The sequence below is a fragment of the Bdellovibrio bacteriovorus str. Tiberius genome (assembly GCF_000317895.1).
In the GTDB taxonomy this organism is placed as follows: Bacteria; Bdellovibrionota; Bdellovibrionia; order Bdellovibrionales; family Bdellovibrionaceae; genus Bdellovibrio; species Bdellovibrio bacteriovorus_F.
On the sequence record NC_019567.1, the window covers coordinates 2,237,437 to 2,294,769 of the forward strand.

The 57,333-nt window shown below is 50.4% G+C and carries 54 protein-coding genes (1 of these 54 only partly in view); 25 read left to right on the plus strand and 29 right to left on the minus strand.

The genetic code is table 11. The features are described 5' to 3' along the window. The first annotated feature begins 7 nt into the window (after window positions 1-7). Window positions 8-202 (plus strand): hypothetical protein, encoded by a 195-nt coding sequence (locus BDT_RS10730; RefSeq protein WP_015091261.1) that lies wholly within the window; start codon window positions 8-10, stop codon window positions 200-202. A 96-nt stretch (window positions 203-298) separates the two neighbouring features. Here BDT_RS10730 and BDT_RS10735 read toward each other — a convergent pair whose 3' ends face one another. From BDT_RS10735 to mutM, 4 genes are all read right to left on the minus strand, one after another. Next, window positions 299-1,516: a chloride channel protein gene (locus BDT_RS10735; RefSeq protein ID WP_051026299.1), complete on the minus strand. Its 1,218-nt coding sequence runs from the start codon at window positions 1,514-1,516 to the stop codon at window positions 299-301. A 103-nt stretch (window positions 1,517-1,619) separates the two neighbouring features. Beyond that, window positions 1,620-4,070, minus strand: coding sequence for an acyl-CoA dehydrogenase (locus BDT_RS10740; protein ID WP_015091263.1), 2,451 nt, complete (start codon window positions 4,068-4,070; stop codon window positions 1,620-1,622). A gap of 257 nt (window positions 4,071-4,327) precedes the next feature. Continuing rightward, window positions 4,328-4,540: an acylneuraminate cytidylyltransferase gene (locus BDT_RS10745; RefSeq protein ID WP_080602385.1), complete on the minus strand. Its 213-nt coding sequence runs from the start codon at window positions 4,538-4,540 to the stop codon at window positions 4,328-4,330. A gap of 137 nt (window positions 4,541-4,677) precedes the next feature. Then, entirely contained in the window at window positions 4,678-5,490 is an 813-nt protein-coding gene (gene mutM, locus BDT_RS10750; RefSeq protein ID WP_015091264.1) for a bifunctional DNA-formamidopyrimidine glycosylase/DNA-(apurinic or apyrimidinic site) lyase, read from the minus strand. 174 nt (window positions 5,491-5,664) lie between these two features. Between mutM and BDT_RS10755 the strand changes: the two genes are divergently transcribed. Further along, on the plus strand, window positions 5,665-6,495 hold the full coding sequence (locus BDT_RS10755) for a hypothetical protein (protein ID WP_041577665.1): 831 nt from the start codon (window positions 5,665-5,667) through the stop codon (window positions 6,493-6,495). Here the strand turns inward: BDT_RS10755 and BDT_RS10760 are convergent. Then, window positions 6,476-8,179, minus strand: a complete 1,704-nt coding sequence (locus BDT_RS10760; RefSeq protein WP_015091266.1) for a sensor histidine kinase — start codon at window positions 8,177-8,179, stop codon at window positions 6,476-6,478. The two genes, BDT_RS10755 and BDT_RS10760, sit on opposite strands and share 20 nt — an antisense overlap. Before the next feature lie 94 nt (window positions 8,180-8,273). Here BDT_RS10760 and BDT_RS10765 point away from each other — a divergent pair, with 94 nt between their 5' ends. Further along, window positions 8,274-8,987, plus strand: coding sequence for a VC0807 family protein (locus BDT_RS10765; RefSeq protein ID WP_015091267.1), 714 nt, complete (start codon window positions 8,274-8,276; stop codon window positions 8,985-8,987). Window positions 8,988-9,217: 230 nt separating this feature from the next. Here BDT_RS10765 and BDT_RS10770 read toward each other — a convergent pair whose 3' ends face one another. After that, window positions 9,218-9,967, minus strand: coding sequence for a hypothetical protein (locus BDT_RS10770; protein ID WP_015091268.1), 750 nt, complete (start codon window positions 9,965-9,967; stop codon window positions 9,218-9,220). Window positions 9,968-10,077: 110 nt separating this feature from the next. Between BDT_RS10770 and sohB the strand changes: the two genes are divergently transcribed. Genes sohB through BDT_RS10800 form a run of 6 tightly spaced genes read left to right on the plus strand, consistent with a single transcriptional unit; the run spans window position 10,078 to window position 17,032 of the window. Next, window positions 10,078-11,097 carry a protease SohB gene (sohB, locus tag BDT_RS10775; RefSeq protein WP_015091269.1) on the plus strand — a complete coding sequence of 340 codons (1,020 nt, stop codon included), beginning with the start codon at window positions 10,078-10,080 and terminating at the stop codon, window positions 11,095-11,097. Between the two features lie 13 nt (window positions 11,098-11,110). Further along, window positions 11,111-12,079, plus strand: a complete 969-nt coding sequence (locus tag BDT_RS10780; RefSeq protein ID WP_041577669.1) for an ABC transporter ATP-binding protein — start codon at window positions 11,111-11,113, stop codon at window positions 12,077-12,079. An 18-nt stretch (window positions 12,080-12,097) separates the two neighbouring features. Next, complete coding sequence (locus BDT_RS10785) at window positions 12,098-13,081, plus strand: ABC transporter ATP-binding protein (RefSeq protein ID WP_015091271.1); 984 nt, start codon at window positions 12,098-12,100, stop codon at window positions 13,079-13,081. Between the two features lie 34 nt (window positions 13,082-13,115). Then, window positions 13,116-14,807 (plus strand): peptide ABC transporter substrate-binding protein, encoded by a 1,692-nt coding sequence (locus tag BDT_RS10790; RefSeq protein WP_015091272.1) that lies wholly within the window; start codon window positions 13,116-13,118, stop codon window positions 14,805-14,807. Window positions 14,808-14,834: 27 nt separating this feature from the next. Further along, window positions 14,835-15,806: an ABC transporter permease gene (locus BDT_RS10795; protein WP_041577671.1), complete on the plus strand. Its 972-nt coding sequence runs from the start codon at window positions 14,835-14,837 to the stop codon at window positions 15,804-15,806. A gap of 11 nt (window positions 15,807-15,817) precedes the next feature. Next, window positions 15,818-17,032 carry an ABC transporter permease gene (locus tag BDT_RS10800; protein ID WP_015091274.1) on the plus strand — a complete coding sequence of 405 codons (1,215 nt, stop codon included), beginning with the start codon at window positions 15,818-15,820 and terminating at the stop codon, window positions 17,030-17,032. 3 nt (window positions 17,033-17,035) lie between these two features. On the opposite strand, the gene BDT_RS10805 is transcribed toward BDT_RS10800, so the two are convergent. Continuing rightward, complete coding sequence (locus tag BDT_RS10805) at window positions 17,036-17,935, minus strand: TIGR02285 family protein (RefSeq protein WP_235046091.1); 900 nt, start codon at window positions 17,933-17,935, stop codon at window positions 17,036-17,038. A 202-nt stretch (window positions 17,936-18,137) separates the two neighbouring features. Between BDT_RS10805 and BDT_RS10810 the strand changes: the two genes are divergently transcribed. From BDT_RS10810 to BDT_RS10820, 3 genes are all read left to right on the plus strand, one after another. Then, the gene (locus BDT_RS10810; RefSeq protein WP_015091276.1) at window positions 18,138-18,611 is read left to right on the plus strand and encodes a hypothetical protein; all 474 of its coding nucleotides are present in this window, start codon (window positions 18,138-18,140) and stop codon (window positions 18,609-18,611) included. Window positions 18,612-18,685: 74 nt separating this feature from the next. Further along, the gene (locus BDT_RS10815) at window positions 18,686-18,925 is read left to right on the plus strand and encodes a Sec-independent protein translocase subunit TatA/TatB (RefSeq protein ID WP_041577675.1); all 240 of its coding nucleotides are present in this window, start codon (window positions 18,686-18,688) and stop codon (window positions 18,923-18,925) included. A gap of 58 nt (window positions 18,926-18,983) precedes the next feature. Further along, window positions 18,984-20,006, plus strand: coding sequence for an alkane 1-monooxygenase (locus BDT_RS10820; protein WP_015091278.1), 1,023 nt, complete (start codon window positions 18,984-18,986; stop codon window positions 20,004-20,006). Here the strand turns inward: BDT_RS10820 and BDT_RS10825 are convergent. From BDT_RS10825 to greA, 3 genes are all read right to left on the minus strand, one after another. After that, window positions 19,966-20,763 carry a glycerophosphodiester phosphodiesterase gene (locus BDT_RS10825; protein ID WP_015091279.1) on the minus strand — a complete coding sequence of 266 codons (798 nt, stop codon included), beginning with the start codon at window positions 20,761-20,763 and terminating at the stop codon, window positions 19,966-19,968. The two genes, BDT_RS10820 and BDT_RS10825, sit on opposite strands and share 41 nt — an antisense overlap. Continuing rightward, window positions 20,763-22,664: a hypothetical protein gene (locus tag BDT_RS10830; protein ID WP_015091280.1), complete on the minus strand. Its 1,902-nt coding sequence runs from the start codon at window positions 22,662-22,664 to the stop codon at window positions 20,763-20,765. The genes BDT_RS10825 and BDT_RS10830 overlap by 1 nt, the downstream gene beginning before the upstream one ends. Window positions 22,665-22,758: 94 nt before the next feature. Next, on the minus strand, window positions 22,759-23,247 hold the full coding sequence (gene greA / locus BDT_RS10835; RefSeq protein WP_041577680.1) for a transcription elongation factor GreA: 489 nt from the start codon (window positions 23,245-23,247) through the stop codon (window positions 22,759-22,761). Between the two features lie 129 nt (window positions 23,248-23,376). Here greA and BDT_RS10840 point away from each other — a divergent pair, with 129 nt between their 5' ends. Further along, the gene (locus BDT_RS10840; RefSeq protein ID WP_015091282.1) at window positions 23,377-23,640 is read left to right on the plus strand and encodes a (2Fe-2S)-binding protein; all 264 of its coding nucleotides are present in this window, start codon (window positions 23,377-23,379) and stop codon (window positions 23,638-23,640) included. Here BDT_RS10840 and BDT_RS10845 read toward each other — a convergent pair. Continuing rightward, entirely contained in the window at window positions 23,637-24,074 is a 438-nt protein-coding gene (locus BDT_RS10845; RefSeq protein WP_015091283.1) for a (2Fe-2S)-binding protein, read from the minus strand. The genes BDT_RS10840 and BDT_RS10845 overlap by 4 nt on opposite strands. A gap of 109 nt (window positions 24,075-24,183) precedes the next feature. On the opposite strand from BDT_RS10845, the gene gloB reads away from it, so the two are divergent. Next, window positions 24,184-24,939 carry a hydroxyacylglutathione hydrolase gene (gene gloB / locus BDT_RS10850; protein WP_015091284.1) on the plus strand — a complete coding sequence of 252 codons (756 nt, stop codon included), beginning with the start codon at window positions 24,184-24,186 and terminating at the stop codon, window positions 24,937-24,939. On the opposite strand, the gene BDT_RS10855 is transcribed toward gloB, so the two are convergent. Continuing rightward, window positions 24,940-26,310 carry a TIGR01777 family oxidoreductase gene (locus tag BDT_RS10855; RefSeq protein WP_015091285.1) on the minus strand — a complete coding sequence of 457 codons (1,371 nt, stop codon included), beginning with the start codon at window positions 26,308-26,310 and terminating at the stop codon, window positions 24,940-24,942. Between the two features lie 9 nt (window positions 26,311-26,319). Further along, window positions 26,320-27,627 carry a cryptochrome/photolyase family protein gene (locus BDT_RS10860; RefSeq protein ID WP_015091286.1) on the minus strand — a complete coding sequence of 436 codons (1,308 nt, stop codon included), beginning with the start codon at window positions 27,625-27,627 and terminating at the stop codon, window positions 26,320-26,322. Between the two features lie 48 nt (window positions 27,628-27,675). Between BDT_RS10860 and BDT_RS10865 the strand changes: the two genes are divergently transcribed. Next, entirely contained in the window at window positions 27,676-29,076 is a 1,401-nt protein-coding gene (locus BDT_RS10865; RefSeq protein WP_015091287.1) for an ABC1 kinase family protein, read from the plus strand. Continuing rightward, the gene (locus BDT_RS10870) at window positions 29,077-29,565 is read left to right on the plus strand and encodes a TlpA family protein disulfide reductase (RefSeq protein ID WP_015091288.1); all 489 of its coding nucleotides are present in this window, start codon (window positions 29,077-29,079) and stop codon (window positions 29,563-29,565) included. A 1-nt stretch (window position 29,566) separates the two neighbouring features. Here the strand turns inward: BDT_RS10870 and BDT_RS10875 are convergent, their stop codons facing one another. From BDT_RS10875 to BDT_RS10895, 5 genes are all read right to left on the minus strand, one after another. Continuing rightward, entirely contained in the window at window positions 29,567-30,811 is a 1,245-nt protein-coding gene (locus tag BDT_RS10875; protein WP_015091289.1) for an EF-hand domain-containing protein, read from the minus strand. A gap of 22 nt (window positions 30,812-30,833) precedes the next feature. Beyond that, a complete protein-coding gene (locus tag BDT_RS10880; RefSeq protein ID WP_051026301.1) occupies window positions 30,834-31,820 on the minus strand; it encodes a hypothetical protein in 987 nt (328 codons plus the stop codon). Continuing rightward, window positions 31,817-32,278, minus strand: a complete 462-nt coding sequence (locus BDT_RS10885; protein ID WP_015091291.1) for a hypothetical protein — start codon at window positions 32,276-32,278, stop codon at window positions 31,817-31,819. The genes BDT_RS10880 and BDT_RS10885 overlap by 4 nt, the downstream gene beginning before the upstream one ends. After that, on the minus strand, window positions 32,278-35,304 hold the full coding sequence (locus tag BDT_RS10890; RefSeq protein ID WP_041577683.1) for a hypothetical protein: 3,027 nt from the start codon (window positions 35,302-35,304) through the stop codon (window positions 32,278-32,280). Before BDT_RS10890 ends, BDT_RS10885 begins: the two co-directional genes overlap by 1 nt. A gap of 216 nt (window positions 35,305-35,520) precedes the next feature. After that, entirely contained in the window at window positions 35,521-36,423 is a 903-nt protein-coding gene (locus BDT_RS10895; RefSeq protein WP_015091294.1) for a cation diffusion facilitator family transporter, read from the minus strand. An 89-nt stretch (window positions 36,424-36,512) separates the two neighbouring features. Here BDT_RS10895 and BDT_RS10900 point away from each other — a divergent pair, with 89 nt between their 5' ends. After that, window positions 36,513-37,421 carry a COX15/CtaA family protein gene (locus tag BDT_RS10900; protein ID WP_041577685.1) on the plus strand — a complete coding sequence of 303 codons (909 nt, stop codon included), beginning with the start codon at window positions 36,513-36,515 and terminating at the stop codon, window positions 37,419-37,421. On the opposite strand, the gene BDT_RS10905 is transcribed toward BDT_RS10900, so the two are convergent. Next, window positions 37,414-38,031 (minus strand): LON peptidase substrate-binding domain-containing protein, encoded by a 618-nt coding sequence (locus tag BDT_RS10905; RefSeq protein WP_015091296.1) that lies wholly within the window; start codon window positions 38,029-38,031, stop codon window positions 37,414-37,416. The genes BDT_RS10900 and BDT_RS10905 overlap by 8 nt on opposite strands. Before the next feature lie 79 nt (window positions 38,032-38,110). Between BDT_RS10905 and BDT_RS10910 the strand changes: the two genes are divergently transcribed. After that, window positions 38,111-38,500: a thiol-disulfide oxidoreductase DCC family protein gene (locus BDT_RS10910; RefSeq protein WP_235046092.1), complete on the plus strand. Its 390-nt coding sequence runs from the start codon at window positions 38,111-38,113 to the stop codon at window positions 38,498-38,500. On the opposite strand, the gene BDT_RS10915 is transcribed toward BDT_RS10910, so the two are convergent. After that, on the minus strand, window positions 38,485-38,904 hold the full coding sequence (locus tag BDT_RS10915; protein ID WP_015091298.1) for a (deoxy)nucleoside triphosphate pyrophosphohydrolase: 420 nt from the start codon (window positions 38,902-38,904) through the stop codon (window positions 38,485-38,487). The genes BDT_RS10910 and BDT_RS10915 overlap by 16 nt on opposite strands. Window positions 38,905-39,053: 149 nt before the next feature. On the opposite strand from BDT_RS10915, the gene BDT_RS10920 reads away from it, so the two are divergent. From BDT_RS10920 to BDT_RS10930, 3 genes are read left to right on the plus strand one after another with little or no spacing between them, the layout of a single operon-like run. Next, window positions 39,054-40,661: a Na/Pi cotransporter family protein gene (locus BDT_RS10920; protein ID WP_041577687.1), complete on the plus strand. Its 1,608-nt coding sequence runs from the start codon at window positions 39,054-39,056 to the stop codon at window positions 40,659-40,661. Continuing rightward, entirely contained in the window at window positions 40,658-41,005 is a 348-nt protein-coding gene (locus BDT_RS10925; RefSeq protein ID WP_015091300.1) for a DMT family protein, read from the plus strand. The genes BDT_RS10920 and BDT_RS10925 overlap by 4 nt, the downstream gene beginning before the upstream one ends. A gap of 43 nt (window positions 41,006-41,048) precedes the next feature. Continuing rightward, on the plus strand, window positions 41,049-42,638 hold the full coding sequence (locus BDT_RS10930) for a hypothetical protein (protein WP_015091301.1): 1,590 nt from the start codon (window positions 41,049-41,051) through the stop codon (window positions 42,636-42,638). Window positions 42,639-42,708: 70 nt separating this feature from the next. On the opposite strand, the gene BDT_RS10935 is transcribed toward BDT_RS10930, so the two are convergent. Both BDT_RS10935 and BDT_RS10940 read right to left on the minus strand, forming a co-directional pair. Then, window positions 42,709-44,883 carry a heavy metal translocating P-type ATPase gene (locus tag BDT_RS10935; protein WP_015091302.1) on the minus strand — a complete coding sequence of 725 codons (2,175 nt, stop codon included), beginning with the start codon at window positions 44,881-44,883 and terminating at the stop codon, window positions 42,709-42,711. A gap of 5 nt (window positions 44,884-44,888) precedes the next feature. Then, window positions 44,889-45,170, minus strand: coding sequence for a metal-sensitive transcriptional regulator (locus BDT_RS10940; RefSeq protein ID WP_015091303.1), 282 nt, complete (start codon window positions 45,168-45,170; stop codon window positions 44,889-44,891). A 143-nt stretch (window positions 45,171-45,313) separates the two neighbouring features. On the opposite strand from BDT_RS10940, the gene BDT_RS10945 reads away from it, so the two are divergent. From BDT_RS10945 to BDT_RS10960, 4 genes are read left to right on the plus strand one after another with little or no spacing between them, the layout of a single operon-like run. Continuing rightward, window positions 45,314-48,439, plus strand: coding sequence for an efflux RND transporter permease subunit (locus BDT_RS10945; protein ID WP_041577689.1), 3,126 nt, complete (start codon window positions 45,314-45,316; stop codon window positions 48,437-48,439). Further along, a complete protein-coding gene (locus BDT_RS10950; RefSeq protein ID WP_015091305.1) occupies window positions 48,436-48,834 on the plus strand; it encodes a hypothetical protein in 399 nt (132 codons plus the stop codon). Before BDT_RS10945 ends, BDT_RS10950 begins: the two co-directional genes overlap by 4 nt. Window positions 48,835-48,847: 13 nt before the next feature. Continuing rightward, complete coding sequence (locus tag BDT_RS10955; protein ID WP_015091306.1) at window positions 48,848-50,065, plus strand: TolC family protein; 1,218 nt, start codon at window positions 48,848-48,850, stop codon at window positions 50,063-50,065. Between the two features lie 11 nt (window positions 50,066-50,076). Continuing rightward, a complete protein-coding gene (locus BDT_RS10960; protein ID WP_015091307.1) occupies window positions 50,077-50,496 on the plus strand; it encodes a hypothetical protein in 420 nt (139 codons plus the stop codon). Window positions 50,497-50,514: 18 nt separating this feature from the next. Here BDT_RS10960 and BDT_RS10965 read toward each other — a convergent pair whose 3' ends face one another. The 7 genes from BDT_RS10965 to tgt form a co-directional block, all read right to left on the minus strand. Further along, window positions 50,515-51,084: a DUF366 family protein gene (locus BDT_RS10965; protein WP_015091308.1), complete on the minus strand. Its 570-nt coding sequence runs from the start codon at window positions 51,082-51,084 to the stop codon at window positions 50,515-50,517. 5 nt (window positions 51,085-51,089) lie between these two features. Beyond that, on the minus strand, window positions 51,090-51,785 hold the full coding sequence (gene queC, locus BDT_RS10970; RefSeq protein ID WP_015091309.1) for a 7-cyano-7-deazaguanine synthase QueC: 696 nt from the start codon (window positions 51,783-51,785) through the stop codon (window positions 51,090-51,092). Further along, complete coding sequence (gene recJ / locus BDT_RS10975; RefSeq protein ID WP_015091310.1) at window positions 51,782-53,509, minus strand: single-stranded-DNA-specific exonuclease RecJ; 1,728 nt, start codon at window positions 53,507-53,509, stop codon at window positions 51,782-51,784. The genes queC and recJ overlap by 4 nt, the downstream gene beginning before the upstream one ends. Before the next feature lie 9 nt (window positions 53,510-53,518). Continuing rightward, window positions 53,519-54,457, minus strand: a complete 939-nt coding sequence (gene secF / locus BDT_RS10980) for a protein translocase subunit SecF (RefSeq protein ID WP_015091311.1) — start codon at window positions 54,455-54,457, stop codon at window positions 53,519-53,521. Window positions 54,458-54,466: 9 nt separating this feature from the next. Then, on the minus strand, window positions 54,467-56,161 hold the full coding sequence (gene secD / locus BDT_RS10985) for a protein translocase subunit SecD (RefSeq protein WP_041577692.1): 1,695 nt from the start codon (window positions 56,159-56,161) through the stop codon (window positions 54,467-54,469). After that, window positions 56,161-56,502 carry a preprotein translocase subunit YajC gene (gene yajC / locus BDT_RS10990; RefSeq protein WP_235046093.1) on the minus strand — a complete coding sequence of 114 codons (342 nt, stop codon included), beginning with the start codon at window positions 56,500-56,502 and terminating at the stop codon, window positions 56,161-56,163. Before yajC ends, secD begins: the two co-directional genes overlap by 1 nt. Window positions 56,503-56,700: 198 nt before the next feature. Then, window positions 56,701-57,333, minus strand: partial view of a tRNA guanosine(34) transglycosylase Tgt gene (gene tgt / locus BDT_RS10995; RefSeq protein ID WP_015091314.1) — the 3' portion only. The gene runs 543 nt beyond the window's last position; 633 of the gene's 1,176 nt are visible here — the last part of the coding sequence; its start codon lies beyond the right edge, outside the window; the stop codon is at window positions 56,701-56,703.

The window sequence follows — 57,333 nt, forward strand, 5'->3', positions numbered from 1 at the left end:
TCCTCCGATGAAAACCCAATGGATTGCATTTTTCGCTCTAGCTCTGACATTTGCTGTCACTCAACCAGGTTATGCTGCAAAAGCCTCTAAAAAAGAATTGAAAGCTTACAGCCAGGCTTGCAAATCCGAGAACCCAAAAGCCAGCAAAAAAGAAATCCGCAAATGCGTGAAAGAAAAAGCGAAAGCATCCGCTACGACATAACTTGAATTAAGCTCGACTAGAAGCGTGTTGAATTTCCCTTCATACATTCTTCTGAGCCTGAAGACCCAAAGTCTTCAGGCTTTTTTTATTTGCGGCTTATTTGCGGCGAAACACCCACAAAAGCTGATCGCGCTTGCTGCGCACAATCTTTTGATTTTTGTAGATCCCCAGATGCCCCGACACAAAATACGCCACCACACAGGCTAAAAACGCATAAGGCGCGATGTTCCAGCCGAATATTTCACATGCCATCACAGCACACGCCAAAGGTGTGTTCGCCGCCGCCCCAAAGACCGCCGCAAATCCCAGCGCCGACAACATGGCCACCGACAAAGGCAAAACAACCGACAGAGCACTGCCCAAGCCTGAGCCGATAAACACCAGCGGAATAAATTCACCGCCTTTAAATCCGGAACCCACCGTCAGACCCGTGAAAATCGTTTTATACACGGGATCTGCAAGCGAGGCCGCGCTGGCAAAATAACTTTGAATTTCTGAAATGCCCAGCCCCACAAAACGGAAACTGCCTTCAAGATGATAAAGCCCCACCAGCAGCACCCCACCCACCACGGGTTTTAAGACAGGATGCTTTACAAACTTTTTTTGCAGTAATTCGATAAAGTGCGTGAAGCACATAAAGACATTTGCCGCAAGACCGAACACCAGCCCCGCCCCAAAAACCGCCACAAATCCCAAAGCACTGTAAGATACATCTCCGACCGGACCAAACACCGAATGCGGAGCGCCCAATATACGACACACATAAAACGCCACAAAAGACGCCACCAGGCATTCTGCCAGAGCAAACAGGCGAAGTCTGCCCACTTGAATCACTTCAAGTCCGAACAAAGCGCCGGCCAGGGGTGCGCCAATGGCCGCACTGAATCCCGCCCCGGCTCCGGCGATCAAAAGCGCCTTGCGGTCATCCGCAGTGGTTTTGACCAGACGATTTAGCTGATCCGCCAACGTGGCCCCCATCTGCACAGCAGTTCCTTCGCGGCCAGCCGAGCCACCAAAAAGATGAGTCAATAAAGTCCCCAATAGAACCATCGGAGCCATTCGCAGAGGAAGGATATTGGAAGGGTCATGGATTTGCTCCAGAATCAGGCCGGTGCCTTTTTCAGACTCGCGACCATATCTGTAGTAGCCAAATCCGATCACGGCTCCACCCAGCGGCAAAAGCCAAATAAGCCACGGATGGGATTCACGCCACAACGTCGCGGCGTTCAGGGTTATTAAAAAAACCGCTGCAGCCGCCCCGGCCATCACCCCGACACATGCACTTAAAATAAGTCTTTTGAATTGAAGCCCCATCACAAACTGACGCTAGTCCTGAGACTGCAAGTCGGTCAAGGCTTTGAAAAAGAAAAACCCCCGTGGTTCGCACGGGGGTTTTAAGTTTTGCATCAGGTCCGTCTTAAGAATGACGGGACATGTATTCTTCCTGAGAGAAATCATCCACCAGGATCGCGTCGTAGCGAACCGCATCGGATTCCTGGATCAGCTTCAGTTCATCCTGAGTGATCACATTCTTCTGACGGGCTTCATCCAGTAACAAGTGAACTTTCTTTTTAGGAAGAACACCTTCGCGGATGGCTTTTTTCACTTTTTTCTCTGCCGCTTCAGCTTTGTTCGTCACCGAGAACGCGTGTTCCAGACGACCGATAGCTTCATTTTTATCTGTTGGCAGATAGATACCATCAGACAAACGATCACGAATACCGCCCTCTTTCAACATCGCAGCAGCGATGCCATGAGACCAGCCGTCAGAAGCTTGAGAACCTACAGAGTTGATACGGGACCAGGCGCCGATCCAGCCTTTGAAGAACCAACGCAGACCCGGGATTTTCAGGTTGTCGAAGATACCATCAAAACCAGTCTGGATGTTCGCCATGCAACGTTTCAGGTTGTAGTGAGCAAACGCCAGGTCTTCTTCACGACGGCCTTCGTACTCGAAACGACGAAGAATAGCTGTCGCCATGTACATATTCGCCAGGATATCAGCGAAACGACCGGTGATTTTTTGTTTTGCTTTCAACTGACCGCCCAAAACACCCATCGCCACGTCAGACAACAACGCAAATGTTGCAGATGTCCAAGTCAAACGACGAACGTATACTTTCATTTGCGGGTGAACATCCGGAGTGGATGCCAGGAAACCACGGGAGCAGGACAACAGAACCGCGCGGCATGTGTTACGAATAACGTGACCGATGTGACCCCAGAACGCTCTGTCGAAGCCTTTCAAATCACCCGCTTCCGCAGTTTTAACTTCCGCGTAAGCAAACGGATGGGCACGAAGAGCACCCTGACCAAAGATCATCAAAGTACGAGTCAGGATGTTTGCACCCTCGACCGTGATACCAATTGGAGTCGCAATGTAGATTTCTGCCAATACGTTGCGAGGACCCATAGAGATACCCGCGCCACCCATGATGTCCATGGAGTCGTTAATCACCTGGCGGCCCATTTCAGTCGCATAGTATTTTTGCATCGCTGTGATAACACCCGGCTTGATACCTTTGTCGATCGCGCCCAGGCAATAACGTCTCATGGCTTCCAGCTGGTAAGCTGCAGCCCCGATACGCGCCAAAGGCTCTTCAACACCCTCGAAGCGACCGATGGACATACCGAACTGACGACGAACCAAAGAGTGCGCAGACACAACACGAGCAGCCAGTTTCGAACCACCGGTTGCCTGAGCTGGCAAAGAGATACCACGACCTGCTGCCAGACATTCCATCAGCATCAACCAACCCTTACCGGCATTGGCAACACCACCGATGATCGCGTCTTCGGCGTTAACGACAACGTCTTTACCTTGAGTCGGACAGTTGTAGAACGGGATACCCAATGGATCATGACGACGACCCAAAACAACACCCGGAGTGCTGGACGGGATCAAAGCACACGTGATGCCCACGTCTTCGCCTTTACCCAGCAGATTTTCAGGGTCACGCAAGCGGAACGCAAGACCGATCGTTGTAGAGATCGCAGCCAGCGTGATCCAGCGTTTGTTCCAGTTCAATTTGATTTGCAGTTTTCCATCCGGACCTTTGAAAAGAACACCGGTGGAAGTGATGGACCCCGCATCAGAACCCGCCGTTGGCTCAGTCAAACCAAAGCAAGGGATTTCGTCACCCGTTGCCAGGCGCGGAAGATAACGGTTTTTCTGTGCATCAGTTCCGTAGTGAGCCAGAAGCTCTGCCGGCCCCAAAGAGTTCGGAACCATCACCGTGATTGCTGTAGACAATGAACGGGACGAGATTTTCATGATCACTTCAGAGTGCGCCAGTGCAGAGAACCCAAGACCGCCGTACTCTTTCGGGATGATCATGCCTAAGAATTTTTCTTTCTTGATAATATCCCAGGCTTCTTTAGGGATGTCTTTTTCTTTGTGGATTTTCCAGTGATCCAGAACCGCACACAGGTTGTTCACCGGACCGTCCATGAATGCCTGCTCTTCTGCAGTCAATTGTGGATAGTCTTCTTTCAGCAAGTTGCCGAAATTCGGGTTGCCGGAGAAAAGATCTTTTTCCACCCACACGGCACCGGCGTCCAATGCCGCTTTTTCCGTGTCAGAAATTTTCGGAAGGAACTGCATCTTCTTCATGAATGCCAGCAAACCGGATGTCACCAGTGCTGCACGCAGTGGCGTGATCAGGAAGATGATGGCGATGACAGCGTAAACTGCCAGCAACCAGGTTGGCGCACCAAAGCCGACAAGAACTGCGGCCAGGGCAATCGCCCACACGATCAGAGGGCTTGAGAAGAAGCCCACAAACAACAGAAGTACCACAGAGCCCAATACCCACAGGCCCGTGTAGTTCTCCAAAAACATTCCATAGAATGAGCTGATAGAATCCACGATGAATCTCCTTTATTGAAATACACCAATAATTAGACTCAATAATATGAGCATGTGCAAGCGCATCTGGCCCCATATCTATATATACAGGGAATGTGAGGAGAAATAGATTTAATCTTTGGAAGCAGAACTAATCGGTTTGGGTGAGTCTGAAGTGCGACCCGGGGATGGAGAAAAACAAATCTTCAGAGGGAAAAAAGCAAAAGCCCTCTTGCGAGGGCTTTCGTCGTAACTTAAGTACTAAGCCTAAAGGCTAATTACTTAGTTTCGCCAGCTGGAGCTGCTTCAGTTGGAGCTGCAGGAGCTGCTTCAGTAGCAGCTGGAGTGCCTTCTGCAGGAGCTGCTTCAGTAGCAGTTGCTTCAGCAGCAGGTGCAGTTTCAGCAGGAGCTGTCTCTGGTTGGTTTTTAGAGCAAGTGAAGCCAGTTGTGAAAGATAGTGCAAGCAAAGCTGCTACTACGATTGCTTTCATTGATGATCCCTTCGTTATTTATTTAAGCTGACCTTGTTGACTTAATTGCCAACAGTGGGCCCGCGTTTGTTTTAAAACTCGACTAAGGCCTAAGTTACACAAAAATTGGCCCGCTTAGCAAACGAAATTTTGCAAAATTATTTTTGGCAACGCGAACACCAGAAGGTGTTTCGACCGCCCAGAACCTTCGACTTCACCTGTTGCCCGCAAGTCACACAAGGCTCTTTGTCCCGACCGTAAACCTGAAAGCTCGTCTGAAAATAGCCGCTTTCCCCAGAGGCCTGAGCGAAGTCACTGATCGAAGATCCACCGGCTTTAATTGATTGAGATAAAATTTTTTTAATCTCTGTCACCAGCTGTGAAGCGCGATCCAAAGACAGCTTTCGCGCTGGCAGCGTGGGTTTGATTCCGGCGGCGAACAACGCTTCGCTGGCATAGATGTTCCCAACGCCCACGACCACCTTCTGATCCATCAAGGCGACCTTCAAAGCCACGTCCTTGCCGCGCAGCTTTTCCCACAGCAGCGGTCCATCGAATTCCGCCTCTAACGGTTCCGGCCCCAAATCCGCTAACTTGGGGTGTTTTAACGGGTCTTGAACAAAGTCAAAACAGCCAAAACGGCGCGGATCGCGGTAAGCCAGACGCAGGTTCCCCGAAAAATGCAGATATATATGGTCATGCAGGCGCTCATCCCCCGGCACCGCCACCCGCCAGGTTCCGGTCATTCCCAGATGTGACAGCATGGCGCCTTTGGGTGTCCACAAAAGCAAATACTTGGCGCGACGCTCGATGGACGTCAGCGGCTGGCCGACAAGGGTGCTTATTTTTTTAGCAGGAATTGGCTCGCGCAGATCTTTGCGCATCAGTTCGACTTTTTCCAAAATCGGCTGGTCTTTTAATATTGTCTCCAGGCCCCGGCGGACGACTTCGACCTCTGGAAGTTCAGGCATCACTCACCTCGTGTGAGCCCAATTTATCACACTTTTTCACCCCCTGCGGACGAATCCGGCAAATACCTAATTTTACTTGCCTTATTTAAAATTTCCAGAGCCGGCGGAGCACTATTCCCATGACCCCGCCCTAAATCCCATCTTGCTTCCTGTCCATCTGCCGAAGAGTCCAACATGAGACATGCGATCCTATTTCTAACTTTGATTATTACGCTTGCAGGCTGCCAGCACACGGCCCACAGATGGCCGTCTTCAGAGTCCGCCCTAAAACCGCGGTTCAGCCGGGATCAACTGTCGCAAGTGAAAAATCAGCATGTCTTGATTGTGACCCATGCGACGGAATTCTTCGACACCACCCGGTCTGCCGCTGCCGGAATTGATCAGATCGTAAAAGAGTTTAAAGCCCTGGGCCGCCCGGTGATTTACCTGATCAGCGACCAAAGCACCGAAGGCTATCGTCAGTGGTACACTCAAGATCGCTCGCCTGATTTTGAAATATTCTCTGATGGCGGCGAACACAACATTCCTCTGGCGGCCAGCGAAGTGACCATTGCCGGAGGATTCTTTGGCAGCACCGACACACTGCCGGGATGTCATGCTCTTTCCATGCGTGACGCTATTCGCATGCACTTTGAATTGTCCCAGGCACCATTGACCATCCATGTTCCCATACAAGCCACCTACTTTTACGATGAATGGAAGGATCAGAGGGACTATCTGCTGAAAAACCATCGCCCACAGATTCATTCCGACGCAAAGTATCCCTTTGCCACGATGTATTTCCTGCGTGAAGGAAATGACGGTGCAGGTGATGACGGCAATGAGCAGTACTTTGCCCACTTCTTTCACCCTTCCCGCACTGAAAATCCCAACTACAGATTCGGCACCTTTGATGACGTCTCCCGCAAGACGCATCAGTTCCACTTTTATGTGAATGACCGGCTGTTTGAATCCATCACTGAATCATCAAAACAGCCCGTGCATATTAAACTGGAAACCCGATAGGAAAACGAACCGACACCCGGGTGCCCTGCGTGACATTCGGGTCAAAGATCAACACCCCGCCCATCTGATTCACAAAGTCCTTGGTGAATTTAAGCCCCACTCCGAAGCCGTCATCCTGCGACGACATCACCGCACCAGAATCCGACAACGACGCCATGATTTCCGCCGACACACCCGGCCCCTGATCCTGAATAGTCAGCTCAACCTGATTTCCCATAATCAAGCCGGTCACTTGAATAGTTCCGCCCTCGGGACTGAACTTCACCGCATTCGACAGCAGATTTCTTAAAATCGTTTCGACAACACGGACGGAGCCCCACAACTGAATCTCCTCTTTCGGCAGATCCACTTTCACCGCGACATTTTTTTGCAGAATCTGAGGAGCCAGATGCCCCACGGCCGCATTAACACGCGTCTTCAGATCAACGCCGCCCCGGCTTTCCCCCTCATGGCTCCAGGCCAGAATATTTCTCAACAACTCCAACGAGGCCTTGTGCGCTTCCCGCACGCGAACCAGCGAATCCGGAGTCAGCACACTGTCTTGACGGGATACCCCCAGCAGCAACTGCGTGCCCGCCAATGCTCCGGTCAAATCATGCGCCAGCACCGTTTGCACCCGCTTGTTGAAACTGTGCATTTTTAAGATTTCCCCATTCAGATCTTTCAGAGCTTTGTTGCTTTCCTCAAGCTCGGTCACGTCATTCAATAAATACACCTGAGCCTGACTTTCCTGACTGTCGCCGTCCAGATTGTGACGACGGATCTGGTAACTAAGCCCATGAATCTGAAAGCGCTCGGCCCCGGAAATGATGTCCCGAAGAACCGGGATTTCTGCCGCAAGATGCCCCTGCCAGCTTTCCTTAAGACCCAGCATTTCCAACGCCGCCGCATTGCCACCCCAGTATTCAGAGCGCGCATTTAAAATCACGACGGGCCCGGGAAGCTGCTCGAAAACTTTTTGCTGCGCCAGCGAGGTGATCTCCAGCACGTCGCCCTTGTTCGCCGCATAATGAAGCCCCCAGATAAACGGCCACAGAGCTGCTATTTTCAACTGTCGCAAAGGCAAATCCCCGGAACCAAGCAGCACCAAGCCTTCCAGCGCAAAGGGCCACAGTGCCGCCGCCAAAAACACCATGGCATACTGCCAACGACGTCCTTTGAGAGTGAAGACGGCATACATCAGAAATGCAAACCCCACAGCGATTGTCAGAGCAGCGAAGGCAATAATCGCCAGCACCACCGGTCCCCGGGTGAAATCCACCAGACCACTCATCCCCGGAATCAAATAAAAGTCGTAGTACATCCATTTAGAGGCCGCAGGAAACCCCGCCATCGCCAGCAGATTGGCTGCAATCACCAGCGCCGGAAACAAAAAGACCAGATACCAATACTGCCGAAGTTTCGCCGACACCCCTGGCAAAAAAAGTCCCGCGCATAGCAGGGCCCAGGATGGAAACAGCAACGGCAGTCCCAACATGCGGACATGGGTCATAAAAATCTTAAATGCCATGTTATCAATGGCAAAAACGCTGATGACAGAAAAGGCCCACAGCGCGTAACCGAACTCGATAATAAACACCAGACGATGAATGTAGGATCTGCGGTACGCCCAGGAACGGGCGGCAAAAACAGAACTGATAAGAAAGCTGAGCGCCGTGGATAAGAAGACCAATATCATTGCCATCGACAAATTGTACCCCGTCGGCCTTTGAGTGCAATGAAACTTTATGCACAGCGCCGACTTGCCTTTTTCAGCGAAGCCGACAAGGATGCTATCCATGTCAAAACAGGAAGCACCACCAAAAGAAAACGGCCTCTTAAATATCGTCTTTAATATCGTACTTCCGGTGCTGATCCTGAATAAACTGTCCAAGTTTATCGGACCTTTCTGGGCACTGGTTTTGGCATTGGCCTTCCCTTTGGGATACGGCGCCTATGACCTTATCAAACGCAAAAAATTCAACGCCTTTTCAGCCTTAGGTCTTTTGAACGTGCTGCTGACCGGCGGCCTGGCACTGCTGGGTCTGCACGGATTCTGGTTCGCCGTCAAAGAGGCGGCCTTTCCAGCCTTGGTAGGATTGTTCGTCCTGGGATCCGCGTTCACCAAAAAACCATTCATCGAAACCCTGTTCCTGAATCCCGCACTGATGAAGGTGGATCTGCTAGAGGAACGCCTGAAAGAAAAGGGCAAACAAAAAGAATTCCACGACCACATGAAGAGTGCCACCGTATGGCTGTCGCTCTCATTCGCCTTCAGCGCGGTCTGCAACTTCGTATTGGCTCGAAAGATTTTCATTAATATTGATTCAACACTGTCCGCAGACGCTCAGTCCACAGTGCTCAACGAACAAATCGCCCAAATGACCACTTGGTCAATGGCCATCATCATGGTCCCATCCATGATCTTCCTGCTGGGCATTTTCTGGTATCTCATGAGAGGCATTAAACAACACAGCGGCCTCTCCACCGAAGAACTCCTAAAAGAAAGCTAAAGCACACAGTGCCCAAGGGCACTGTGGCCTCCCAAGCTCAAAACGGCAAAGCCGTTTTGGCCCCGCCCCCCATTTGGCTCAAATGCCTTCGGCATTTGGCCCGCTCCCCAAAAAAAACCGGGAACCAAGAAAGCTGCAACTTGCCCAAAATCAAGGCGCAAGGAGAAAGGCGTGCTAACAGCACGCCGCCGACGCAGCAACGCAGAGTTTGGGCAAGTTCCAGCTTTCGCTTAGAAGTCGCCGCCGCCTTCGAACGGTGGTGGAGGCGGTGGTGGTGGGAAGTCTGAATCGCCTCCGAATCCTCCTCCAAAGTCATCGCCAAACGGCGGTGGAGGTGGTGGCGGCGGAGGTGGTGGAATATCACCATAGTCTTCTGGCATATTCGGCGCAGGCACATAGCCGCCGTCGCCGCCAAAATCATCAAATGTTGGTGGTGGTGGGAATGACGGACTGCTGGATCCCCCACCAAAACTGGAGCCGCCGGATGAACCCGAACCGCTGACGCTGGTTCCGAACTTGGGTTTACCGCCAAACATGGCGCGCTTGCGATAGTCGTAACGTGGACGATCTTCAAGCAAACCCAATTCCTGAGATTCAGACGGCAGATTCTTTGCCCCACGATCCAAAGATTCGCGGCGCGCACTTTCGGCCGCATACACTCGACGCTCCTTTTCATAGGACTCGTCCCAGCGTTTCTTAGCAGCCGCATCAGCCTGAGCTTCAGGGCCGTCTTCGCTCATAACAATCGATTTTTTGTTTTTCTTGTACTCTTCAAGCTGGCGGTCTTTCTGACGTTCCCACTGCTCTTCTTCTTCAAGGTAGGCGCGCTCGCCCTGCTGACGAGCCTGTTCAAAGCGATCCTGCGCCTTATGATGCTGAGCAAAACCCTTTAGACGAGCCTCTTCCGGGCCATCCCCCCATGCGGAGGAAGCAATAAAACTAAGCAGAAGAAGTGAGGTCAGACGCCCTGAAGGTTTCATTCGTACTTCCGAGTCTATCAGGGCTCCCGCTTTTTTTTGAGCAAACAAAAAAGATGCTCGACCTTTGTCTGTTTTCTCAATAACGTACCAACTTGCCCCTAAGGAGTACTATGGACGCATTGCAGAGCATCGGAGTTTTCGCAGCACAGACCTTCTTGATCCTTTTCGCCGTTATCGCGGTGATTTTGGTCATCGCCCTGCTGGCTGCCAAGGCAAGTCATAAATCCGAAATCCAAATCGAGCTTCTGCACAAGCGATACAAGAACTTCCGCCATCTTCTGAAGGCTCACACGGTCACCAAGTCCGAACGCAAAGAGCTCAAGAAAAAGTTGAAGGAAGAGCGCAAAGCCCTTGAATCCAAATCCAGCGACGGCGACAAAAAGATCTTCGTGATCGACTTTGAGGGCGATGTGAAAGCCTCTGCTGTTGAAAATCTGCGCGAAGAAGTCACCGCAGTTTTGACTCTGGCCACCCCGTCTGACGAAGTTGTCGTTCGCGTGGAAAGTCCGGGCGGTGTGGTTCATGGTTACGGCCTGGCCGCAAGCCAGCTTTTGCGCATCCGTGAAAAAGGCATTCCTTTGACTGTTTGCGTGGACAAAGTGGCTGCCAGCGGCGGTTACCTGATGTCTGTGACCGCGAACAAAATCCTGTGCGCCCCGTTTGCCATTGTTGGTTCTATCGGTGTTGTGGCCCAGCTTCCAAACCTGCACCGTCTGTTGAAAAAGCACGACGTAGACTACAAAGAATACACCGCTGGAGAGTTCAAGCGAACTGTAAGCCTTTTGGGTGAAATCACTGACAAGGGCGAAGAAAAGTTCAAACAACAGCTTGAAGACACGCATGTATTGTTCAAGAGCTTTGTCAGCCGCTTCCGTCCGCAGATGAATCTGGCTGAAGTGGCCACCGGCGAATACTGGTACGGCGAACAAGCCCTGACAAAACTGCTGGTGGATGAAATCCGCACCAGCGATGATTACCTTCTGACCCTTTCTGAAAAGCATCAGGTAGTTAAAGTAAAATTTGAACACCACGAAAGCTTCAGCGACAAGCTGACCGGCGTTTTGGGTAAGGCTTTGAAAAAAGGCGCCCTTTCTGCTGTGGAAGAACTTGAAACAAGACGCTTTCTTTAAGAGGACTTAAATAGTGGCTATTCAACCAATACTTGAAGTTAAGAATCTTGAAACCACCTTTCACACAAAGATGGGTCCGGTCCGCGCCGTTAACAACGTCAGCTATGACATCTATAAAGGTCAGACCCTGGGGATCGTGGGCGAATCCGGTTGCGGCAAATCAGTGACTTCCTATTCATTGATGCGTCTGATTGAAAAACCCGGCAAGGTCACCGGTGGCCAGGTCCTGCTGAACGGCCGTGATATTTTGAAACTTTCTGAACCGGACATGGCCGAAGTTCGCGGTGGCGAAATGGCGATGATCTTTCAAGAGCCGATGACGGCCCTGAACCCGGTTCTGACCATTGGCTTCCAAATGGATGAGCAAATCATGAAGCACAAAAAGTGCGGACCGAAAGAGTCCCGCGAACGTGCCATTGAAATGCTTCGCCTGGTAGGCATCCCTTCCCCGGAAGAACGGTATGAGGCTTATCCTCACCAGCTGTCCGGTGGTATGAGACAAAGAGCCATGATCGCCATGGCCCTATCCTGCGACCCGACTTTCCTGATTGCCGACGAACCAACGACCGCGCTGGACGTGACCATTCAAGCCCAGATCCTGGAACTGATTCAAGGTCTGCAGGAAAAACTGAACATGACTGTTCAGTTCATCACCCACGATTTGGGTGTAATTTCTGAAATTTCGGACCGCGTGATGGTGATGTACGGTGGCCAGACTTGCGAACAAGCCGACACTTCCGAGCTGTTCCTGAATCCCAGCCATCCCTATACAGCAGCCCTGATCTCTTCCCGCCCGAAATTTGGTGAACGAGTGAGTCGTTTGACCACCATTGAAGGCTCTGTTCCGGCTCCGTACGAACTGCCGAAGGGCTGTCCGTTTGTGAACCGTTGTTCTCGTGTGAAGAGCGAATGCGCCGGCACCAAGCCGCCTTTGGTAGAAATCAGACCGGGTCATAAAGTGGCCTGCTTCAACCCTCTTTAAGGTTCGGGAATACTAAAGATGAACGAAATCATTCTTGAAGCCAAAAATATCAAAAAGCACTTCCCTATCAAAAAGGGTCTGTTGTTGCGTGAAGTGGCCAGCGTTAAGGCCGTCGACGATGTTTCCCTGTTTGTGCGTAAAGGTGAAACCCTGGGTCTGGTGGGTGAATCCGGATGCGGCAAATCCACTTTGGGCCGCACCCTGATCCGTCTTTATGAACCGACTGCCGGCGACATCAACTTTGATGGTCAGGATTTCCTGAAGCTCAAAGGTGAAGCTTTGCGCAAAAAACGCAAGAACATGCAGATGATCTTCCAGGATCCGTATGCGTCTTTGGATCCACGTATGACCGTGGGTCAAATCATCCGCCAGCCCATGGACATCCACAATGTCGGCACCGCGGAAGAGCGCACTCAGCGCGTTCTGGAGCTCATTGAAGTTGTAGGTCTGCGCAAGGGGCACGTGAATCGTTACCCGCACGAATTTTCCGGGGGTCAGCGCCAGCGTATTTCCATCGCCCGTGCGATTGCTTTGAATCCGGAACTGATCATCTGTGACGAACCCGTCAGCGCCCTGGACGTTTCCATTCAGGCGCAGATTCTGAATCTGCTAAAAGACCTGCAGGAAAAACTGAAGCTGACTTATGTGTTTATCTCCCACGATCTTTCCGTGATCGAGCACACCTGCGACCGTATTGCCGTGATGTACCTGGGTAAGATTGTTGAAATCGCCCCGCGTGATGAGCTGTTCAAAAATCCTCAGCACCCATACACGCAAGCGCTTATTGGTGCGATCCCGCGCGTGGGTCATGGAAAAAAGAAAATGAAAAAATCCCTGGGGGGCGAAGTGCCCAGCCCGATCAACCCGCCTTCCGGCTGTTCTTTCCATACAAGATGTCCTTATAAAATGGATATCTGTTCGCAAAAAACTCCGGTTCTGGAAGGTCAGGGAAATCATCAGAAGGCCTGCTGGCTTGAAGCCGCGCCAAAGATGTCGGTTTAGTATTAAAACAAAGTTAATCAAAAAGGAGAAAGTGATGTTGAAAAAGTTTGCGAAAGGTCTCTGCGTGGTTGCAGGTTTGGGCATGAGTGTCCAGGCTGTGGCAGCTCCGTCCAACACCGAACTTAAAATCGGTATCTCTCAGGAATTCGAAACAATGAATCCGCTGATCATGTCCATGTCTGCTTCTGCGTACATGTACCGCATGGTGGGCCGTTCTTTGGTGGTTCTGACTCCGGAAGGCAAATGGGTCACTCAGCTTGCCAAAGAAATCCCTTCTTTGGACAAAGGCACTGCGAAGATCATCGAAGAAGGCGGCAAAAAGAAGATTGTAGCCAACTGGGAAATCATCGAAAGCGCAAAATGGGGCGACGGCAAACCGGTTATCTGCCAGGACTTCATCACTTCCCACACTATCGCGACCAGCCCGACTGTGAGCGTGGGTGAAAAAGAACAGTGGACTCAGGTGGAAAAGATCGACATCGATCCTAAAAATCCAAAAAAGTGCACATTCAAATACGAAAAAGCCAAATGGGACTTCTTCACCCTGGCTCAGTTCTTCCCGGTGCCAACTCACCTGGAAAAACCTGTGTTTGACAAATACTCCAAGCAAAAAGAAGGCTACGAAAAGAACTCCAACTACGTTCGCAACCCGACCAATCCGGGCCTTTACAACGGTCCTTACGTGATCAGCGAAGTGAAACTGGGTTCTCACGTTTCTTTTGCTGCGAACCCGAACTTCTATGGCAAACAGCCGAACATCAAAAAAGTGATCGTGAAGCTGATCCCGAACACCGGGACTATGGAAGCCAACCTTCGCTCCGGCACAATCGACATGATCTCCACTTTGGGTCTGGACCTGGATCAGGCACTTGCTTTCGACAAGAAAAACAAGTCTGAAAGCCTGCCTTACGTGGTTCACTTCGTACCGTCTGTGACTTACGAGCACATTGATCTTCGTTTGGACAATCCCATCCTGAAAGATGTGAACGTTCGTAAAGCGTTGTTGTATTCCATCAACCGCGACGACCTGGTGAAAGCATTGTTCGAGAACAAACAACAAGTGGCTTTGCACAACGTATCCCCTAAAGATCCTTGGTTCACTGCCGATCCAAAAGAGATCACTGTGTACCGTTACTCCAAGCGTGAAGCCGGAAAACTTCTGGATGCTGCTGGCTGGACTATGGGTAAAGATGGCTACCGTTACAAAGACGGCAAGAAACTTTCCGTTGTCTTCCAGACAACTGCGGGCAATAAAACCCGCGAGCTGGTTCAGGTTTACCTGCAAAACCAATGGAAACAGGCTGGCATCGAAGTTCTGATCAAGAACGAACCGGCACGTGTGTTCTTCGGTGAAACCATGTCCAAACGCAAGTTCGAAGGCATGGCTTTGTTTGCGTGGGTTTCTTCTCCGGAAAACAGCCCGCGTTCTACAGTTTATTCCAAAGCTATTCCGAACAACAGTAACGGCTGGTCCGGTCAGAACTATCACGGTTGGACAAATGCAACTGTTGATAAAAACCTGGAAGCTCTGGATCTTGAATTCAACGCGAAAAAACGTGCGGACCTGGTTCACGAAATCCTGAAGCTTTACACTTCGGAAGTTCCGGTTTTGCCTCTTTACTACCGCTCTGACATTTCTGTAACTCCGAAAAACTTGAAGGGTTACAAAATGGCTGGTCACCAGTTCTACGAGACAAACAACATCGAAGACTGGAACCTGAACTAGATCCCTGATTTTTTGGAGGACCCTGTTATGACTACATTCATCACCCGCCGCATTTTGCAGACACTCGCTGTGATAGTGATCCTGTCCTACGTGTGTTTCTATTTGATGAGCTTGATGCCCGGTGATCCGGTGGACATGATGGTGGCCTCCAATCCCAAAATCACCGCTGAAGACGTGGCCCGTCTGAAATCGTTGTACGGTTTGGACCAGCCGGTCTATAAACGTTACGCCAGCTGGATGGGTTCCATCCTTCAGGGTGATCTTGGTTACAGCCGTACCTATCGTGTTCCGGTTCAGGAACTGATGGGCCCGCGTCTGTGGAACACGTTCCTGCTTTCTGCAATCTCTTTGACCCTTTCCATTGCCATTGCCATTCCTCTGGGCGTGATCTCGGCGCTGAAGCCGGGAAGCCGAACAGACTATATAGTGAATCTGTTCTCGTTCGGGGGTATTTCCATCCCCTCATTCTGGCTGGCCATCGTATTGATCATTCTTTTTGCCGTGAAATTCCCCATCTTACCGGCCGGGGGCACACAAACCATCGGAGCATCGGATATGGGCCTGTGGGCTGATATCAAGGATCGCTCCATTTATCTGATTCTTCCCGTCCTGAGTCTGTCCATTCAGCAGATCGGACGCTTCTCAAGATTCACCCGTTCCACCATGCTCGAAGCCATGCGCAATGATTTCATCCGCACAGCAAGAGCCAAAGGTCTTTCCCGCAAAACAGTGATCTGGCAGCACGGTTTCCGTAATGCTTTGATTCCACTGATCACGATCCTGGCACTGAGTTTCTCGGGCTTGTTCTCTGGAGCCATCCTGACTGAAACTGTCTTTGCTTATCAGGGTGTGGGTAAACTTGTTTACGATTCCATTATTGGTAATGACTACAACGTGGCCATGATTTCTTTCGTGATTTCAGTCAGCATGGTTTTGCTGATGAATCTGGTAGCGGACATCATGTACGGCTTTGCGGATCCTCGCATCTCTTACCAATAGGATCATAGAGTATGAGCGAAATGACCATGAACGAAATCGAAATTGATAATAACCAACTGTCCGCCAAGGACCGTGCGGAGCTTGAAAAAGCCCAGCCGATGTGGAAGATGATCCTGACCCAGTTTATGGATCACAAGCTGGCTGTAGCTGGCGCTGCTATCATCAGCATCTTCATGCTGGTGGCGATCTTTGCCGGCACCATCCAGGCTGTCACGGGAATTGATCCGGACGCCCAAAATGTTGGAAACCGCTATCTGGCACCAATGACAACAGCCTCTGTGGGTCTGGATGTGCGTGAAACTGAAATTGAACGCTTCATCACGGACAACCCCGAAGCGGCCGACGTCGTGCAAAAAGCTTTGGTTGAAAAAGGCATCGTTGCGGTGGCCGAAGCTGACGCGATCTATGAACTGGGTGCCCAGGAAATTTCCAAAGCGCTTTCGGATTTGAAAAGCCTGAACATCGCTGAAACAGCCGGCTTGGTTTCCATCTTCAACAACTTTGAAACCTTCCACCTGTTCGGCACCGACGAACTGGGCCGTGATGTCTTTATCCGTCTGGTTTACGGGACCCGTGTTTCCATGGGCGTGGGCGTTCTGGTGGCTATTGCGTCAGCCCTAATCGGTTTATTGATCGGCAGTATCGCGGGCTTCTATGGCGGAATGATTGACACCTTCCTGATGCGTGTGACGGATGCTTTGCTGTCCCTGCCGCACATCCCGGTTTTGATTGTTATTGCTGCCATCGATCTTTCCAAAATTCCATGGCTGAAGGCAATCATCAGCACATCCAACGAAAGCATCTTCAAGATGATCATCATCCTGTGCCTGTTCTCGTGGATGTCGGTGGCCCGTCTGGTGCGTGGAAGTATTTTGTCGATCCGTGAACGTGAATTCGTTCTGGCGGCAAAAACCCTGGGTGCCAAAGACAGCACGATCATCATCCGCCACATGTTCCCGAACGTCATTGCACCAATGCTGGTGGCGATCACTTTGGGTGTGGGCGAATCGATCTTGTTTGAAGCAGCATTGAGCTTCCTGGGTCTGGGGATTATGCCTCCGACACCAAGCTGGGGGAACATGCTGAACAATGCGCAGGAACTGATTTACCAGGCTCCGTTCCTGGCGGTTCTGCCGGGTCTGTTGATTTTCCTGACGACAGTCAGCTTTAACTATCTGGGTGACGGTCTGCAGGATGCTATTGATCCCAAAGCGATCCGTCGCTAATTTTCACCACGGGGCCGTCATCCACGGTCCCTGTGCTCTTTTCTGATAAAATTCATCCAAAGTTTTTCGACTTTTCTTTTGCAGGTCCGGCGCCAGCCACGATTCCACGGCGCGCTGGTATTCGTTGGTTAAAGCCATTTTCTGCAATACCTGATCGACCTTGCGAACAACATCCCGACCCCAGGGGTTTTTAGTGCAAGCCAGATAAAAAACGGCTGAGGGATGGGACTCTTTCACAATCCGGGTTGCCAGAGGTTTTGCCGGAAATATCTTTTCATTATAGGCCCGCACCACGGCTTCATACTCAATCATATAGTCAAAACGCTTTTTCTCCAGCATCTTCAGCAGTGAGGTGTAACCTTCACTGACATTCTTTTTCAGCATCAAATGCTTGTCCCGCGGTGAAACATTTTTCACCAGTGCATCGATGTCGGAACCATAAGACCGATCTTTGACGAAAAGACCGACCCATTTTTTGTTTTTCATAATGTCTTTTAAAGAAACTTCCGCAGGCAGCTTTTCCAGCATCTGGGCATTTGCGGTTACGAGCACATATTCATGGGGAACCTGAAACGACAGCGCTGAAAAGTACGCCAGCTTTTCCCGTTCAGGCGTTATCAAGGCAGAACCTGAACAGATGTTTCTGCCCAGCTTCCATAGTTCCATGGTTTTGGGCATATCTGCATACATGTCGGTGAACTGATACCCCTTCAGATTATCCTCCAAAATCCGGCGCAGACGATCCACCCGGCCCATGTTGGCGTTGGCCCCTTCAAGTATGTAGTAGGGCTCCCAATCAGTGACCGCCCAAGGGACAGTGATTTTCTCGGTGACGACCCGAGATGTCTGGGCCCAGCTCAGTGTCAGTAACATTGGAAGAAATATGGAGGTAAGAGATACCACGGCGCCCTCCTCTGGTTTTAATTTACTCCCCTGAGCTGCGGGCACCATATGTAATTTGACCCTTCTTCGTGTTCGTCAGGTGCCGACAAAAGACTGATCAAGGATGTAAAAAGGTAAGATCCCCCGACCTCAACGCCGCCTTGGTTTGGAGTAAACCCGGCACGGATCTTGTTATAGGGGGCTATAGATAAATGGGGTTGATATGAAAACCGTATTCTCTTTCTTTGCCACAATTATGTTCTCGCTTTCAGCCATGCCACAAACTGCTGCAGAGCTAACTTGCCGCGCCCAGGCCAAAGAGATGGCTCTCCAGACCTACTCTTCCTGCATTACAGAAGCGCGCAATACGCAGGTTGAGGAAATCCGAAAAAATTATCAAAAAGAGCTGTCTGATCTGAAGTCCAAGTACGACAAAGAGCTTAAGAAGATGGGCAATGGCAACGCCAAAAAGGCCGCCAAAGCCGCTCCTGTCGCTCGTGAAGTCCAGGCCCCTGTACCAACCAAGGGCATCGCAAAGCAGCTTCCAGGCAAAGCTCAGAGCTCTGAAGCCATCCCTGTGCAAACTGTGAGTGAAGGGACCAAGGTCGTTGCCGTGGGCTCTGAAGAAGCGGACGGACTGGAAAAAGAAGCCGCTGATGCGGATCAGGTCGAAATTATCGACATGCCCGTGGAATAAGCCCAGACAGACATTGATTTTCCTCCCAGACAGGTCTAAAAAGTGTACACTTTAAGAAATTTGGGAGGAACCCCATGGGTGAGTTTAGCCTTACGCACATTCTGCTTCTAGCTGTTATCTTTTTGATCTTCTTCGGACCAAGCCGTCTTCCACAACTGGGTCAGTCCATGGGTAAAGCCATCCGTGGCTTCAAACAAGGCCTGAACGAAATCGACGTTGATGCCAAAGACATTCACGACAACCAACAGGTTTCTCACCAGAACAAACAAAACATGGGTCAAACCACGAAACAAAGCGAAAACCAAAACTCCTAAGTTTTAGTTTTTTTGTTTCTCTTAAAAGCCTTCCTGGAGCTAAGCTTTACTTAGAACCATGAAGGCTTTTTTATTTTATTCCCGCTACAGTCTTGCTTACCTCTTTGCCCTGCTGGCATTGCTCGGGGCCGCTTTGGGTGGTGCATGGACTTTTCTGGGAGTGATCGGACTTTTTGTGATCCATCCGGTCTTGGATCATATCTTACGCACAAAGCACATTCCCGAAGTTCGCCCGAAAAGCCGTCTGCCTGAGGCCCTGTTGATTTTTGCACTTCCCTTCATGTCTGTGTTTCTATTTACCGGAGTGATTCATTCTCTGGATGCCACAGCTTTGGAACTGACAGGTCTTGTTCTTTCTTTCGGCGCCATCACCGGAGTGCTCGCCATCAACACCGCGCACGAACTGGTGCATCGACGCGAAAAGCCCCTGCGTGGACTGGGTGTGGGACTTTTGCTGCTGGCGAACTTTTCTCACTACGCCATTGAACATGTTTACGGCCATCACAAAAACGTGGCCACACCCGAAGATCCCGCCACCGCCCGCAGGAATGAATGGATCTACACCTATCACTTCCGATCTTTCTTTGGTGGCCTTTGGGACGCCTTCAAGTTTGAAAGCAAACGTCTGAAAAACAAGCCCGTGTGGCACCGGGTTCGTCATCGCATTGTCTGGTATGTGCTTTGGCAGATGTTATTAGGTCTTGCGGTGCATGGCCTATACGGCACCCCGGCGCTGATATTCTGGCTGGGTCAGGGTGTTGTTGGTGTGCTGCTGCTTCAGACTGCGGACTACATTGAACACTATGGTTTGTTACGGATAAAAAAGGGCGACGGATTTTACGAAGGGGCCAAGTCCCTTCATTCCTGGGACAGCTATCAGATCATCACAAACTACACCCTGATCAACCTGGGCTACCATTCACATCATCACTTGAAAGCCACATTGCCATTCACGGAACTGCAGGAACAGCCCGGGGCGATGAAGCTTCCTTATGGCTATTCAACCATGGCCCTGCTGGCGTTTGTTCCGCCTTTGTATTTTAAGAAAATAAATCCGCTGCTTTCTCAACATCAGAAATAATGCTGATCGCCCCGGCCTGAAGGTAGGCTTTTCCGCGATCCAGATCATTCACTGTCCATAACGCCACTGGAATACCGCGCTCTTTATAGGCGCGCACTTCGTTCGGAGTTACAAAGCGATAATCCAGATTCAAAGCGTTCACCCCCACATAAGGGGCCAGCCAAAGTTTTTTAAGATAGATTTTATTTTCAGGGTCGTCTTCACCGGTCGCCAGCAAGGCTCGTGGCACTTGCGGCAAAAGATGACTTAAGCGCCAGATCGACATGGGATTGAAACTTGAAAACATCACGTCTTTTTCGCGATGATATTTTTTCACCAGCTCAGCCACACCCTTTTCAAGTCGCGAATCAAACAGTGCGTTGCTCTTGATCTCAATATTTATTGCAGCAGGAATATCCTTGGATGCCAGAACCTCTTCCAAGGTGCACGCACCCGCCCATGTTTTCAGATCTGCCGCAGACACTTCAGTCACACGCAGATCTTTCTGTGCGATCCGCTTCAAGTCCCCGTCATGAAACACCACCGGAACTTCATCCTGGGACAGACGCACATCCAGTTCAAACATCTGAAAACCCATTTCGCGGGCCTTCACAAAAGACACATAGGAATTTTCCTGGGCACCGGCTTTCCAGAATCCGCGATGGGCCTGCCAGGCAGGTGGTTGTATCCCTTCAACCGGCCAGCGTTGCGCCTGCCAGGTTTTGTGGCGATAAAACAAAAAACCTGCAATTGCCAGCAGCGCCACCAAAGCAATCATTAGCGCCGTGCCTTATCTTCCACAAACTGCGGAAGCTCACGCGTGCCTTGAATCTGCCAGCGACGCTGGATCTTGCCATCCTTGACCTGCACGTGGCCTTTTAAGCGGGCGTCCTCATTCCAGGAGCCCTCCGTGCTAAGCTTCCCCGTGCGCGAAGCCTGCGCCTGGAACCCTTTCCAGGAAAAATCTTTGGAACTTTTCGCACCCAGCTGACCCGTTAAACCTGTCAGATTCAAAACACCCTCATGCCACCACGAGTTCAACGTCACCGGACGCAACACTTCGGCGGTTGGAGAATTTGGTGAAACTTTCATCGATTGCACCTGGGCGTTCAGCAGAACCTCCCCTTTGCTCCAGTCAAAGGAGGCACGGGTTTTCCCCAAGGCGACACCTTCGATATCCATGGAATTCAATCGCAAAAGACCTTTTAAGGACTGCACCTTGCCTTCAGCAAAACGCAGATCCCCATCCAGACTCATCAGGCCGATTTCACCACCATTGGTCATCAACTTTTGTACTGGTAATGCCAGCTGCAATTCATCGATATGAGTTTTCACCGCCACGGCCTTGAAATCACGGTCCGCGCGCAAGTTCAGATCACCGACAAAGACACCACCACGGGGTTCAACGCGCTTGATCTGGAAACTCCAATGGTCCTGATCCAGGGCAATGTCACCGACCATGCTTTCAATCACCTGAAGCTCGCGCTGACCCTTATTGGAAAAGACAAATTCAAGTCCGGCATGTTCGCCGCTCATGCGCATCTTCTGATCCGACACGATTTCTGCGCGCCCCGTGAAGCTGCCCAGATGCCCCAGAATACTGGTTTGTTTGGTGCGATTCAAAAGCACCAGAAGTTTTTCGATATCCAGCTTTTTCACATCGACCTGGATCGGCTCGTATTTCAATGGTTCAATGGAAGCGATATTGATTTTATCGACATGCATTTCACCCAGATCACCTTCCATGCGCAGGTCACGAATCTCCAGCGGCAAAGAACGAATTTCATCCACTGGGCCCGCCAAACGCGCCTTGGAAGACATCCACACCTGACGACCATTCAGGTCGCGCGATGCCAGTTGATATTTTTGCAGGATCGCCAGAATCTGACTAAGAGGAATGTGTTTCAGATCGGTTTCCACCGCCAGCAATTGATCGCCCAGAGTGTAGTTGGCAATCACACTATAGTGTCCTTCGCGCCAGTTTCCAAAGAAATGCGCCTGCACAGCGGCTTCCGGGGATTCCTTGTACTGCAAATACAGATTTGCATGCGACAGATAGTCGCCGACCTGACTGTCTTTCATCAGGTGGGTTTTTGCAGTGACCTCAATAATTTTTGGTTCAAAGGATTTTACTTTTACTGCAAAATTCATCAGCTCGGTGGAATACTGCGGATGCTTGGCGGAAGTGATTTTCAGCGTGCGAACAGAGACACCGCGAACATCGTTGCGGTATTTCTGGCTTTGCTCTGAGGGGGAAAGCGTGACTGCGGGTTTTGGCGTGCTGGCCGGAATCTGTTCTGGATCCGTCGGGTCACAGTCTTTGAAGTCCTCACGCAAGGTCAGATTCACGCTGTTGGCTTCCACCACACGCACGGGGGCTTTACCCTGAATCAGATTTAAAAACGACAACGGCAGACGAAGCTCATCAATCTCCATCACGGGCGCAGCCCAGCACGTCTGCGCAGATTCCATGCGCACATTGGTGATGATCACTGCAAAGCGCGGCAGAATGCCATTGCTCAGACTGACATAAGCCGAACCAAAGCTGACTTTGACGTCCTTGTGAATGTGACTTGCGGCTTTTTCAATTCGTGCAGCCAGCCGTGAAGGCGACAGCAGGGATTTAGTGGTGTAACCAAGAAGGAACGCCAGAATCAGACCGGTCAGTAGAATGGTCATTCCAGGCTGTTCTGCTATTAGATGTCGGTCTGAGAGGCGTCTGCGCGAGTCCATGACCCATTCTCACAGAGAAGGTCATGGACCGACAAGGAAATTACTTATACTCGAAGGAGATGATTTCGAACTCTTTGTCGCCTTTAGGGCTTTGTACTGTCACGGTGTCGGATTCTTTTTTACCGATCAACGCGCGCGCCAAAGGAGACAGAATGGAGATCATGCCATTTTTAACGTCTGATTCATCAACACCCACGATCTGGTATTGGAATTCTTCTTCGGACTCAGTGTCTACGATTTTAACAACCGCACCGAAAACGATACGATCTGCTTTGATTTGTGCTGTGTCGATAACATCTGCACCCGCCAATTTGCCCTGAATTTCAGCAATACGACCTTCAATCATACCTTGGCGTTCTTTTGCAGCCTCGTATTCAGCATTTTCAGAGATATCGCCTTGAGCACGAGCCTCTTCGATAGCCAGAATCACGGACGGTCTTTCTTCCAACAGAAGCTTTTTCAACTCTGCATCCAGCAGCGCTTTTCCGCGGATGGTCATAGGAAGTTTATCAGGTGTAGCAATAGCCATTTCAGCTCCATTGTTAGAAGGACATTTGTTTTACAGGATTCCGGCGGGCTTTTCAATGCAGTTATGACGCTTAGCAGTACTAATGGTTCAGAAGTATCCTTTTCAGATGCAGGGCATTACAATTGATCCATGGGCGCCAAGAAAAAGACCGAAATCATCTGCCGTTGCAATAATGTGAGTCGTGAGACCATTGAGCGGGCCATTAAAGACGGCGCCACCACCCTGAACGACATCTTCGATACCACATCGGCCGGGGTGGGACCCTGCGGGGGTTCTTGCCGCCGCAAGCTGGGACCTCTTTTGGATTATTATCTGAAAAACGGAACTTTCCCCGAAAAGATCACTGAAGACCTTACCGGAAAAGCGCCTGTGCCCGAAAAAAAGGACACTTAGGCGGTCTTTTTACCCAATCTGAAATCGATGATTTTTTGAACCTCGGGACGACAAGTCCCGCAGTTGGTGCTGGCATTGGTCTGACGACTGACGACTTCCGTGGAATGTGCCCCCGCAATAATCGCCTGATCCACGGTGTGTGCCGAAACGGAACGGCAATGGCAAAGCTCTTCTTCGCAATATGGGAAAGCCCATTCCCCGCGCAAACGCAGAATCATTTCACGCAGCAACAGGCTTGAGTGATCCTGTGCTTCCGGCACCGGCCACTTTTTAAGGTCCGCCCCAAAGTTTTTGCGCATGGTCTGCATCATATCCATAAACTGAGAGCAGCCCATGATCGAAACCTTTTCAACCGCTCCGGGAGCCTGGGTGTTGTCACCCTGGCATTGCACTTCAATAAAATCACGGCCTTCAAGCTCTACTTTGATCTTCATAATAAGTTCTAAGTTTAGTGTAAAAACCCAGGCTGCCCAAGGCCAGTTGTGCTGTTAATCAAACCCACCTTGGTCTTGTCGAAGCCGATCTCAACTGCAAGAATAGGACATGGTGAAAAACGAACATGTAGAGCTGATTCCCATCTTTGATGACAACTACGTCTTTGTCCTGATCGACAGCGACGCTAATAAGGCCGTGGTTGTGGATCCGGGCGAGGCCGGCCCGGTGGCTGATTTCCTGTGCGAAAGACAGCTCGACCTTGGCGGGATTTTACTGACTCATCATCACTCGGATCACATCGGCGGCGTGGGCGAGCTTAAAGCCATCTTCAACTGCCCCGTGTATGCCCCCGAAAAGAATCAAAAGCAGATATCTGGGGCGGATCACTGGCTGAAAGAGGGCGACCAGCTAAAAATTGCCCCTTGGGAATTCACCATTCTGGAACTGCCCGGGCACACGCTGGGACACATCGCTTACTGGGATCAACAGCACAAATGGCTTTTTTCCGGGGATGTGATTTTTGGACTGGGCTGCGGAAGATTGTTCGAAGGGACTCACGAACAGGGCTATACAAGTCTTCAGCGCATCAAGAAACTGCCGCCGCAGACCTTGATTTACTGCACCCATGAATACACCGAACGCAATCTGGAATTCTGCCGTATTCTGACCAGTCAGGACAACACCCCGATCACCGGTGATTCCGAGGCGCTGGAGCTTTACGCCAATGTTCTCTCCAATCGCCGGGAGCTGGGACTTCCCAGCGTTCCGCTAAAACTTTCCATTGAAGAAAGCACCAATCCATTTTTGCTGGCCCGGAACGTTGAACAGTTCCGTTACTTGCGTGAACTGCGCAACCGTCAGTGATCAGTCTGTCTTGGTCGGCAGCGTTCCCATATTGGCGATATAACGGCGGCGGAAAGCAAAGATGCTTTCCACGTCTTTTCTGACGAAACGGTTGGATACAAGCCATCCCAAAAAGCCCATCGGCATGCGGTAACGAACCCGGTCCACCAGCAAGGTCCCGCCACAGAACGGACGGAATTCGTGCGTGTGATGCCAAAGCCGGTAGGGGCCTTTCAACTGATTGTCGACGAACTTAAACGGCGGCTGCCATTCGTCGATCTCGGTTTTCCATTTAGCCGGAACACCGTGAATTTTCAGTTTATAATCGATCAACGTCCCCTGCCCCATTTCCGGCGTCGACATTTTCTCAATCAGGAAATTCAGCGTTGGCGGAGTAATCCGCTCCAGATTGTGGGCGTCTTTGAAAAAATGAAAAAGTTTTTCAGGAGGTGCCGGGACAAACTGCTCGGCCACGAAAATTTCTTCGCCCATTTTAAATGGCAGACAGATTTCATTCAGTGCTTCCAGCAGATTTTCATAGTGAAATTTGTATCCCAGCGCCTGCGCCTTTTCCGGCAACATGCGCACAGAGGCCACCAGGGACTTCGCCAGTTCGCCGAATAAAACATTCAATGCAAACAAAGGCACCGCCGGCCCCAAACGAGTCCCCAAAGCCTGCACCAGAGTTTCAGAAAACTCACGATTGGTCACCGGATGCGGAGCTCCTGCATTCAAAGCGCCTTCCACATCATGATGTTCCAAGGCGAAAACATACAGTCCGATAATGTCTTTCAGATGAATCCAGCTCATCCACTGCTTGCCATCTCCCAGGATGCCACCGACCCCACTGCGGAACGGGAACAGCATTTGATCCAAGGCGCCGCCCTGCCTTGCCAGCACAATACCTGTGCGCACAAAGACGGAACGCCCCGGAGCTTTGGCTGCTTCGGCTTCCCATTCTTTGCAAAGGTTTGCCAGAAAATCATCCCCGTGCGTGGAATCTTCAGTCAGACTTGTGTCCTGCTGATCCCCGTATAGGCCCATGGCGGAAGAAGAAATAAAGCATTTCAAGCCTTCAGGCAGGCTTTGCACCAGATGTCTGGTGCCAATCACCCGGGATTGATATATGCGTTTTTTCTTTTCTTCGGTCCAGCGTTCACCGGCGATGGATTCACCCATCAGGTTGTAGACAACTTCAATTTTTGCCATGCGGGAATCGTGCAAAGGATTGGTATTCAAATCCCCTTCAATGATCTCGCAGGGAAAAGGCAACTGCTCGCGGGCTTTGGCTTGATCGCGACTGACGACGTAAAGATCATGGCCTTTTTCTGCCAGAACTTTTCCCAATTCCCGCCCGATCAATCCGGTCGCACCGGTAATGAGAATTCGCATGGCTGCCTCCTACTTTTTCAGAACTTTGGTGAACGCCTGCAAACAGCGTCCACGGGCTTCGTTATGATCCACCATCGGTTCGGGGTACGCATCCGTTCCGTATTCTGGAACCCATTTTTGCACATACTTGCCATCCGGATCAAACTTCTCAAACTGGGTTTGCGGGTTGAAGATCCTAAAATACGGAGCGGCATCACAGCCTGATCCCGCAGCCCACTGCCAGTTGCCATTATTCGCAGACAGGTCATAATCCAAAAGCTTTTTGGCAAAGTAACGTTCACCTTCATACCAGTGAATCAACAGGTGCTTGCACAGAAAGCTTGCGACCACCATGCGCACCCGGTTGTGCATATAGCCCGTGGCGTTCAATTCACGCATCCCGGCATCCACCAAAGGATATCCAGTGCGGCCTTCACACCATTTTTGAAAGTCAGACTTGGATTTACGCCACGCGATCTTGTCATATTCCGGGCGGAAGCTTTGATTTTCGACTTGCGGAAAGTGCCACAAAATCTGCATGAAGAAATCACGCCAGATCAGCTCACTCAGCCAAACGGGCGAGTGCTTTTTCGCTTCACGCGCCAGCTCCCGCACACTCAATGTCCCGAAACGCAAATGCAATCCCAGATGCGAGGTGCCCTTTTCATTGGCCGGAAAGTCCCGCGTGGCCTGATAGCTTTTTAGCATTTTGGTGGAAAGATCCATCGGCGGGAACTCGATCTGGCTGCGCTCAAAACCAAAGCTTTTTAAGGTCGGCAGGGCCTCGGGCTTTTTCACTTTGGCATAGCTGCTTTCATACAGGTCATTGGGATAAGACTTCAAATAGAATGACGTCAGATTTGCCAGCACCTTGTTTTTGTAAGGCGTGTAAACCGTGTAGGGCTTTCGCGCCTCAGTCAGAATCTCGTCTTTTTCAAACAGGCACTGGTCTTTGAAGGTCAGAAATTCAATCCCGGCTTTTGCTGCCCACGCTGCCACCTTTTCATCCCGTTTGCACGCGGCGGGCTCATAGTCATGGTTGGCGTAAATGGCTTCAATTTCCATTTCCGTCGACAGGGCTTTTAGGACCTCTAACGGCTTGCCATGACGAACCAGCAAATCTGATTTTTTGGTTTTCAATTGCTGCTTGATATCCTGAATCTGGTCATAGATGAACGTCACCCGTGCATCAGCCGGATCCTCGAGCTTTTCCAAGATCTCGGAATCAAAGATAAACAGCGGCAGTACCGCAGAGCGTTCTTTCAGTGCATGATACAGCCCCGCATTATCATCCAGGCGGAGATCGCGACGGAACCAAAAAACTGTGACTTTTGACATAGGAATAAAAGTTTAACATTTCGCCTACTTAAGGTAAATTGGGATTCTATGGACGAAAAAAAGTCTGCCAAAAAACATACAAAAAAGATTGAGAAGATCAAATCCTCGGTCTTTTCCCGCAGTCTTTCCTTGGCCAAACTGACCATTCAAGCCGGCGCCTCCATTGCCCAACACGGTGTCACCACGGCTTTAAAATCCAAAGAATCCAAAGAAGAAACCTGGAAGCAGCTTTTGCAAAACCAGGCTCAAAGTATCAGCGCTGAACTGGGTGAACTTAAAGGCAGTCTGATGAAGGCTGGCCAGATGCTTTCCATGTACGGCGAACACTTTCTGCCGCCAGAAGCCAATGAACTGCTGAAATCCCTGCAGCACGATTCTCCGCCCCTTTCATGGGAAGCCATCGAGCCGACCTTGAAGAAACAGCTGCCTCCGGAAAAACTGGAACTTTTAGAAATTGAAAAGGAAGCTCTGGCTTCGGCCTCCATGGGGCAGGTTCACCGCGCGCGCATCAAAGCCACGGGGGAAAGTATCGTGCTCAAGATTCAGTACCCGAATGTGGACCGCGCTATCGACAGTGATCTTCGCGCGATCAAGACACTTCTGGGGACCCTGAAGCTTCTGCCCAAAGATTTCAACATGGATCCGGTGTTTGCCGAGGTTCGCGAAATGCTGGTGCAGGAAACCGACTACGAGATGGAAGCGCGACTGACCGAAGACTTTCACAACCGCCTTGCTGGCGACAGCCGCTTCGTGGTTCCGAAAGTCATTCGTGAATTTTCCGGCCCTCGCATTCTGGCGTCCACCTTTGAACGGGGCCTGCGGGCCGATGATTCCCTGATTCAAAGCCTGCCTCAGGAAAGACGCAACCGCCTGGCGCTGAACTTCCTGGATCTGTATTTCAAAGAGATCTTTGAATGGGGTGTCGTTCAGACAGATCCTCATGCCGGCAATTATCGCATCCGCATCGACCCCCAAGGCCGGGATCAATTGGTTCTTTTTGATTTTGGTGCGACCCGTTCCTATGATCTGAATTTCCTGACTCCGTACCGCCGCATGGTCAAAGGTTCATTGTTCAATGACCGGGACCTGTTCATGAAGGCGGCAATGGAATTAAATTTTGTCTCGGACAATGACGACCCTAAACTAAAACAGGTCTTTGAAGAATTCTGCTTTGAAACGGTAGAGCCTTTTATTGAATTCAACGACCCCCGCAACAACCAGGGTCAGATTGCCGCCGATGGCACTTATGACTGGAAAAACACCACACTGCCGCAGCGTCTTTCCAAAAAGGTGTTTCAGATCATCCGCGGTTTCCACTTCCGCACACCTCCGCGTGAAATCATTTTCCTGGATCGAAAAACTGGCGGGGTCTTTATCTTCCTTTTCGTTCTGCGCGCCAAGGTGCGCGGGCGGGATCTGTTATTGAAATACATCGAAAGGATTTCTTAGATGAGATTTCTGACTGCTTTGATTATGTTTTTTGCTGGCACGGCCTTCGCTAAAGAAATGCCCTCCACCGCAGAATTCAAACGACTGCCCACGGTGGCTTTAAATAAAGGCGACGTCAAAACGCTGAAGGACCTTCAAGGCAAAGTTGTGCTGGTGGATTTCTGGGCTTCCTGGTGTGAGCCGTGCAAGGCCGCTCTTCCCCACTACAACAACCTGTATAAAAAGTACCGCAGTCAGGGATTGGTGGTGCTGGGGGTGAACGAGGACGAAGAGGCTGCGGAGCGGGATGCCTTTTTAAAAACCGTAAAGCTTGATTTCCCGCTATATCACGACCAGGGGCGCCTGGTGCTGGAGGATTTTAAAGTCCTGGCACTGCCGACTCTTTATGTGTTTGATAAAAAGTTAAAGCCTGTGGTTTTTTATCGTGGTTACGACGAAAAAAACTCACAGGCTTTGGAAAAGAAAATTCAGGAACTTTTAAAGCAGTAACTTATCTTTGGCTCAGCTTGGTTTCTGCCGGAGCCAGCCAGATGTCCACGATCTTGCCTTTTTTGATCTTCTTGCCGTCTTTATACCAGAAGTCCGCACGCTCGCGGGCTTCAGCATAGGCACCAATCGGAGTCACCACGCCTTTTTCATATTTCAAAGAAATCTTGGTCACTTTCGTGTGCAGTGCGATCATTTCCTCTTTTTGGGAAATACCATCACCGTTTTTATCCTGCCACATCACCAGTTTCTTAAAGTCTTTGTCACGGTGATCAACAACGCCGTCTTTGTTGGAATCAAAGGCTCTTAGAACCTCAAATCCATTCACTTCAGAAGCGTTATCACCGAACAGCTCATCCTTTTGGTCGATCTTGCCGGACTTGTCACGATCCAGAGCCACGAACCAGCCTGGAGCATTGGCTTCCGGCCAGTGCGTTTTACCAATTGGATTCAGCGGGAAGTCGGTCATGTTATTGAAGGTCGGTCTTTGATCATCAAAGAAGACCATCAAAGGCGACCAGTAACCACCGCAGAAACCTGTTTCACCCGGGAAGGACACGTTGATGTCCACCACGGATTTGTCGGCGGATACTGAGATACCACCGAAGGAAGCAGTGATGTCCCCGTCTTTACCCATGAAATCGCCGCATTTGCGGGTTGGAGTGTAGGAAGAGTAGCCGTATTGACCGTACACCGCCGCAGAACCATCACAATTCACCGTCTGCACGAAGCTTGAAGATTTCAGTGAGACGTCCCCTTTTTCAGGGATCATCACCTGCCCCGCATCGTCCACACTCACCGAGGTTGGGATTTTCGTCTTCATCACAACTGCATTACCAAACAACGCCGCCGTTCCCGATGCTCCCGTGACGACAAATTTATCTGCAGCCATTGGCGCCGGCGTAGCCGTCGTCATCCCGGTTTTCAAAACAAGGTCGCTTGGATACTTCACTGTAAAGGCATAGTCCTTACCACCCAGTACCAGAGTGAAATTTGCCGTGATAATCGCCGTTGCAGCCAGAGGATTTGTCACCCCTCGCAGATTCGTCGGAAAGCACGAGTTGTTCAGACGTACTGTCACAACATCCTTCGCCGAACGACTGACCATACCAGAAGCAGGTGCCGCCGTTACGGTTTCCCCGGAGCTGGCACTGTTCACGGACATCGGGAAGTCTTTATCTTCAGCCTGAGCCGCGCCAGAGATCATCACCCCTGCGACCAAGATCATTTTGAAATTGTTGTTCCCCATAATTTCCCCCAAAAAAAACTGACTACAGACCTGCGGTCTGAGTGGTCTTAACTTTTTTAACTTTAAAATAAATCATACGCTTTAAAATGGAATCGCGGCGAAGGTTCAATTCCTCCACGCGATCTGCCAGCAGAACCGGCGTTCCCCAACGCCCGTCTGCATAAGACACTTTATACAAGCGTGACATGCGCTGCCCACTGCCCGTGGTGTCCTTCATTTCTTCCAGGTAGTACTTGATCAAATGCACAGCTCGCAGTCGGATCAAGCTTTGACCGCCACCGATAGACGGCGCGCGACGCAGGAAAATATCCGCTGAAGACATCATTTCACCTGTTTCCGGATGCGCCATATTAACGTAGTTATAAATTCCTGAGTCTGAAAGCGTTGTGATTCCATTCACCGTACCGACATACACCGGACTGCGTGGAGCCACCTTCATATTTGCCACCCCATTTAACAATGGACGCAGCTTCGCAGGCGTGTCCAGCATCACAGTGCGACCATTGCTCCACAAAGCGGGACGCTGAGCCACCACTTTGTCTTTGTAGTTCAACCCTTTGAAGACCAGACTTGCTGCCACATTGAAGTCATCAGGAGCAGGTCCCACTTCATAAGCCAGAACGGGGTCATAGACCAGCACTCCCCCTGCCGCAGGATCCTGAGTCATGATTACGAATTCTTTGCGACCGGTGATTTTTAGGGTTGCTTCGCGCTCAAGCTTCCCCAGGGCATTCGCAGGAACATCCGGATAGAAATCAAAGAACTTATTGCCGGAATCATCCAGCACTGTCAGGTTGTTATATGATGGGTCCACGTTGTTAAAATCACTGAACAGTATTCGTTCTGCCAGCTTGGTGTCGATAGAGTCTTCCAACTCTTTTGTCATCTTCACCTGATCTCTTGTGACTGACAATTGTGTCGTCACAACAACACTGGTCAGGATGGCCACCAGACCCACCCCGATCACTAGTTCGACTGCTGTTAAACCACGATTGTTTAAATTCTTCATTTTGCACTCACCACGAAATGATAGTCTTTAAATGCCTCGCCCTTTTCGATCCACGACTTATGAGTCACACGCAGTGTAACTTTATAAAGTCCGCGGAACTCCGGGTAAGGCTGAATAACATAGCCATAAGTGCCGGCACATGTTTCACACTCTTTGCGAAGGGCCACTTTCCCATTATCCCAGGCCATCGGCAAAGTGTCCGGATTCAACAGTTCCGAAACACTGCGATTGGAATCGTAGTTGATTTGATAATTCTCAACCCCGGACTTGATGTTTTCTGCAATGTCGTTAACCTGCTTGTCAGTGGAGGAAAGTAAAATTGTGCTTTTCGTGGTGTTACGCAAAGACACCATTCCACCCACGAAGGTCAGGCCGACCATGGTGATTAAACCGAAGCCCACAATAGCCTCAACAATAGTCTGACCTTTTTGATTTCGAATCACGTTCCGCATTTTCATTAGATACCTCCCTCACGGGATTGTTCCACCACGAAGAAACGCACCAGACGGCGTTTACAAGTGGTGTTCGACGCTGTTGTACCGGCAGCGATACCGCAATCCGGATCCACCGCCGTCCACTGGAATGGATCGGCCTTGGCGCGCAGACTGATGGTGTTACAGTTCATACGATCAGCCACTGCTTTGATCGAAGGAATTGGATGCCAAATCGGCTCATTGGTGGTGGCGTTGCAATCCGCCCCGCTGAAGGACCGCAGAATGCGAGGATTTCCCGCCGCACGCAATTCCCGCGTAGACTGGGGATGATAGATACTGCTCCAGTTGATACCCGCCTTAATTGCCGACGGATCAATTTTCATGCGCCCAACAATAAAGGTCCCGATAATTCTCAACGGATTTGATCTGGCCTCAATCACCAGCTCATCACAGGTCATAAAGCCCGTCACAAACGTGGAGCTTGCTTTAATCACACATTTGCCAACGATGGATCTCACCTGGAATGTGGCATTGGCCTGAGTCATATTGTCGAACTCGAAAGTCGCCAGGGCCGGATCCGCCTTCATATCCTTACTGCTGTCCGCACCGGCAAAGTTCCATGAAGTACGCGCTGTGGAGGCAAAACTCACATCCCAACCAGCACCCCCGAAGGAGGCGGACGTCATAGTACCGTAGGCTTTCGAACAGGCTTCCATCATGGTTTCAAGATCGCTGTCTTCCGCCAACATTACAGCAGAACCACCGGCTGGAGATCTGGAAATATTGGAAGGGAAGTTCAGACGTGTCTTATCACTATTGAAGGACATATTAATATAGCCCTTCAACTTGGTATTTTCATTTTTGGGATCGATCGGATTGGACTTGTAGAAGGTGCTGTCGTAGGCCTGCACTTCAATAAACGGTGCCGAGTAACCACCGTTTTTATCCAGCATATTTTGCACATTTTTTGCCGTCACGTCCAAGTCGATCTTATCAAAGTAATAAGCGTTGGTCGCGCGCGACACTTCCACTGTAATCTTCGGCGGATTGGCCTTTTGAAGCTCGTAAGTGTTTAATGCGGTCTTATCCGCATCCAACTGCCTGGAGGCCAAATTCACCACAGAAGACTGAGCCGGAATTTTATTGTTGCTCAAATCACTGATCACTTTTTTCAGATCAGTGATAGCTCTTTCAAGCTCCGCCACCAGTTTTTCATCACGATAATCGATTTTCGTCCCACCACTGGAAGAACCGGAGCCGGTACCGGATTCACTGCCGGCACCCGTACCAGAATCAGCAACTCCCGAATCTTCGACTTTCTCTTCAGTTTCCAGCGTTTTTTCGATTGTTTTAGTGCCGGAGCCGGTGCCTGAACCGGTACCAGTGCCACTGCCCGTGCCAGTTCCGGAGCCAGTGCTGCCCCCGGCAAGACTGCCCTTCACTGGTTTTTCCATCTCATCTGCCAGATCTTCCTGCTTGTCTTTCAGATCTGCACGATACAAGGTCAGGGACTTATTCAAATCGGATTCAGATTTTGCCGCAGCATCATAGGTGATCTGCGATGCTTTGATTTTGTTCTTCAAAGAGGTCTCAAAGGCAGCAGATCCCACTTCCGGGGTGAAGGTCACTTTACCTGTGCGAGGCAGTTGAGCTTCAACTGTACGATCCCCCACAGCCAGCATAATTTTCACCACGGCATCATTATAGTCCTTGGCCTCAACATCCACTTCACCTTTACCCCAGGCGGATTTATCCACTGTCAGGGCGTTGCTCTGACGACTGAAATAGTTCCAGTTGGAAAGATACATGCGATAGTCTGCAGAGTTAGTGCCATCATCAGTCATGCGGGCACCCAGCTCAGATTTATACACGCTGGTCTTATCCGCCTGTTGAGTGCTCATGTCCTGACATTTGGCCATCAGGGTTTTATCAACGTTCACACTCTTGGTCTTGTCAGAGAAATAAACCAGGCCCGCATCCAGACCCCCGTCATTCTCGACCCCTTTTAAGAAGCCACCAAAGGTACGCACATCCGCCCAGAAACGATCTCCCATCGTCCCGGAAGAACGTGGAGAATACTTTCCTTTGGAAGTCATGATATCGCCATTACCCATGTAAACACGATCAGCGAAGGTCACCCCCGCATAGCTAATGCCATCCGGAGAAGCGTCATCACCGGCTTCATCCACAGGCAGATAGATATTGCGATTCACAAACACCGGACTTTGGAAAACCAAACCGGAGCTGCCCGCCAACTCTTTTCGGGAGGTAAATTTATGCAAAGCCACGTCCCCAGCAGCCACGTTGGAGTCCCACGAACGATCCATATATAGATCCTGCGGAACCAACAAAGCGAAAGAACCCACTTCGCGTGGATAAATCACAATCTGGGATTTTAGAGTCAACTCTTTATTCCCCACCTTGATTGGCGTTGAATTCCCCAACGAATCAACCAGATCCACGCGGGAATCAATATAGACTTCACGACCGGCCTTCGGCAGATTGATACTTTCATTACGAGTCAGCGTCACCCGAACCGCTGCAACTTTAACCACTTCACCTTTGTCATTGCGAACAGACTTCAGACTTTCAAGAACCGGGAACAAGGGGTGTGAGGTTGTGGCCTTGCTCACTTCCAAAAGGCGCACAATCGTACCCAGACGAATTTTGTTCTGAGTCAGCGCATTGGCTTCCAGCGGACCCACGTTTTTACCGTCACCCACCAGCTGACGAATGAAGTTTTCCTGCTCCGTGGACATGATCAAGCGCTCAACGCTGCCAGTGTGCGCCAGATTACATTCCGCACCCAGGTCATTCATCATCAAATTATCGTTGGAAAAACAGTACTTCTGACGGACCCCGAAGATCACGTAATCCATGGCACTGTTCAAAGCAAATCGCAGGTTTACGACGTTTGAAGTTTTACTGACCTGTTGCCTTTGCCCGATTACGTAATTCGTTAGAAAGTAAAAGGACGTGCTCATCACCGCGGTGGCCGCGAGGATTTGCAGCAAAATATTACCTTTTCTGTTACGTACCGTATTCAGCATATAAATGGTTCCTTATTTTGTACGCCCATACCTTTATCGGTAATTATGTGAAAAAACTGATGGAAATCGCGGACTTTTATAAATTTGAAATGAAGTTCCGTCTCACACTGAAGCGAAATGTGCTGACTGTGGAATGAAGCTGACTCAGACAGAGATTGTGGAAAAGAAAAAGCCCGGCATTGCCGGGCTTGATTAATGTTTCATTTATAAACAGTCTTAGTGATGTTCCGGATCCGCGCAGTGAGTGCCGTCAGATTCCGTTTCGATGGTGGCTTCGACGATACCGAAATCACGGACTCGTTTCTTGACCTGGTTTTTAATTTTTTCAATATCCGCAGGTCCGGCTCCGCTGGCAACAACCACGTGCCCGGTAAAGATGTGGTTTTCACCGTCCAGGGACCACAGATGCGCATGGTGAACACCCACAACCTGATCAACCTCCAAAATGGCTTTTTCAACATCCAGCACCTGAATATGACTTGGCGACGCCATCAAAAACACTTTCAATGCCTCACGCAAATTGCGAACCACATTGTACAGAATCCACGACGCCAGAGCGATCGCCATCCCTGCATCCAACTGCGGCACATCAAAGAATTTCATAACAAGGGCGCCGATCAGAACCATCACCCAGCCCAGCACATCTTCGATCATGTGCCACATCAGCATTTTTTCATTCAGGGATTCACCCTTGGACACACGGTAAGCGGCAAAACCATTCACTGCCACGCCCAGGAACGCCAGCAGGATCATGCCATCCGCATGCGGCTGTTGCGGCGCGAACAAACGCGGCACGGCCTCTACCAAAATGAAGATCGAGCCCAACACCAGAATTAAACCGGTGATCACCGCCCCGAGGGTGGAAAAACGACGATAGCCATAGGAAAACTTGCCATCACTTTGCTTGTGCGACACTTTTTCCAGAATGATCGCCAAAAGCATCGCTATTGCATCTCCGAAATCATGAAGCGCATCCGACAAGATCGCCACAGAGTTCGTCCAAAGCCCCCCGATCAGCTCTATCACCGCAAAGGTCAGATTCAGCACCAGCGCAAAGGTCATGCGACCGACGACCGCGCCATGGGAATGATGATGATGAGCGTGCTTGGATTCAGCCATAGCTCATTTAACGCTTTTCTGGGATTGGAAGTCAATCGAACAGCCTTGAATTGACCCCCAGATACGGTCGTGATAGTTCAAAAGTCACTATGAAACGCTCTCAATACAAGCAATTTGCATTTGGCCTGCTCGTTTACACCCTTCTCGTCATCCTTTGGGGTGCGTGGGTGAGAATTTCTCACTCTGGCGATGGCTGCGGCGACACTTGGCCTCTTTGCCACGGACAGCTGATTCCCGAAGCCGAACGCGGAAAAACCTGGGTTGAATACGGCCATCGCCTGATGTCGGGAATCTACGGCCTGGTGGTGATTTACTTCTGGTGGGTGGCGCGCAAGCTTTATCCTCAAGGACACTATGCACGCAAAGCCGCTGTGGCGACTTTGATCTTCACCATCTCTGAAGCTCTGCTGGGAGCAAAGCTGGTTCTGTTCGGACTCGTAACCACGAACGACACACCTTATCGCGCTTTCATCATGGCTTTGCACCAGATCAATTCCTTCCTGCTGACCGGATCTGTGGCACTGACCTATGCGGCAGCCCTGATAACTGAAGACCTGCGAGTTCCGACAACTCAAGACCGTCGTTATCGCCTGATGCCCTGGGTGATCGTGATCATCGGTATCACCGGAGCGTGGGCCTCGCTTTCCAATTCACTGTTCCCGACGGACAATCTGTTCCAAGGGTTGCTGGATGATTTCTCCAGCGAGTCCCACTTCCTGGTTCGCCTTCGCGGCTTCCACCCCGTGCTGGCTCTGCTGGGCGGCGGCAGTCTTGCGCTGTTCTTCTGGCTGAAGGCTCAGACAACGGAATCCCTGCTGGTGCAAAAACGCTCCGTGCAAATGAGTCTGCTTTTGATTGCGGGTATTTTGTTCGGAATCGCAACGCTGCTTTTGCATGCGCCGGTGTGGATGAAAATCGTGCACTTGGCTTTGGCTCACACGATCTGGGTGGTGTTGCTGCAGTGGGTGTTCTTCATCCGCAGCAATAAACTTACGTAGTCAGTTCGTTCGACTCCATCAGACGGTGCAGGAAATGCACCTTCTCGTTGATGTCGTCGTATTCCAAAACCATCTGCTGCAAATCGTAATCGCGCACCAGATAGGATGCAAAACTGCCCACGATCTCTTCAGGGTGGGTGAGATTTCTCATGAAGATATCCCTCTGAGCCGGATCCGGAATATGCGTCTGTATCCAACGGGTCAGAATCTTATGCAGGGAATTCAGCTCCAACCTTAGGCTGGGTTCAAGCACGGTTTTCTCGGGGATGATCTGCCCTTCGCAAACCATGTATGGAGTTCCTCGATCAAGGACCTTGCCCAGACGTAACTTGCCCTGCCCCTGAATAAAGACCAAAAGAGTGCCGTTCAGGCGCTCTTCAATAATCTGAGCATACCCGTATCCAGCCACCTCACGCACAAAGGGAACGTTTTCCCCTGGACGCACTGGAGTGACCTTGGAAGGATCCTCAATAAACCCCACGGCAATCGGGGTCTGGGTTTCCACGGCTTCCTTGATCATGGAAAGATAGCGAGGCTCAAAAATATTCAGAGGCTTGGTGGTCCTTGGGAACAAGGTCACATTAACTAGAGGAAAAAGAAAGACTTCCATGCGAACACGACTCCTCTTGCTTGAACTTTGATTATAAGGACTGTAGCCTGTAATTGCTATGGAAAAGGTGGATATATCAATGCGAAATGTGGTCTTTTTTGATGGCGTCTGCCACCTTTGCAATGGTTTTGTCGATGCGGTGATCAGCAAGGACAAGAATCACACTTATCTCTTTGCACCTCTGCAAGGAACAACCGCCGAAGAGGTTCTGAGTGCTCAGGACCGGACCAATCTTGATACAGTGATTTACTTTGAGTCAGGCAAACTTTATTACCGATCCGCTGCTATTTTAAAGATCCTCACCGGCCTGGGCGGAGCCTACAAACTGTTCAGCCTGGCCTGGATCATCCCCGGCCCTTTGCGTGATGTGTTTTACAAACTGATCGCAAAAAACCGCTACTCGTGGTTTGGTGAACGTGAGTTTTGTCGCCTTCCCACGCCCGCTGAGCGCGCTTACCTTTTGCCGTAACTATTCTGAATTTTCGCCACAAACGGACGATCCGCCGCCGACAAGGACATCACATCGATTTCTTCGGGCCGCTGCCACTTGAAGTCATCGTGCTCGGTCAGAACCAGCTCCTCCCCACCCTTCACCGACGCCCAATACACCCTTAAACGGATGGTCTTGGACGGATAGGCAAAGTCCTCTTCGCCAATCAGGTCGTGAACCCGGATATTCAGAGCCAGCTCCTCGGTGATTTCGCGCACCAAGGCCTGCTCAGGGGCCTCTCCGGCTTCCACCTTCCCGCCCGGGAACTCCCAAAAACCCGCTCCGGACTGTTCGGGGCCACGACGAACCACAAGAATGCGCCCCTCGGGGTCTTCCTGTCTTTGAATCACGGCGGCGACGACTAACACCGGCTGCTTGGTCATGAGATTTCCTTTTGTAAGACCAAAGTATATAAGTGGTTTTTGAGTTTTTTAAGGATTTGTTTTACCCTAAGAAAGATTCACGCACAGTATTGGTGCTTCCTTAAGTTGAAGCCCCTTGATAACATCAAAGTTTTGAGGGAACACGCATCATGATCGACTCGGGCAACTCGTACTTTATTCTCCTCGTCAGCGGGGTGGCACTCTTCCTTTATGGAATGAGCATGGCCTCCAGCTCGCTGGAGAAACTGATGGCCGGAAAAATCACCGGCCTTTTAAATCATCTTTCGCAAAGTAAATTTCTGGCCATCCTGACCGGGGTGGTTCTAACGACCCTGATGCAAAGCTCAGGTGCGGTGACATCCATGCTGGTGGGCCTGGGCTCAGCCCGCGTGGTCAACCTGCGCCAGGTGATGGGTGTGATTATCGGTACCGCCATCGGCACCACGCTGACAGTTCAGCTGATCTCTTTGGATCTGACCCAGTATGCACTGCCGGTGTTCACGATCGCCTTTGCTTTCTATTTCAAGGCCAAGAAAACAGTCTTCAAAAATCTGTCCCTGGTCTTTATGGGCTTCGGCCTTTTGTTTTTCGGGATGAAGCTGATCTCGATTTCCTCCCACCACTTTGCTGAAAATCCAATGCTGACTGAGGTTTTCCAAAGTCTGCGTGACAATCCTGGATATTCACTGCTGATTTCCGTCGTGTTCTGCGCCTTCGTGCAAAGCTCGGCTGTGACGATTGGTCTGGCGATGAGTTTGGCAACCGTCAAGGCAATCACCTTCTACGATGCGATGCTGTGGGTGTATGGTGCCAATATCGGAACGACGTCTGTAGCATTGATTGCAGCAGCGGGCGGAAACTATATCGGCCGTCAGGTGGCCTGGGCGCACTTCTTCTATAAAACTTTAAGTGTCGTGATCTTCTATCCGTTCACGCAGATCTTTATCGACTTCCTGATGACGTTCGACACCACTCAGACACGCTCAATCGCCAACGCGCACTTGATCTTTAACGTGCTGTCTTCAATCATTTTCTTCCCATTCATCAACAAGGGTGCCGAACTGATTGAAAAAATGTTCCCGAAAGCGGCGTCTGAAGAATTCGGAACCGAGTTCGTGAATATGAACAACTATCAAAGCTCGGCCCTGGCGATTTCCTATGCCAATCGCGAAATCATGCGCACGGCGGACATTGTTCTGGGCATGATCAAGGACTCCATTCGTCTGTTTGAAACGAATGACCCCAAGGACTTTGACTCCATCAAAGACCGCGATAACAAGGTCGACTTCCTGTATCGTGAAACCAAGATGTTCCTTCTGGATCACGCCAATAAATCCACCACAGTGGTGCACCAAAACGTCATGAACATGATCATGTTCCTTAGTGATGTCGAGCGTGCGGCTGACGCCATCGACATCAATATCCTGGCTTTGGCGATCAAAAAGAACGCCCTGAAGCTTGAGTTCTCTGACGAGGGCTGGGCCGAGATTCGCCAAATGCACGAACAAGTCGTGAAAGTGGCGTCCATGGCCATCAATGCTTATCAGAACAAGGAGCTGGCCGAAGCCGCAATTCAGCTGAAGCGTGATCTGGCCAAAACCGAGATCTCTTTGCGTGAAAACCATATCAGCCGTCTGAATCGCGGACTGAATACGTCGATCAACACAAGCTCCATCCATTTGGATCTGCTGAGTGAATACCGTCGTATCGCAAGTCTTCTGTGCAACCATGCTTACAATCAAAGGTCTCAATCATGATGAATAATGCCCTGGCCCCGATCGGCCTGTTGATCATCTCTAACATCTTTATGACATTTGCATGGTACGGGCATTTGAAGTCGTTGAAATCATCGGCTTTGTGGCTGGTGATTCTGATCAGCTGGGGCGTGGCCTTTTTCGAGTACGTGTTTCAGGTTCCGGCCAACCGCCTTGGGTCCGACCACTATTCTTTGCCGCAGCTTAAGATCATCCAGGAAGTCATCACCATGGTGGTCTTTGCGGGCTTTTCGGTTCTCTATATGAAACAGTCCCTGAAGCTGGACTTCCTCTGGGCGGGTTTATGCCTTGTTGGGGCGGTTTATTTCATTTTCCGCACCCCATAGAAATAAGTCACGCATTTGCCTCATTTTAGGATACGATTAAAGTATGAAGTTCATTTATGTCCTGGAAGATGATGAACGCATTCAGAAGGATCTATTTGAGACCTTAAAAAGCATAGATTCCGGGCTCTCTATTCGCTTTTTCCTGAACCTGGCAGAATTCCACGAATGGCTGAAAATTTCCGTTACTGAGGGACCAAAAGCACTGGCCATCGGTGGGCGCAAGCATGCCGAAGACACGTCTCCGGATGTGACACCGGCAAGTACTCACGAACTGCGCCTGGTGGTTGCGAAAAATGAATTCCTGGGTGTACAGAACATGGGCCTGATCAAACGTGCCCGTGACTTTTTCCTGCGCAAGAAAATGTGCTCTGCCCAGGAACCCACTGCTCTGATTATAACGGCCTTTGACAGCCCGGATTTTGATATCTCTCTGGCAGAAGAACGCATCATCAACAATGTGATTTTCAAGCCCTTCGACAAATTGATATTGCGCCAGCATTTGGAATTTGCCCTGTCCGGCCATCACCCGGTCAGCTCCACCGCTGTGGCTTCCATGCAGATCAGCTCCACCATCGAGATGCTAAAAGAAGTCGAACTTCACAGCATCAGCGAAATCGGCTTTACCACGATCAACAACCACGAGATTCGCCTTGGTGCCATGACCAAGTATTACAGTGAAGCCTTCACCACTGACCACAAGCGGTCTGTGCTGGCCTATTGTCATTCATGCAAAGAAATCTCGCCGAAAGAATTTCTGTGCGAGTTTCTGTTCTTTGGCGCCGACAATCAGCAGCTTAGCCAGATTCGAAAAAACATTCTGACCGACAAAGCCCACTCTTTGGAAACCATAAAAAATTCTTTGGGCAACACCAACCGCATTCTGGTACTGGATGAAGACGTGCCGCTTGCGATCGAAATGAAAACCTTCCTGGCGGAACGATTTGAAAACACCGAGGTCTTCACGTATTCAAACTTTGGCCAGTTGCTGTCTGACCTGGCCAATAAAGAAACACCCAACCGCCAGGAACTGCCAGCGCAGTTTAATATGGTTTTTGCAAACTATGCCGATTTTGAAATTGAAAAACAGAAAAAATGGGAACAGTTGCAGCAGTATCTAAAAGACCGCTGCAAGATCTACAATCTGGAATACAACGAAGCTCCGGAACTGTACATGATCTCGCGCAAGCGACTGGTGGTTGACGAAGTCAAGGCCCTGTCCGCGTGGGTGAAAGAGATCTTCTTTACTCCACTGGACAAGACTTATATCTTTAAAAAACTGCTTAAAACCAAAACGTCCCTGGTGAACAAAACGGAAACGACCATCGCCAGCCACAAGGACAACAGCGCCCTGAAAGTCGCAAATCCAGTCGAAATCACCCAGATTTCAGAAGCCGGTTTGATCTTGAAATATTATCGCGAGATCAGCATCGGCGCCTTCCGCGAATTCGTCCTGTGGCGCCCCGAAGAACTGGAAACACCCGAAATCATCGGCACCGTGAATTACACCGAAAAAGACAAGGGCGGTGGAAACTATTTCTTGAACCACTTCGTCTTTTTCGGAATGAAAGACTACTACCTAAAACACATCCGCCTCTGGCTGCGCGAAGCCTACATCAAAACCAAAGAAAAATAAGTGCCTGGTTGTTTTTTCTGGCAAACCAGCGTTAAACGCGGCATAGCCAGAAAAAACAACCAGGCACCTTTTAGATTTTCTTTCTTTTCAATAGCAGCGAGTTGCTGACGACTGAAACTGAACTCATCGCCATGGCGGCACCCGCAATGACAGGGTTTAGCATTCCCAGTGCTGCCAGCGGAATTCCCAGGACGTTATAGATGAATGCAAAGAACAGATTCTGGCGGATTTTTTTCAGCGTCAGATGCGACAGTTCAATGGCCTGGGCCACGGACTTCAGATCATTTTTCATCAAGGTCACATCCGCCGTTTCAATGGCGATATCTGTTCCCGAGGACATTGAGAAACTGACATCCGCCATCGCCAATGCCGGGGCATCGTTGATACCGTCACCCACCATCGCCACACGCAGTTTTTTGCGCTTCAAGGTGACGATGACATTGGCTTTATCCGCTGGCTTCACACTGTGTTTGTATTCTGTGATTCCAGCCTGACGGGATATCTCTTTGGCCGTGCCTTCGTTATCCCCGGTCAGCATCATTACTTTCACGCCGCGCTTTTGAATTTCGGCAATGGCTTCTTTGGAGCTTTCACGAATACGATCGGCCACCGCAATATAACCCAGCACGCGAGTCTCATCAGCCAGCACCATCAGTGTCTGACCTTTGGATTCAAGGTCCCTCAACAGTTCCTGATTCAAAGAAAAATCCGGAGCCACCCAGGCGCTTTTACCCAGCTTCAGTGAGCGGCCCTGAATACGACCTTCCACCCCTTGCCCCATCACACTCTTGAAACTTTCAACCGCAGCCAAAGGCAAACCTTCTTTTTTGGCTTCTTCCAAAATTGCATGCGCCAACGGATGGGAAGAGCCTGCCTCAAGACTTGCCGCAAACGTCAGAACCTCTTTCTTATCCTGGCCCGAGGTCACATGAACTTCAGTTACCACGGGCTTTCCTTCGGTGATGGTGCCGGTTTTATCCAAAACCAGAACATCAATTTTTTCAGCAAGCTCCAAAGCCTTGGCATCCCGGAATAAAACTCCTGCTTGCGCTCCCTTGCCAATCCCCACAACCACCGCGGTGGGCGTTGCCAGCCCCAAAGCACACGGACAAGCAATGACCAGCACCGACACTGATGAGATGAAAGCCAGAGTCAAATCCCCTGTCCACAGCCACGTGCCGAAGAAAGTCAAAACACTGATCCCGACCACAATTGGAACAAAGACCGCCGAGATTTTATCAGCCAAACGCTGAATCGGTGCTTTGGACCCTTGAGCCGTCGTTACGATTTTAATGATTTGCGCCAACTGTGTTTTGCTGCCCACCCCCGTCGCCTTGATACGCAAACTGCCATCTTGATTTAAGGTCGCAGCATAGACGCGATCGTCAACACCCTTTTGCACCGGCATGCTTTCGCCGGTCAGCATGGACTCATCCACGCTGGAAGTCCCCTGCACCACCAGGCCATCCACCGGAATGGACTCACCGTTTTTCACCACCACAACATCCCCGGACACAAGTTCACTGATATCCAAAGAGATGACTTCACCGTTTCTTTCTACAAAAGCTCTTTTCGGCTGCAGGCGAAGCAGACCTTCCACCGCCTCGGAAGTTTTGCCCTTGGCCCGGCTTTCCATCAACTTACCCAGCAGAATCAAAGTAATGACCGCAGTACTGGCCTCGAAATACACGTGATGATGATGCCAGTTCATGGCCGTCATCACCGCACTTAAACCGTAAGCCATCGTCGTTCCCAAAGCCACCAGCACATCCATATTGGCGCTGCCGGATTTAAGAGCATAATAAGACCCGCGATAGAATCTCCACCCGATCCAGAACTGAACCGGAGTCGCCAAAATCCACTGGACCCAGCGCGGAATCATTTCATGCCCCGCCCCAGTCAGCATCACGGCCATTTCAACCAGGAAGGGAGCTGTCAGAATCGCTGAGATAATAAAAAGACGCAGTTCTTTGCGGTATTCAGCAGCCGCTTCTTCTTTTATCTTTTGTGCGTCGACTTCAGAGTTTACCTCAAAGGCCTGATAGCCCAAATCCTGAATGGTCTTGATCAGGTTTTCGACCGTCAGGGGACTTCCCCCCAGGTTCACCTGGGCTTTTTCCGTCGCAAAATTCACCGTCGCAGTCACGCCCGGCAGGCCGTTTAAGGTCTTTTCAATTTTTCCCGCGCAATTCACGCAGGACATGCCAATGAGTTGCAACTCGGTGCTGTTATCTTGAGTTTCCATAACGCCTACTTACTGACCAGATTCATGATCTCGTCGATTTTTTTGGAGATTTCTTTTTCATCTTTGGATTTGATCGCCGTTTTCACGCAACCATGGACATGGGTTTTCATGATTTCATTTTCCATCGCCTGCAGGGCCTTGGCAGCGGCACGGATCTGAAAAACAATGTCCGGACAATAACGGCGTTCCTCGATCATATTCTGAATGCCATCCAATTGGCCGCGGACACGGTTTAGACGCTTTAAATGACCACTGTGGTCGGGATGCTGACCGGAATCTTTTTTCATGACACACCTCGATTTCAGTTCCAGTATATACCCCCCTGGGGTATCTATTTCAAGGGCCTGGGAAGAAAAATATTTTTCCTCGGATTGTCACAAGGCCAGATACCCCCTCCTAGTAGGGTGTGCGGAGGCATTAAAGTAGACCTATGCTTGATAGAATTATTAAATACTCTCTGACTCATCGTCTCATTGTGATTGCTGTTGCTGCTTTAATGGTGGCCTATGGAGGCTGGGCCCTGGTTCATTTGCCAGTGGACGTCTTTCCAGATCTAAACCGTCCGACGGTCAATATTATGACCGAGGCCCATGGCCTGGCACCGGAAGAGGTTGAAACCCTGGTGACCTTCCCGCTGGAAACAGCCTTGAATGGCTTGCCGGGTGTCGAGCGCGTGCGCTCATCCTCCGGTATCGGTCTTAGTGTCATCTATGTCGAGTTTGGCTGGGACACCGATATCTATAGAAACCGCCAGCTGGTGCAGGAAAAAATCGCCCTCGCCAAAGAAAGACTCCCGAAAGACATCTCCCCGACCCTGGGACCGATTTCATCCATCATGGGCGAAATCCAATTTGTGGGTTTAAGTTCGCCGGACCACAAAGTCTCTGGAATGGACCTGCGCACTCTGGCTGACTGGACACTGCGCCCCCGCCTGATGAGCATTCCCGGCGTTTCCCAGGTGATTTCAATCGGTGGTGGGGCTCGTCAGTTCCAGATTCTGATTTCCGCTGAAAAACTGCAAAAGCTGCAACTGACCATGGACGAAGTCGAACACAACCTATCGGATGTGTCGCAAAACTCCACCGGTGGTTTCATCGACCTTAATGGTCAGGAATTCCTGATCCGCAATATCGGCGCAGTAAAAGAAAAATCCGAGATCATGAATTCGGTTGTCGGCATGCACCTGGGCCGTCCCGTTCTGGTGAAAGAAATCGCCGAAGTCGTCGAAGGCCCGCAAACCAAGCGCGGTGACGGCAGCATCAACGGAAAACCGGGCGTGATCCTGAGCATTCAGAAACAGCCGGGCGCCAACACCCTGGAGCTGACTGAAAAAATTGACGAAGCCTTAAAGCAGTTTGCCACCACTTTGCCTGAGGGCGTAGAGCTGCAACCCAACCTGTTCAAACAGGCCCTGTTCATTGAAACCGCCATTGATAATGTCAAGATGGCCCTGCGCGATGGGGTCTTCCTGGTGCTTATCGTGTTATTCCTGTTCCTGATGAACCTCCGCACCACCGCAATCACCATGACGGCGATTCCGCTGTCCTTTGTTCTGACGGCCATCGTGTTTAAGTTCTTTGGCCTTTCCGTAAACACCATGACCTTAGGGGGCTTGGCGATTGCCATCGGGGAACTGGTGGATGACGCGATTGTTGACGTGGAAAACGTCTATCGCCGTCTGCGCGAAAACAAGCTGCTGGCCAAACCCCGCAATTCACTGCTGGTGATTTACGAAGCCTCTTCCGAGGTTCGTAACTCCATCGTGATCGCAACTTTGATCGTGGTGCTGGTCTTTGTGCCTCTGTTTAGCATGTCTGGTATCGAAGGCCGCCTGTTCGTTCCACTGGGGATCTCTTATATTGTGTCCCTGCTGGCCTCGATGGTGGTTTCTTTGACCGTGACTCCAGCCCTGTGTTCTTACTTCCTGTCCAAGGGTGAACTGCTGGAACATAAAGACAGCGCCCTTGTGCGATGGCTTAAGAAACATCAGGAACGTTTATTAAATAAAACTCTCGACAATCCAAAACCGGTATTATGGTTTTCAGGTCTGCTGTTTGCGGGTTCCATCGGTTTATCCCTGATTGTCGGCCGGGACTTCCTGCCACATTTCAATGAAGGATCGGCGATGATCACGGTCATTGCCCCGCCGGGAATCTCGTTACCCGAATCCAATAAAATCGGAACCCAAGCCGAACTGATCATCCTGAAAACACCGGAAGTTCTGACGGTGTCACGCCGCACGGGCCGTGCTGAGCTGGATGAACACGCCGAAGGCGTAAACACCTCTGAAATCGAAGTCGACTTTAAAGACGAAGGCCGCCCACGCGCCGTGGTGTTGGAAGAAATCCGCAAAGGACTTGAAGTCATTCCGGATGTCGGCGTGAATGTGGGTCAACCTATTTCCCACCGACTGGATCACCTGCTGTCGGGTGTGCGCGCCCAGATCGCCATCAAGGTGTTTGGCCCGGAACTTCCCACTTTGCGTGCCAAAGGGGCTGAGATCTATCAAGCTATCAAAGATGTTCCGGGACTGGTGGATCTTCAGGTCGAACAACAGGTTCTGATCCCTCAGGTGAAAATTCATCTTTTGCGTGACGAAGCCGCCCGCTACGGAATCACAGTTGGTGATCTGGCGCAGCTTTTGGAAAAAGCTCTGCAAGGCGAAGTCGTGGGTCAGATTCTGGAAGGCCACAAAACCATTGATGTCTTCATGCGTTTTGATGACAAGTCCCGAACGGATCTGGAGCTGATCAAACGCACTCCGGTGAAAATCATGCCTGACGGCAGTCGCATCACGGTAGAAAATGTGGCCGACGTATATGAATCCACCGGCCCGAACATCATCCAGCGTGAAAATGCACAAAGACGCATCGTAGTTCAGGCCAACTCGACCGATCGCTCTTTGGATGAAATCATTACCGACATCAAAAAGAACATTGAATCCAGGGTTTCAATGCCTGCGGGTTACTATGTGGTCTATGGCGGCCAGTTTGAAAGCCAGCAACAGGCTTCGGACATGATGATTGTTCTGGGGTTGATTTCCATTCTGACAATCTTCCTGATCCTGTTTGCAAACTTCAAGTCGACGTTTATTTCCCTGCAGATCATGCTGAACATCCCGATGGCCTTTATCGGTGGTATTATTGCAATCTGGATCACGGGTGGCACACTCAGCGTGGCCAGCCTTGTGGCATTCGTGACTTTGTGCGGGATTGCTTCCCGTAACGGGATCATGATGATTTCCCACTATCTGCATCTGATGAAACACGAAGGCGAAAGCTTCACCAAACACATGGTGGTTCGTGGATCGCTGGAGCGTCTGGTGCCGGTACTGATGACTGCACTGACAGCCATTTTGGGATTGCTGCCTCTGGCCCTGGCTCCTGGAGCCCCGGGACGCGAGATCCTGCATCCTGTGGCTATTGTCATCGTGGGTGGATTGCTCAGCAGCACGCTGCTTGATATGTATCTGACACCGGCGATTTTCTATCGCTACGGCAAGAAGTCAGCTGAAAAACACATTGAAGAAAAAGATAAAGAAGGAGTCCTTTCGTGAAACACATTCTAACGTCCCTGATTGTACTGACATCACTGTCTTTGGCACCCGCAGCCTTTGCCCATGAAGGCCACGACGCTCCTGGCGTGATCAAAGCCCAGCATGGCGGCATCCCTAAAGCTGGCAAGCTGTTCAACATGGAAATGCTGGCCATCGACAACAAAGTCCAGTTCTTCCCGCGGGCCCACGAAGGCGAGACTGTTGATTTCAAAAAAATCAAAATCTCCGGTACAGCTAAATCCCCCAAAGGCAAAGCAACACCAATGACTTTCACCACAACCGCAAATTCCTTCGACACGACTGTGGACTTTGCCGGCGCTCACCGCGTGAATATGGAAATCAAAGTGGACTACGAAGGCAAATCCGACACCTTCAAGTTCCTGGTTGAAAAGTAAAAGGAGCCTTTCTATGAAATGGCAATGGGGCCTATGCGCCCTGTTCTTCAGTCTTCCCGCAATGGCCGAAAGCAGCCTTTCTACGTTGAAAAAGCAGCTTGCGACCAACAATCCTGAGCTGCGCGCCAGTTCTTCGCGCCAGCAGGCGCAAAAGAATCTGGCCCACAGCCAATGGAGCCCGTTCCTGCCCGAGCTTTCCGCAGCTGCGGGCTATGCCAAAGAAAACACTTTGCATGACAAAGACGACGGATATGTGGGCTATCTGAGCGGCCGCTGGAACCTGTTCCGCGGCGGCCAGGACTGGAAAGAAAAAGGCATCGCCGATCAGGAAAGCCGCGTGGCGGACCTTGATCACGACATCACCTCGCGCCGCCTGAACCGCGAGTTGGGCGAAGCTTATTACGAGGCCCTGCTGAACACGCACTTTATTTCTGTGGATTCAGAAAAAATTCAATTCCTGCACAATCAGCGTTCGATGGCGCAAAAGAAAATCAATGCCGGCCTGACTTCCAACGTTGACGCTATTGAACTGGATTTGGAGGAAAGCACTCTTTCTGCCGAAATCGAATCCCACAAAACGGATCTGCAGATTTCCCAGGATGTGATCAAATCCCTGGTCTATTCCGACAGCGTGACGAATTTGTCGACGAAAGAGGCCTTTCCTCGCATCAGCGAAGCGGACTTTGCCAAGACGGATGTTTCCCAAAACCCGGCCCTGCAAAAACAGCAGGCTTTGGAGCAAAGCTCCCACCTGCGTCGTCAAAAAGCACAAGGGGCTTATCTGCCCAGTATCGATCTGAACGCCCAGTATGGCCGCCTGGTACCGCAGTATGAAGATCCCATGGACGGTACCGAGTCCCGGGTTTCCGTGTTGATGACTTGGACATTCTTCTCTGGTCTGGACACCAGATTTAAAACTGCTGCTGCGAAAGAGCTGGAAACATCCCAGGGGTTTGAAAAAGCCAACACCCAGATTCAGCTAAACACCCAAACGGAAAGCCTGCGTAACAAAGCACGTGAACTGCTGGCACTAAGAAGTCTTTTGGAAAAACGCCAGACCCTGACCCAGAAATATTATGACCTGACCCTTTCTGAGTACCGCCGCGGTATCAAGAACTCGTCAGATCTGGCCAGCGCCACCAACAGTCTTTTTGAAAACCGCACCCGCCTGTTGCAGGTGCAAAAAGACCTGGCCGTGCTGAAGTTAAAATTTGACGAACTGACAATGTAAGGAGATTTGCCATGAAAAAATTAATTGCCACTCTTGTTCTGCTTCCATCCCTGTCCTGGGCCCATGGCGAAGACAAACCCGGCCCTCACGGCGGGCACATCCTGATGCCTGGCGCCTTCCACACTGAAATCACCGTGGACAAGGATCAAGGCGTGCATGTGTATCTATTGGATATGAACTTTGAAAATCCGACGACCAAGGATTCATCAGTGAAGGTCACCGCCCGCGGTAAAAAAACAACCGTGGCTTATAATTGTTCAATTATGGGCGGAGATCACTATCACTGCATTCCGGAAGGAAAGGTGCCGACTAAAACTGAATTGGTAGTTGAAGCCACCCGCGAAAAAGCGGTCGGCAACGAAGCCATCTACAAGCTTCCACTAAAGGCCCTTAAAGGCGGTAAGAAGCAGGAATCCCACCACCACCACTAAAAAGGTTCCTGGTTCCTTTTAAGGAACCGGGCGGACTTTTTGGGTTGCGATCGTGATGGATTCGAATTCGCGGCGGAAAAGAGCCATCAGGTCTTCGGCAACGCGAACCGGATCCATCTGCAGATCCTGCAAAGACAACGTTTCCACCGGAGTGCCTTTGTTGGTCACGTTCATGGCGAAGTGAACCATCACCGACACCGGAGAACGGGTCGCGATACTGATGCTCAACTTTTTGGTATCAAGATAAATATCATCACCGTCACGGCGAACTGATTTACCGGTCAAAAGACCCTTTCCGTGGGCCTGAACATAGTCTTTCGCGATCGACGCGAACAGACGCTGCAAAGCCACGCCCGAAAATAAATCGCGATCAAAGACCTCAATGATAAAATGAAGCATTTCATCTGACTGGATCACTGCTTTTTCAAGCAGATCTTCGCCGTCGACCATGTGATCAAACGGAATGGAACAAGCCCCTACCCAGGAAACAATGGAAGGCCCCAGAATTCCGTGATCCAGATACGCAAACAAAGAACGAAGCTGGGAACCGTCATAGGCAAATTTCTTTTCAATAAATGAAGTTTCCATCCGCACTACTCCTTAAAAAGATGTTTCACATCAATGTTGGCTGAAGCAAAAGCCCGCTTGGACCGAAGGCAGGATTCACACTGCCCGCACCACTTGTCACCCGAGAAATAACAAGGCCAGATCAATTCCCACGGAACTTTCAAACCCTGCCCCAAACGCACGATGTCCGGTTTTTTCAAGTGAGCGGTATAACAACCCACCGTCACGTGATTGGATGTCGAATACCAAAGGGACTTGGTCGCTTGTTCCAAAAACTCACGGGAATTATCCGGGAAGGTCGCAGCCTCTTCGGCGTTAAACCCCGGTATCACCGCATCCGCGCCCAGCGCTTCGGCATAGGCTGCGGCAATATTCAAAAAGATCCCGTTGCGGTTTGGAACCCACACGGACTTGGCAGTTTCTTCAGATTTTTGCTGATTATCGATTTCAACGGCTGAACCCGTAGGAACTGCCTGATCCTCGACCAGTAAAGAAGATTTGTTAAAGTCCTTGAACCACGGAAGTTCGACCACCTGATGCGGAATACCCAGGTGTTTCGCGATATTTGCTGAAGCTTCCAGTTCTTTCTTGGCTGCGCGCTGACCGTAATTGAAAGTCAAAGCCAGCACGATTTCATGATGATGCTTGATAGCCTCGTAGGCATTCACCGTCGAGTCCAAACCCGCCGACAAAAGCACTACGACCTTTTTATTTTTTTTCATGTGGTTGCCTTTAAATCCCGAATAAGAATCTGAACTGTCTTTTGCCCGGCAAAATAGTTCCACTGCAGCTCGCCCAGAACGTGATAGAACCCAGGCACGTTGGTCAGGGTATCCAACTGGCGCGGAGTCGGCGTGAACAGCAATGCTTCCGCAGAAGCCCCGCCATCCGCATCAGCAATCCTCAAACGAAGATGGCCGCCCTTAAGTTCACGCTTGGACAAGACCTGCACATTGGTAAAATGAATCAAAGGAATCGAGAACCCCGCCCCGAATGGACCGACGAAGTCATACCATTTCATCAAAGCTTCGCTGACTTCAGACAGACCCGCTTCAACATCATAGAAAATCTCTAGCGGTTTTGGCTTTTCACGCAAATCCGAGAAATGATCCGCCAGTTTTCCCACAAAAGTGGACACCTTGGTTTCAGCAATTTCAAAACCTGCCGCGGCCGAATGACCACCGAAACGGCTTAGCAATTCCTGGGCAGAAGACATCGCTTCCACCAGACAAGCTTCCTGACCTTGTGGCAAACGTGCGCTGCCGACGATCATGCCGTCATCACCCACCGCACCCACAAAGGCCGGTTTGTTATAGACTTGAGTCAGCTTGGTCGCGATCAATCCCAAAACTCCGCGGTGGAAGTTTCGGGAAGCCACAAAGACGAAATCCTGATGAGGCCAGCCTTGAAGTAATGCTTGAGCTTCGGCTTCCGCATCGCCCTGCAACTGCACGCGGGTGGAGTTGTTCTTCATCACTTGTCGAACCATATCGCGGGCTTGGCTTGGATCATCCAACAAGAATATATCAATAGGAAGAATGCCGGATTCCATACGAGAAAGCGCATTCAGTTTTGGCGCAAAACGAATCGCCACATCCTGACTGGTCAGAGGTCTTCCGGTCAGATCCAGTTCTTCAAGCAATGCTCGAAGTCCGGCCCGTTTGGTTTCAGCAAGCTTTACCAAACCATGTTTTACCAGCACGCGGTTATCATCGACCAACGGAACCATGTCCGTCAGGGTCCCAATGGTAAAGTAATCCAATACTTCTTTTAAATCCCAATTATTTTTAGGCAGTTGCGGATGATCGTGGAAGTGACGTTTCAATCCTCGCAGCAAATAGAAAGCAACACCTGCACCACACAGATATCCCAATCCCGACGGACAGTCGCCCTGATTCGGGTTCACCACCACAAACGCGGATGGGATGGTATCGGCCGGCAAATGGTGATCGGTCAGGATAACGTCCACACCCAGCTCATTGGCCTTATCAATCGCCGCGTGTGCGGTGATGCCGACGTCGACAGTGATGATCAGACTGACGCCTTGTTTTTTTAGTTCTTCCACCGCATGGGCGTGGAAACCGTAACCTTCAGCCAAACGTTTGGGCTGATAGTGCAAGACGTCCGGGAAACCCAAAGCCAGCATGCCGGTTTTTAACAATGCCAGACCGGAAGTTCCATCCAGATCGAAGTCAGCATAAATGCAGATTTTTTCTTTATTCAGGTACGCCTGACCCAGGCGCTCAAGAGCTTGAGACATCCCCTTTAAGACAAGAGGATCTTTCAAATCAGCGAGCTTCGGAAAAAGAAGCTTCTCAACATTGGAAGCTTCGGAAAAACCGCGGGCTGCAAGAACCTTGGTGATGAGCTGCGGCCATTGCCCCCCGACATTCGAGGGGATGACTGGCTCATTTTCAGATTCCCGCAGCGTCCACAAAGGATTCATGAAAATCCCTTAAGCCGCTTTAGCTTTTTTGAACTGGAGCTTGTCCATCAAAAGAACGAAAGGAGCCGCTACGTAGATAGAAGAGTAAGTACCGAAGAAGATACCCACACAGATAGAGAACGCAATGTCTTCAACTGTGCCATCAGCAAAGATATACAGGCAAAGCGCGGAAATGAAAGTGGTACCGGACGTGATCAAAGTACGCACCAACATTTCGTTGATGGACTTGTTGATAACGAACTTGAAGCCCTTATCGTGGTTTCCAGTGTCGATCTCACGGATACGGTCAAATACGACGATGGTATCATTCAGAGAGAAACCAATCAGCGTCATGATCGCAGCCAAAATAGACACATTCACTTCTTTGCCCACCAAAACGAAGACCGCCAAAGTGATCACCGCATCGTGGAACAAGCAAAGTACTGCGCCCGGAGCAAACTTGTAGTCAAAACGAAGTGCCACGTAGATCAGGATCACCAGCAAGCAATAGAATACTGCCAGCAAACCATTACGCTTCAGTTCCGCACCAACCTGAGGACCCACGGTATCAATACGGCGAATATCCGGATTGGAAGCCTGGAATTTATCAGTGATGATGCCACGAACTTTTGTCAGATCTGCATTCAGGATTTCATTGGTTTCTTTGTCCGTTTTACCTTCACGACCCTGGAAACGAATGATGAATTCATTGCCTTCACCGAAAGACTGAACGCCCACTTCACCCAGATCCAGACCCACAACAGAGTCACGAACCTGGTCGATAGTCACACCCTGGTCGAATTTCACCTGGATCTCGGTACCGCCTTTGAAGTCGATACCGTAGCTGATGCCGTGAACTGCAAGATAAATCAAAGAAGCAATAACCAGGATCAGGGACACGCCCCCGAAGAACCAGGCTTTACCGACGAAATCAAAACGTCCAAATGATTCTGTATTTTTATTAGCCATATATACCTACTAAACCGACAACTTCTTGAAGTTGAATTTATTCACCAAAGTATCAACGATAACTTTGGACACGAACACGTTTGCGAACATGGAAGTCACGATACCGATCAACAAAGTCACCGCGAAACCACGCACCGGACCTGTACCGAAGTACAACAGAACCACTGCTGTCGCAGCCGTCGTCACGTTGGCATCGATGATCGCAGACATCGCACGGTTGTAACCTTCAGCCACAGCCACCTTGATTCCATGACCCATTCGCAGTTCCTCCCGGATCCGCTCATTGATCAGAACGTTGGCATCAACCGCAAAGCCCACGGTCAAAGCGATACCCGCGATACCCGGCAAAGTCAGAGTTGCACCGAAAGTGGTTAGCAAAGCAAAGATGCCCAGGATATTCAGACCCAAAGCAAAGGACGCCACCGCACCCATGGATTTGTAATAAACCAGCATGAAGATCACGATGATCGCAGCGCCAACGTAAGAACCCATTTTGGCTTTACCGATAGCATCAGCACCCAAAGTAGGACCCACACGACGTTCTTCCAACTGCTCCAAAGAAGCAGGCAAAGCACCCGCGCGCAAAGAAGTGGAGATCATTTTCGCCTCATCCATCATGCCATTACGGTCACGACCGCCACCCAAAGTGATGACAGCAGAACCACCCGCAATACGGTCACGGATGCTTGGAGCGGATTTAACAACTTTATCAAGAACGATGGCCATTTGTTTGCCCACGCTGTTGCCAGTCAGGTCCGCAAACTTTTGCGCCCCTGCAGAGTTGAACTGCAAAGACACCTGTGGAGAACCATACTGGTCGTAACCCACAAAAGCGTCATCCAGTGCACCACCGCCCAGATCTGTATCAGTTCTTAGCAGGTAAGGGATTGCTCCGGCATCGATTGTCGCAGCGTTAGGAGCTTTTTCGAAGTAAACAGCCGTTTTTTCCGGAAGTTTGCCTTTCAAAGCCTCATTCACACGAGTCACATAGTCAGAGTACTTGGTATTTTCCATGTTGAAGTTGCCGGCTTTTTCAACTTCGGCAATCATCACCTGAAGCTGTTGGGCGTTCAGTTCATGGGACACGATCATGAAATCCAGTTTCGCAGTTGTGTTGATCAGCTGTTTCGCTTTTTCAGCGTCAGCCATACCTGGCAACTGGATCAGGATACGGTTGGCACCCTGCTGGGAAATGGAAGGCTCTGCCACACCGAACTCATCGATACGGTTACGGATGGTTTCGATGGACTGCTGAATAACGCGGTTTTTATACTCATTCAGGTAAGCATCGAAATAACGAGCCGTCACAGAAGTGTCAGTGGAACCAACGACCTGCAAAACGGTGGAATACTTATCAGTAATGAACTTTTCCACACCGGCCTTGCCAGCGGCATCAGCCACGACAACCTGAATTTCACCGGATTCCGGCTTTTCAGATTTAACGTCAGCATAAGCGACGTTTTCTTTGGTCATTTCGGACTTCATGGTCATGATCATGCGAGTGGTGGATTCTTTAACCACACCATCAACATCCACGCCCATAACAAGGTGCAAACCACCCTGGATGTCCAAACCATAGTTCAGTTTCTGCTTGGAAGGCCACCAGGACACTTCCGACAAGTTAACCAAGTTAGGCAATACCCACACCAAAGATGCGGCTACGCCCAATACTGCTACAAACGTTCTCCAGCGAAGACCTTCCATTATTTCTTTTCCTCTTGAGTTGCTGCTTTCTGAGATGTTGCGATCTGGCTGCGAAGCATTTTCACCTTAACGCCGTCTGCGATCTCCAAAGTCACAAATTGCTCAGTGATGCCTTCTACACGACCCAGGATGCCGGAGGAAGTGACAACTTCGTCACCTCTTTTAACTTCAGTAAGGAACTTTTGGTGTTCTTTCTGACGTTTGGACTGAGGACGAATAATAAGGAAATAGAAGATGACGAAGATAAAGATGAACGGCACAAACATTTCGAAAGCCGATGGCTGACCGCCAGGAGCTGCTGATTGTGCATGAGCTGTGGATACAAGAAGTCCGTATAACATTGATTCCTCCATAAACTTACAATTCTAACTGACGTTAAAATTCAGCATTATTCTTGGGAAGAATCAATACTTTAGTAATAACTCGCTCAAAAAGGTTCGGATGCAAGGCGGAGGGTCTTCCCGCAGCGCAGGCGTGCCCCCGACAAATTGCTCCAGCTTCCGCGCCGCAGGCGCTCCAGCACTGCCGGCTGCCGCCGATTAAGAGTCTTTCTTGGCGAAGCGTGTTAAGCAGAAGTCACGGTACTCTGCCCAGCGGCCTTCAGCGATGGCCTCACGCGCCTTTTCCATCACTTTCATATAGAAATGAATGTTGTGGATGGTGTTCAGGCGGGAACCAAGAATTTCCCCACTCATGAACATGTGACGCAGGTAAGACTTGGAATAGTTCTTACAAGTGTAGCAATCACATTCCGGATCCAAGGCAGAAGGATCTTCCTTGTATTCCGAACGCTTGATGCTGACTTTGCCGTTCCAGGTATAAATTGTCCCATTGCGTGCCACTCTTGTAGGCATGACGCAGTCAAACATATCCACACCGGAATCAATCGCGATAATCAAATCCGTCGGAGTGCCCACGCCCATCAGGTAACGCGGCTTATTTGCCGGCATTTTAGGCGCCACATCCGGAAGCAGAGCGTGCATCAAATGCATTGGCTCCCCGACGCTGAATCCACCCAAAGCATAACCCGGAAGGTCCACAGAGCAGATTTGCTCCATGCTCTTTAAGCGGTGCTTCAGGCTTAAGCCACCCTGAACGATACCGAACAGCAGACTTTCCTTGCGGGTCATGGCCGCCTGGGAACGAAGCAACCAGCGATAGGTCAGCGCCAT

Excerpts from the sequence above, each read along its gene's own strand:
- BDT_RS10940 (WP_015091303.1), bottom strand. The coding sequence starts at position 45,170 with ATGAAAAAAGATTCCGGTCAGCATCCCGACCACAGTGGTCATTTAAAG.
- BDT_RS10895 (WP_015091294.1), bottom strand. The coding sequence starts at position 36,423 with ATGGCTGAATCCAAGCACGCTCATCATCATCATTCCCATGGCGCGGTC.
- BDT_RS10890 (WP_041577683.1), bottom strand. The coding sequence starts at position 35,304 with ATGCTGAATACGGTACGTAACAGAAAAGGTAATATTTTGCTGCAAATC.
- BDT_RS10795 (WP_041577671.1), top strand. The coding sequence starts at position 14,835 with ATGACTACATTCATCACCCGCCGCATTTTGCAGACACTCGCTGTGATA.
- BDT_RS10955 (WP_015091306.1), top strand. The coding sequence starts at position 48,848 with ATGAAATGGCAATGGGGCCTATGCGCCCTGTTCTTCAGTCTTCCCGCA.
- BDT_RS10760 (WP_015091266.1), bottom strand. The coding sequence starts at position 8,179 with ATGGCAATGATATTGGTCTTCTTATCCACGGCGCTCAGCTTTCTTATC.
- BDT_RS10855 (WP_015091285.1), bottom strand. The coding sequence starts at position 26,310 with ATGCGAATTCTCATTACCGGTGCGACCGGATTGATCGGGCGGGAATTG.
- BDT_RS10935 (WP_015091302.1), bottom strand. The coding sequence starts at position 44,883 with ATGGAAACTCAAGATAACAGCACCGAGTTGCAACTCATTGGCATGTCC.
- BDT_RS10745 (WP_080602385.1), bottom strand. The coding sequence starts at position 4,540 with ATGAAAGCAATCGTAGTAGCAGCTTTGCTTGCACTATCTTTCACAACT.
- BDT_RS10915 (WP_015091298.1), bottom strand. The coding sequence starts at position 38,904 with ATGACCAAGCAGCCGGTGTTAGTCGTCGCCGCCGTGATTCAAAGACAG.
- BDT_RS10840 (WP_015091282.1), top strand. The coding sequence starts at position 23,377 with ATGGGCGCCAAGAAAAAGACCGAAATCATCTGCCGTTGCAATAATGTG.
- BDT_RS10845 (WP_015091283.1), bottom strand. The coding sequence starts at position 24,074 with ATGAAGATCAAAGTAGAGCTTGAAGGCCGTGATTTTATTGAAGTGCAA.
- BDT_RS10765 (WP_015091267.1), top strand. The coding sequence starts at position 8,274 with ATGTCAAAACAGGAAGCACCACCAAAAGAAAACGGCCTCTTAAATATC.
- secD (WP_041577692.1), bottom strand. The coding sequence starts at position 56,161 with ATGGAAGGTCTTCGCTGGAGAACGTTTGTAGCAGTATTGGGCGTAGCC.
- BDT_RS10815 (WP_041577675.1), top strand. The coding sequence starts at position 18,686 with ATGGGTGAGTTTAGCCTTACGCACATTCTGCTTCTAGCTGTTATCTTT.
- recJ (WP_015091310.1), bottom strand. The coding sequence starts at position 53,509 with ATGAATCCTTTGTGGACGCTGCGGGAATCTGAAAATGAGCCAGTCATC.
- BDT_RS10790 (WP_015091272.1), top strand. The coding sequence starts at position 13,116 with ATGTTGAAAAAGTTTGCGAAAGGTCTCTGCGTGGTTGCAGGTTTGGGC.
- BDT_RS10930 (WP_015091301.1), top strand. The coding sequence starts at position 41,049 with ATGAAGTTCATTTATGTCCTGGAAGATGATGAACGCATTCAGAAGGAT.
- BDT_RS10820 (WP_015091278.1), top strand. The coding sequence starts at position 18,984 with ATGAAGGCTTTTTTATTTTATTCCCGCTACAGTCTTGCTTACCTCTTT.
- BDT_RS10910 (WP_235046092.1), top strand. The coding sequence starts at position 38,111 with ATGCGAAATGTGGTCTTTTTTGATGGCGTCTGCCACCTTTGCAATGGT.
- BDT_RS10730 (WP_015091261.1), top strand. The coding sequence starts at position 8 with ATGAAAACCCAATGGATTGCATTTTTCGCTCTAGCTCTGACATTTGCT.
- BDT_RS10755 (WP_041577665.1), top strand. The coding sequence starts at position 5,665 with ATGAGACATGCGATCCTATTTCTAACTTTGATTATTACGCTTGCAGGC.
- BDT_RS10735 (WP_051026299.1), bottom strand. The coding sequence starts at position 1,516 with ATGGGGCTTCAATTCAAAAGACTTATTTTAAGTGCATGTGTCGGGGTG.
- BDT_RS10810 (WP_015091276.1), top strand. The coding sequence starts at position 18,138 with ATGAAAACCGTATTCTCTTTCTTTGCCACAATTATGTTCTCGCTTTCA.
- queC (WP_015091309.1), bottom strand. The coding sequence starts at position 51,785 with ATGAAAAAAAATAAAAAGGTCGTAGTGCTTTTGTCGGCGGGTTTGGAC.
- BDT_RS10875 (WP_015091289.1), bottom strand. The coding sequence starts at position 30,811 with ATGGGGAACAACAATTTCAAAATGATCTTGGTCGCAGGGGTGATGATC.
- mutM (WP_015091264.1), bottom strand. The coding sequence starts at position 5,490 with ATGCCTGAACTTCCAGAGGTCGAAGTCGTCCGCCGGGGCCTGGAGACA.
- secF (WP_015091311.1), bottom strand. The coding sequence starts at position 54,457 with ATGGCTAATAAAAATACAGAATCATTTGGACGTTTTGATTTCGTCGGT.
- BDT_RS10905 (WP_015091296.1), bottom strand. The coding sequence starts at position 38,031 with ATGGAAGTCTTTCTTTTTCCTCTAGTTAATGTGACCTTGTTCCCAAGG.
- BDT_RS10865 (WP_015091287.1), top strand. The coding sequence starts at position 27,676 with ATGGACGAAAAAAAGTCTGCCAAAAAACATACAAAAAAGATTGAGAAG.
- gloB (WP_015091284.1), top strand. The coding sequence starts at position 24,184 with ATGGTGAAAAACGAACATGTAGAGCTGATTCCCATCTTTGATGACAAC.
- BDT_RS10830 (WP_015091280.1), bottom strand. The coding sequence starts at position 22,664 with ATGACCATTCTACTGACCGGTCTGATTCTGGCGTTCCTTCTTGGTTAC.
- BDT_RS10785 (WP_015091271.1), top strand. The coding sequence starts at position 12,098 with ATGAACGAAATCATTCTTGAAGCCAAAAATATCAAAAAGCACTTCCCT.
- BDT_RS10920 (WP_041577687.1), top strand. The coding sequence starts at position 39,054 with ATGATCGACTCGGGCAACTCGTACTTTATTCTCCTCGTCAGCGGGGTG.
- BDT_RS10945 (WP_041577689.1), top strand. The coding sequence starts at position 45,314 with ATGCTTGATAGAATTATTAAATACTCTCTGACTCATCGTCTCATTGTG.
- BDT_RS10825 (WP_015091279.1), bottom strand. The coding sequence starts at position 20,763 with ATGATTGCTTTGGTGGCGCTGCTGGCAATTGCAGGTTTTTTGTTTTAT.
- BDT_RS10870 (WP_015091288.1), top strand. The coding sequence starts at position 29,077 with ATGAGATTTCTGACTGCTTTGATTATGTTTTTTGCTGGCACGGCCTTC.
- BDT_RS10880 (WP_051026301.1), bottom strand. The coding sequence starts at position 31,820 with ATGAAGAATTTAAACAATCGTGGTTTAACAGCAGTCGAACTAGTGATC.
- BDT_RS10860 (WP_015091286.1), bottom strand. The coding sequence starts at position 27,627 with ATGTCAAAAGTCACAGTTTTTTGGTTCCGTCGCGATCTCCGCCTGGAT.
- BDT_RS10770 (WP_015091268.1), bottom strand. The coding sequence starts at position 9,967 with ATGAAACCTTCAGGGCGTCTGACCTCACTTCTTCTGCTTAGTTTTATT.
- greA (WP_041577680.1), bottom strand. The coding sequence starts at position 23,247 with ATGGCTATTGCTACACCTGATAAACTTCCTATGACCATCCGCGGAAAA.
- BDT_RS10885 (WP_015091291.1), bottom strand. The coding sequence starts at position 32,278 with ATGAAAATGCGGAACGTGATTCGAAATCAAAAAGGTCAGACTATTGTT.
- BDT_RS10925 (WP_015091300.1), top strand. The coding sequence starts at position 40,658 with ATGATGAATAATGCCCTGGCCCCGATCGGCCTGTTGATCATCTCTAAC.
- sohB (WP_015091269.1), top strand. The coding sequence starts at position 10,078 with ATGGACGCATTGCAGAGCATCGGAGTTTTCGCAGCACAGACCTTCTTG.
- BDT_RS10800 (WP_015091274.1), top strand. The coding sequence starts at position 15,818 with ATGAGCGAAATGACCATGAACGAAATCGAAATTGATAATAACCAACTG.
- BDT_RS10965 (WP_015091308.1), bottom strand. The coding sequence starts at position 51,084 with ATGGAAACTTCATTTATTGAAAAGAAATTTGCCTATGACGGTTCCCAG.
- BDT_RS10900 (WP_041577685.1), top strand. The coding sequence starts at position 36,513 with ATGAAACGCTCTCAATACAAGCAATTTGCATTTGGCCTGCTCGTTTAC.
- BDT_RS10960 (WP_015091307.1), top strand. The coding sequence starts at position 50,077 with ATGAAAAAATTAATTGCCACTCTTGTTCTGCTTCCATCCCTGTCCTGG.
- yajC (WP_235046093.1), bottom strand. The coding sequence starts at position 56,502 with ATGTTATACGGACTTCTTGTATCCACAGCTCATGCACAATCAGCAGCT.